50 protein-coding genes and 1 riboswitch (2 of these 51 running past the window's edge) are annotated in these 57,671 nt (G+C 70.5%); of the genes, 27 read left to right on the top strand and 23 right to left on the bottom strand.

The genetic code is table 11. The features are described from left to right. Window positions 1-1,392: the 5' portion of a phosphomethylpyrimidine synthase ThiC gene (gene thiC / locus STTU_RS15865; protein ID WP_007824622.1), read on the bottom strand. It extends 411 nt beyond the left edge of the window; only the first 1,392 of its 1,803 coding nucleotides appear in the window; the start codon lies at window positions 1,390-1,392; its stop codon lies beyond the left edge, outside the window. Beyond that, a riboswitch (TPP riboswitch) is annotated at window positions 1,385-1,532 on the bottom strand. It overlaps the preceding gene by 8 nt. A gap of 71 nt (window positions 1,533-1,603) precedes the next feature. On the opposite strand from thiC, the gene STTU_RS15860 reads away from it, so the two are divergent. Continuing rightward, window positions 1,604-3,088, top strand: coding sequence for a YibE/F family protein (locus STTU_RS15860; RefSeq protein ID WP_007824620.1), 1,485 nt, complete (start codon window positions 1,604-1,606; stop codon window positions 3,086-3,088). Window positions 3,089-3,329: 241 nt separating this feature from the next. Here the strand turns inward: STTU_RS15860 and STTU_RS15855 are convergent, their stop codons facing one another. From STTU_RS15855 to STTU_RS15845, 3 genes are all read right to left on the bottom strand, one after another. Further along, complete coding sequence (locus STTU_RS15855; protein WP_007824617.1) at window positions 3,330-3,785, bottom strand: SsgA family sporulation/cell division regulator; 456 nt, start codon at window positions 3,783-3,785, stop codon at window positions 3,330-3,332. A 482-nt stretch (window positions 3,786-4,267) separates the two neighbouring features. Then, window positions 4,268-4,486, bottom strand: a complete 219-nt coding sequence (locus tag STTU_RS15850; protein ID WP_007824615.1) for a DUF5326 family protein — start codon at window positions 4,484-4,486, stop codon at window positions 4,268-4,270. A gap of 358 nt (window positions 4,487-4,844) precedes the next feature. Continuing rightward, entirely contained in the window at window positions 4,845-5,162 is a 318-nt protein-coding gene (locus STTU_RS15845) for a cupin domain-containing protein (protein ID WP_009067305.1), read from the bottom strand. 66 nt (window positions 5,163-5,228) lie between these two features. Between STTU_RS15845 and STTU_RS15840 the strand changes: the two genes are divergently transcribed. The 7 genes from STTU_RS15840 to STTU_RS15810 all read left to right on the top strand — a co-directional run bounded on the left by STTU_RS15840 (window position 5,229) and on the right by STTU_RS15810 (window position 10,792). Next, on the top strand, window positions 5,229-5,621 hold the full coding sequence (locus STTU_RS15840; RefSeq protein WP_007824611.1) for a phage holin family protein: 393 nt from the start codon (window positions 5,229-5,231) through the stop codon (window positions 5,619-5,621). Between the two features lie 182 nt (window positions 5,622-5,803). After that, window positions 5,804-6,922, top strand: a complete 1,119-nt coding sequence (locus STTU_RS15835) for a cystathionine gamma-lyase (protein WP_043255336.1) — start codon at window positions 5,804-5,806, stop codon at window positions 6,920-6,922. A gap of 206 nt (window positions 6,923-7,128) precedes the next feature. After that, window positions 7,129-8,046: a LysR family transcriptional regulator gene (locus STTU_RS15830; RefSeq protein ID WP_007824607.1), complete on the top strand. Its 918-nt coding sequence runs from the start codon at window positions 7,129-7,131 to the stop codon at window positions 8,044-8,046. 95 nt (window positions 8,047-8,141) lie between these two features. Beyond that, the gene (locus tag STTU_RS15825; RefSeq protein ID WP_009067309.1) at window positions 8,142-8,624 is read left to right on the top strand and encodes an NUDIX domain-containing protein; all 483 of its coding nucleotides are present in this window, start codon (window positions 8,142-8,144) and stop codon (window positions 8,622-8,624) included. A 169-nt stretch (window positions 8,625-8,793) separates the two neighbouring features. After that, window positions 8,794-9,675: a GNAT family N-acetyltransferase gene (locus STTU_RS15820; protein WP_007824599.1), complete on the top strand. Its 882-nt coding sequence runs from the start codon at window positions 8,794-8,796 to the stop codon at window positions 9,673-9,675. Between the two features lie 122 nt (window positions 9,676-9,797). Next, window positions 9,798-10,277 carry a MarR family winged helix-turn-helix transcriptional regulator gene (locus tag STTU_RS15815; RefSeq protein WP_007824597.1) on the top strand — a complete coding sequence of 160 codons (480 nt, stop codon included), beginning with the start codon at window positions 9,798-9,800 and terminating at the stop codon, window positions 10,275-10,277. A gap of 62 nt (window positions 10,278-10,339) precedes the next feature. Next, window positions 10,340-10,792, top strand: a complete 453-nt coding sequence (locus STTU_RS15810) for a GNAT family N-acetyltransferase (protein ID WP_007824595.1) — start codon at window positions 10,340-10,342, stop codon at window positions 10,790-10,792. A gap of 202 nt (window positions 10,793-10,994) precedes the next feature. Here the strand turns inward: STTU_RS15810 and STTU_RS15805 are convergent, their stop codons facing one another. Continuing rightward, a complete protein-coding gene (locus STTU_RS15805) occupies window positions 10,995-12,404 on the bottom strand; it encodes a serine hydrolase domain-containing protein (RefSeq protein ID WP_007824593.1) in 1,410 nt (469 codons plus the stop codon). Between the two features lie 140 nt (window positions 12,405-12,544). On the opposite strand from STTU_RS15805, the gene STTU_RS15800 reads away from it, so the two are divergent. Both STTU_RS15800 and STTU_RS15795 read left to right on the top strand, forming a co-directional pair. Next, window positions 12,545-13,402: a DMT family transporter gene (locus STTU_RS15800; RefSeq protein WP_007824592.1), complete on the top strand. Its 858-nt coding sequence runs from the start codon at window positions 12,545-12,547 to the stop codon at window positions 13,400-13,402. Between the two features lie 33 nt (window positions 13,403-13,435). After that, window positions 13,436-14,083, top strand: coding sequence for a maleylpyruvate isomerase N-terminal domain-containing protein (locus STTU_RS15795; protein ID WP_007824591.1), 648 nt, complete (start codon window positions 13,436-13,438; stop codon window positions 14,081-14,083). A 50-nt stretch (window positions 14,084-14,133) separates the two neighbouring features. Here STTU_RS15795 and STTU_RS15790 read toward each other — a convergent pair whose 3' ends face one another. Together STTU_RS15790 and dnaB are read right to left on the bottom strand one after the other, a co-directional pair. Next, window positions 14,134-14,799 carry a M15 family metallopeptidase gene (locus STTU_RS15790; RefSeq protein ID WP_007824590.1) on the bottom strand — a complete coding sequence of 222 codons (666 nt, stop codon included), beginning with the start codon at window positions 14,797-14,799 and terminating at the stop codon, window positions 14,134-14,136. A gap of 386 nt (window positions 14,800-15,185) precedes the next feature. Beyond that, the gene (dnaB, locus tag STTU_RS15785; RefSeq protein ID WP_078518984.1) at window positions 15,186-16,730 is read right to left on the bottom strand and encodes a replicative DNA helicase; all 1,545 of its coding nucleotides are present in this window, start codon (window positions 16,728-16,730) and stop codon (window positions 15,186-15,188) included. Between the two features lie 385 nt (window positions 16,731-17,115). Here dnaB and STTU_RS15780 point away from each other — a divergent pair, with 385 nt between their 5' ends. Continuing rightward, the gene (locus STTU_RS15780) at window positions 17,116-18,453 is read left to right on the top strand and encodes an MATE family efflux transporter (protein WP_007824580.1); all 1,338 of its coding nucleotides are present in this window, start codon (window positions 17,116-17,118) and stop codon (window positions 18,451-18,453) included. 267 nt (window positions 18,454-18,720) lie between these two features. On the opposite strand, the gene rplI is transcribed toward STTU_RS15780, so the two are convergent. From rplI to rpsF, 4 genes are all read right to left on the bottom strand, one after another. After that, on the bottom strand, window positions 18,721-19,167 hold the full coding sequence (rplI, locus tag STTU_RS15775) for a 50S ribosomal protein L9 (protein ID WP_007824579.1): 447 nt from the start codon (window positions 19,165-19,167) through the stop codon (window positions 18,721-18,723). A 17-nt stretch (window positions 19,168-19,184) separates the two neighbouring features. Next, window positions 19,185-19,421, bottom strand: coding sequence for a 30S ribosomal protein S18 (gene rpsR / locus STTU_RS15770; protein ID WP_008746874.1), 237 nt, complete (start codon window positions 19,419-19,421; stop codon window positions 19,185-19,187). 56 nt (window positions 19,422-19,477) lie between these two features. Then, complete coding sequence (locus STTU_RS15765; protein ID WP_007824577.1) at window positions 19,478-20,068, bottom strand: single-stranded DNA-binding protein; 591 nt, start codon at window positions 20,066-20,068, stop codon at window positions 19,478-19,480. Between the two features lie 77 nt (window positions 20,069-20,145). Next, complete coding sequence (rpsF, locus tag STTU_RS15760; protein WP_007824576.1) at window positions 20,146-20,436, bottom strand: 30S ribosomal protein S6; 291 nt, start codon at window positions 20,434-20,436, stop codon at window positions 20,146-20,148. 267 nt (window positions 20,437-20,703) lie between these two features. On the opposite strand from rpsF, the gene STTU_RS15755 reads away from it, so the two are divergent. The 3 genes from STTU_RS15755 to STTU_RS15745 all read left to right on the top strand — a co-directional run bounded on the left by STTU_RS15755 (window position 20,704) and on the right by STTU_RS15745 (window position 23,720). Then, the gene (locus STTU_RS15755) at window positions 20,704-21,036 is read left to right on the top strand and encodes a hypothetical protein (protein WP_007824574.1); all 333 of its coding nucleotides are present in this window, start codon (window positions 20,704-20,706) and stop codon (window positions 21,034-21,036) included. 423 nt (window positions 21,037-21,459) lie between these two features. Further along, a complete protein-coding gene (locus STTU_RS15750; protein WP_007824573.1) occupies window positions 21,460-22,581 on the top strand; it encodes a lipid II:glycine glycyltransferase FemX in 1,122 nt (373 codons plus the stop codon). Between the two features lie 107 nt (window positions 22,582-22,688). Next, on the top strand, window positions 22,689-23,720 hold the full coding sequence (locus STTU_RS15745; protein ID WP_007824572.1) for an alanine racemase: 1,032 nt from the start codon (window positions 22,689-22,691) through the stop codon (window positions 23,718-23,720). A 163-nt stretch (window positions 23,721-23,883) separates the two neighbouring features. Here STTU_RS15745 and STTU_RS15740 read toward each other — a convergent pair whose 3' ends face one another. Both STTU_RS15740 and STTU_RS15735 read right to left on the bottom strand, forming a co-directional pair. Next, window positions 23,884-25,398: a glycosyltransferase family 87 protein gene (locus STTU_RS15740; RefSeq protein ID WP_007824571.1), complete on the bottom strand. Its 1,515-nt coding sequence runs from the start codon at window positions 25,396-25,398 to the stop codon at window positions 23,884-23,886. 234 nt (window positions 25,399-25,632) lie between these two features. Further along, window positions 25,633-28,329: a transglycosylase domain-containing protein gene (locus STTU_RS15735; RefSeq protein ID WP_234019241.1), complete on the bottom strand. Its 2,697-nt coding sequence runs from the start codon at window positions 28,327-28,329 to the stop codon at window positions 25,633-25,635. Window positions 28,330-28,699: 370 nt separating this feature from the next. Here STTU_RS15735 and STTU_RS15730 point away from each other — a divergent pair, with 370 nt between their 5' ends. From STTU_RS15730 to STTU_RS15720, 3 genes are all read left to right on the top strand, one after another. After that, the gene (locus STTU_RS15730) at window positions 28,700-29,365 is read left to right on the top strand and encodes a PadR family transcriptional regulator (RefSeq protein ID WP_007824569.1); all 666 of its coding nucleotides are present in this window, start codon (window positions 28,700-28,702) and stop codon (window positions 29,363-29,365) included. A 55-nt stretch (window positions 29,366-29,420) separates the two neighbouring features. Next, window positions 29,421-30,503, top strand: coding sequence for an inositol-3-phosphate synthase (locus STTU_RS15725; protein ID WP_009067320.1), 1,083 nt, complete (start codon window positions 29,421-29,423; stop codon window positions 30,501-30,503). Between the two features lie 235 nt (window positions 30,504-30,738). Then, on the top strand, window positions 30,739-32,019 hold the full coding sequence (locus STTU_RS15720) for an MFS transporter (RefSeq protein WP_007824566.1): 1,281 nt from the start codon (window positions 30,739-30,741) through the stop codon (window positions 32,017-32,019). A 133-nt stretch (window positions 32,020-32,152) separates the two neighbouring features. Here the strand turns inward: STTU_RS15720 and STTU_RS15715 are convergent, their stop codons facing one another. Next, window positions 32,153-33,622 carry a CCA tRNA nucleotidyltransferase gene (locus STTU_RS15715; protein WP_029396803.1) on the bottom strand — a complete coding sequence of 490 codons (1,470 nt, stop codon included), beginning with the start codon at window positions 33,620-33,622 and terminating at the stop codon, window positions 32,153-32,155. Window positions 33,623-33,872: 250 nt separating this feature from the next. Here STTU_RS15715 and STTU_RS15710 point away from each other — a divergent pair, with 250 nt between their 5' ends. The 7 genes from STTU_RS15710 (at window position 33,873) to trxA (ending at window position 43,691) form a co-directional block, all read left to right on the top strand. After that, window positions 33,873-36,227, top strand: a complete 2,355-nt coding sequence (locus STTU_RS15710; protein WP_078518983.1) for a DUF6049 family protein — start codon at window positions 33,873-33,875, stop codon at window positions 36,225-36,227. A 47-nt stretch (window positions 36,228-36,274) separates the two neighbouring features. Continuing rightward, the gene (gene murJ / locus STTU_RS15705) at window positions 36,275-38,515 is read left to right on the top strand and encodes a murein biosynthesis integral membrane protein MurJ (RefSeq protein ID WP_007824560.1); all 2,241 of its coding nucleotides are present in this window, start codon (window positions 36,275-36,277) and stop codon (window positions 38,513-38,515) included. A gap of 110 nt (window positions 38,516-38,625) precedes the next feature. Then, the gene (locus STTU_RS15700; RefSeq protein WP_043255330.1) at window positions 38,626-40,344 is read left to right on the top strand and encodes a protein kinase family protein; all 1,719 of its coding nucleotides are present in this window, start codon (window positions 38,626-38,628) and stop codon (window positions 40,342-40,344) included. Window positions 40,345-40,376: 32 nt separating this feature from the next. Further along, entirely contained in the window at window positions 40,377-41,135 is a 759-nt protein-coding gene (sigM, locus tag STTU_RS15695) for an RNA polymerase sigma factor SigM (RefSeq protein ID WP_007824555.1), read from the top strand. Between the two features lie 524 nt (window positions 41,136-41,659). Beyond that, window positions 41,660-42,133, top strand: a complete 474-nt coding sequence (locus STTU_RS15685; protein ID WP_043255326.1) for a hypothetical protein — start codon at window positions 41,660-41,662, stop codon at window positions 42,131-42,133. A 180-nt stretch (window positions 42,134-42,313) separates the two neighbouring features. Beyond that, window positions 42,314-43,306, top strand: a complete 993-nt coding sequence (trxB, locus tag STTU_RS15680; RefSeq protein WP_009067328.1) for a thioredoxin-disulfide reductase — start codon at window positions 42,314-42,316, stop codon at window positions 43,304-43,306. Window positions 43,307-43,352: 46 nt separating this feature from the next. Then, on the top strand, window positions 43,353-43,691 hold the full coding sequence (gene trxA, locus STTU_RS15675; RefSeq protein WP_007824528.1) for a thioredoxin: 339 nt from the start codon (window positions 43,353-43,355) through the stop codon (window positions 43,689-43,691). A gap of 118 nt (window positions 43,692-43,809) precedes the next feature. Here trxA and STTU_RS15670 read toward each other — a convergent pair whose 3' ends face one another. The 9 genes from STTU_RS15670 to rpmH form a co-directional block, all read right to left on the bottom strand. Then, a complete protein-coding gene (locus tag STTU_RS15670) occupies window positions 43,810-44,427 on the bottom strand; it encodes a GNAT family N-acetyltransferase (RefSeq protein WP_007824519.1) in 618 nt (205 codons plus the stop codon). Window positions 44,428-44,641: 214 nt separating this feature from the next. Further along, a complete protein-coding gene (locus STTU_RS15665) occupies window positions 44,642-45,748 on the bottom strand; it encodes a ParB/RepB/Spo0J family partition protein (RefSeq protein ID WP_199785023.1) in 1,107 nt (368 codons plus the stop codon). Beyond that, window positions 45,745-46,824 (bottom strand): ParA family protein, encoded by a 1,080-nt coding sequence (locus STTU_RS15660; protein ID WP_009067331.1) that lies wholly within the window; start codon window positions 46,822-46,824, stop codon window positions 45,745-45,747. The genes STTU_RS15665 and STTU_RS15660 overlap by 4 nt, the downstream gene beginning before the upstream one ends. 478 nt (window positions 46,825-47,302) lie before the next feature. Beyond that, window positions 47,303-48,022, bottom strand: a complete 720-nt coding sequence (rsmG, locus tag STTU_RS15655) for a 16S rRNA (guanine(527)-N(7))-methyltransferase RsmG (protein WP_007824511.1) — start codon at window positions 48,020-48,022, stop codon at window positions 47,303-47,305. A 254-nt stretch (window positions 48,023-48,276) separates the two neighbouring features. Then, complete coding sequence (locus STTU_RS15650) at window positions 48,277-48,798, bottom strand: protein jag (protein ID WP_009067333.1); 522 nt, start codon at window positions 48,796-48,798, stop codon at window positions 48,277-48,279. Between the two features lie 15 nt (window positions 48,799-48,813). Then, a complete protein-coding gene (yidC, locus tag STTU_RS15645) occupies window positions 48,814-50,157 on the bottom strand; it encodes a membrane protein insertase YidC (protein WP_043255321.1) in 1,344 nt (447 codons plus the stop codon). 3 nt (window positions 50,158-50,160) lie between these two features. Continuing rightward, entirely contained in the window at window positions 50,161-50,556 is a 396-nt protein-coding gene (gene yidD / locus STTU_RS33150) for a membrane protein insertion efficiency factor YidD (protein WP_007824509.1), read from the bottom strand. Next, window positions 50,553-50,924 carry a ribonuclease P protein component gene (rnpA, locus tag STTU_RS15640; protein ID WP_009067335.1) on the bottom strand — a complete coding sequence of 124 codons (372 nt, stop codon included), beginning with the start codon at window positions 50,922-50,924 and terminating at the stop codon, window positions 50,553-50,555. Before rnpA ends, yidD begins: the two co-directional genes overlap by 4 nt. Before the next feature lie 21 nt (window positions 50,925-50,945). After that, on the bottom strand, window positions 50,946-51,083 hold the full coding sequence (gene rpmH / locus STTU_RS33145) for a 50S ribosomal protein L34 (protein WP_009067336.1): 138 nt from the start codon (window positions 51,081-51,083) through the stop codon (window positions 50,946-50,948). Between the two features lie 472 nt (window positions 51,084-51,555). Between rpmH and dnaA the strand changes: the two genes are divergently transcribed. The 3 genes from dnaA to gnd all read left to right on the top strand — a co-directional run. Next, complete coding sequence (gene dnaA / locus STTU_RS15635) at window positions 51,556-53,655, top strand: chromosomal replication initiator protein DnaA (protein WP_007824503.1); 2,100 nt, start codon at window positions 51,556-51,558, stop codon at window positions 53,653-53,655. Between the two features lie 2,184 nt (window positions 53,656-55,839). Continuing rightward, window positions 55,840-56,970 carry a DNA polymerase III subunit beta gene (gene dnaN / locus STTU_RS15630; RefSeq protein ID WP_010268730.1) on the top strand — a complete coding sequence of 377 codons (1,131 nt, stop codon included), beginning with the start codon at window positions 55,840-55,842 and terminating at the stop codon, window positions 56,968-56,970. A 78-nt stretch (window positions 56,971-57,048) separates the two neighbouring features. Next, window positions 57,049-57,671, top strand: the 5' portion of a protein-coding gene (gene gnd / locus STTU_RS15625; protein WP_043255319.1) for a phosphogluconate dehydrogenase (NAD(+)-dependent, decarboxylating). It continues 259 nt past the right edge of the window; only the first 623 of its 882 coding nucleotides appear in the window; it begins with the start codon at window positions 57,049-57,051; its stop codon lies beyond the right edge, outside the window.

Here is a 57,671-nt window from a genome sequence, read left to right as displayed (position 1 = left end):
GAGGTGTTCCTTCGGCGTCACGTAGCAGAGCATCGCGGTGCCCCACCACGCGATCATCGCGGCGCCGATGCCGGAGGTGATGTGGTCGTAGCCCGGCGCGACGTCCGTGGTGAGCGGCCCGAGCGTGTAGAACGGCGCCCCGTCGCACACCTCCTGCTGCAGCTCGACGTTCTCCTTGATCTTGTGCATCGGTACGTGCCCGGGACCTTCGACCATCGTCTGCACGCCGTGTTCGCGGGCGACCGCGGTGAGTTCGCCGAGCGTGCGCAGCTCGGCGAACTGCGCCTCGTCGTTGGCGTCCGCGACGGAGCCGGGCCGCAGCCCGTCGCCGAGCGAGAACGTCACGTCGTAGGCGGCGAGGATCTCGCACAGCTCCTCGAAGTGCGTGTACAGGAAGGACTCCTGATGGTGAGCGAGGCACCACGCCGCCATGATGGAGCCGCCGCGCGAGACGATGCCGGTGGTCCTGCGCGCGGTGAGCGGCACGTACGCGAGCCGCACCCCCGCGTGCACGGTCATGTAGTCGACCCCCTGCTCGGCCTGCTCCACGATGGTGTCGCGGTACAGCTCCCAGCTCAGCTCCTCCGCCTTCCCGCCGGTCTTCTCCAGCGCCTGGTAGAGCGGCACGGTGCCGATGGGGACGGGGGAGTTGCGCAGAATCCACTCGCGGGTGGTGTGGATGTTCCGCCCGGTCGAGAGGTCCATGACGGTGTCGGCGCCCCAGCGCGTCGCCCACGTCATCTTCTCGACCTCCTCCTCGATCGAGGAGGTGACCGCCGAGTTGCCGATGTTCGCGTTGATCTTCACGAGGAACCGCTTGCCGATGACCATCGGCTCGCTCTCGGGGTGGTTGATGTTCGCGGGCAGTACGGCCCGCCCGGCGGCCAGTTCCTCGCGTACGACCTCGGGGGCGACGCCCTCGCGGAGCGCCGCGTACTCCATCTCCGCCGTGATCTCGCCGCGTCGCGCGTACGCGAGCTGCGTCACCGGCGCCGCCGAGCGGGCGCGACGCGGGCGGCGCGGACGCCCGGGGAAGACCGCGTCGAGGCCGCCCGCGCCGCCACGCGGGACGGTGTGCTGGAGACCGTCGTCCTCCGGCCGTACCACCCGGCCCGGATACGTCTCGGTGTCGCCGCGCGCCGCGATCCACGGTGCGCGGGGGGTGTCGAGCCCGCGCCGTACGTCCGTGGTGACGGACGGGTCGGTGTACGGGCCCGAGGTGTCGTACAGCGTCAGCGCGCGACCATCGCTCAGGTGCACCCTCCGCACGGGCACCCGCAGCCCGGCCCGTTCGCCCTCGACGTACGCCTTGTGCGCGCCGAGAGCGCGGGTGGGTGCGGTGGTGTCGTGCTGCTGCGCGGAGGCAGGGGTGTGCGCGTCCGATGTGGTCATGAGACCTACTCCCTACGCCGGCATTACCCGGTAACAGGTTCAGCGGTCGGCGCAGCGTTCGTCCTCCGGCCGCGCGTGCGGCCGTACGAGGAGATCAGCGCCCTCTCAGCCCGGTGCTCCGAGCTCCCGCGGGGACAAATCGCGTCCCACGCTAGCGTCCGTCCGGGCGTGCTGGCCAGAGGGCCCCCTCCGTTCTTGCGATGATCGGCCGGTGACGACGCCACCTCCCACGCCTCAGGCGCCCGCACCGCCCCCCTCGCCCCCGGAGGACCGCGGCCGAGCCCCGGGCCACGAGCACAACCACCACCACGGCCCGGCGACGCCCGGTTCACGGCGGCTGCGCACGGTCATCGCGGCTGTCCTGGTCCCCTTCGCCGCCGCCGTCGTCGCCGGGCTCGTCCTGCTGTGGCCCGGTGCTCCGGGGGCACACGAGCGGTCGGGCGTCGGCTTCGACCGGCAGACCGTCAGCGGCAAGGTCACGGGCATCGAGCACGTCGGCTGCAACGACGCGGCCGGGGGCGGCGGCGCGGGGGCGGGAGGCGGCGGGAACGGCCCGCAGGACCCCTCGGCAGGCGGTACGGGCTCCTCGGCGTCCGGCGGTACGGGGGCGTCGGGGCCGGGCGCGGAATCCGGCGCGGGCTCGGGGGAGCACGCGGCGGGTGTCTGCGAGCAGGCGACGGTCGAGATCACCGAGGGGAAGGACAAGGGGCACCGCTACCCCGAGCTGATCCGCCCCGACGCCTCGCGCCGGCTCCACGCGGGCCAGCTGGTCGTCCTCGCCTACGCGCCCGACGCGCCGCGCGCCCTCCAGTACTCCGTCACGGACGTGGGCCGTACCCCGCCGATGGTGCTGCTGGCCGCGGTCTTCGCGCTCGTCGTCGTGGCGGTGGGAAGGCTGCGGGGCCTCATGGCGCTCGTGGCGCTCGCGGTGAGTTTCCTGGTGCTGACCTTCTTCATCCTGCCCGCGATCCTGGAGGGGTCGAACCCGCTCGTCGTGGCGGTGGTCGGGGCGAGCGCCATCATGCTGATCGCCCTTTACCTGTGCCACGGCCTCAGCGCACGTACCTCCGTCGCGGTGCTCGGCACCCTCACCTCGCTGCTGCTCATCGGGGTACTGGGCTCGCTCTTCATCGGCTGGGCGGCGCTCACCGGCAACACCGACGACAACACGGGGCTCATCCACGGGCTCTACCCGCACATCGACATGAGCGGGCTGCTCCTGGCAGGGGTCCTCATCGGCTCACTCGGTGTGCTCGACGACGTGACGGTCACGCAGACTTCGGCCGTCTGGGAGCTGCACCAGGCCGACCCCGGGATGACGCGGCGCGCGCTGTACCGGGCGGGGCTCCGGATCGGCCGCGACCACATCGCCTCGGTGGTCAACACTCTGGTTCTCGCCTACGCGGGGGCCGCGCTACCGCTCCTGCTGCTCTTCTCGCTCGCGCGCAGCGACGTGGGCGCGGTCGCGACGAGCGAACTCGTCGGCGAGGAGATCGTGCGGACGCTCGTCGGCTCGATCGGCCTGGTCGCCTCGGTGCCGGTCACGACGGCGCTCGCGACCCTCGTGGTCTCGGCGGACCGTGTTCCGCACCCGCCGTCGTCCGGCGTCGGGGGCGTTCCGCCGCGACCTGAGGTGCCCGGCCCCGTATCCGCCGGGCGGCTGCTCGGGGGCGGCGGACGCCGCAGGAAACGCTGAGGGGCGGGCACGCGGGCGGGCGCGGGGCCACGACGGGCACGACGGACCTGACGGGCACGGAGCCGCGACGGGCACGGAGCCGCGACGGGCGCGAGGGGCGGGCGGGCCGTTGCGGGCACGACGGGCGGGCGGACCGCCGCGAGCGAGGGGCCGACGGACCCGACGCGGCACGGGGGTGGGCGTCGCTCCGGTTCCCGGCGAGGGTTCCGGGCGGATTCCGGCCTGGGGGTTCCGGGCGGGCTCAGCCCGCGCTCGGCTCCTCGGCGAGGATGCGGTGCAAGGCGTCGTCGAGGTGGCTCTCGAAGTCGGCGCAGGCGCGCTCCTCGCCCAGCGGGACGAGGCGGTCGGTGCGGTCGAGGAAGGCGACGATCGGCGCCATGCCCACCCGGAAGAGGGCCTGGTCGGTGCCGACCTGGAGCCTGATGTGCAGTTCTCCGGGGCCCTCCCCGTCGAGCAGGGGCTCCGGCTCCACGGGCGAGACCCGCACGTCCCCGTCGCCGCACGCCTCGTCGATGCCGTCCGCCAGCAGTTCGCGCCCGAACGTCCACGAGACCGGGGCATCACCGGGCAGGTGGAAGGTGAGCCGTACCGCGTAGGGATCGGCGGCCTCGTAGCGAAGCTCGACGGGGATACGGAACGAGAGCTCCTCGGAAACGAGGAAGCTCATCATGACCTCTGCCTGTACGGACTCGCGCATCGCCAACCCCGTCGATTGCCGTCACCTTGCCAGGGGCAAATCCCCTGACACTCCTGACATCTAGCTCAGTGAACACATCACATCACAGCGCGTGATCCCGCTGTTGCTGATTGCGGGAAGAAACGTGAGGGAAAATCCGTCCGAGCCGTTTCCGGTCGGGCGGTTCGTGGAATCCCCGCCACCGATCACCCGTATTCCGGCTGCCCCCAGGGGTTCCGCACATGCAAGGCGCGCGGGGATTCCTCCACGTTCACCCCTTCGGCCCGCATGGACCATACGAACACACCGGCCCCGGGCGGCAACACCGACGGCCCAAGCGTCACGCAGAGCTATGCATCAGTGGAGGACAAGGGCGCTCCTCCGGACGGGAGTTGATGGTCGACGACACCCATTCGGGGGGTGTTCCGTCAACTCCGGGACGCGGAATTCCCCCGCCGGTGGCCGCGCGACGGGCGCGGCGCGGACCGGCGCGGGCCGCTCGCTCAGCGCCGGCTTCCTGGCCCCGCCGACTCCTTGAACTTGCGCACGACGAACACGAGCGCCGCGACCACGACGACGAAGACGAGCACCTTGAAGAGCAGGCCGATCACCACACTCAGAACAGAGACGATCACCCCGCCGAAGATCGCCAGCGCGATGAGCGGAACGGCCACCCACTTCACCCACCACGGAAGGTCCGTGACTATCTCCCGCACACCCATCGTTGCTCCCTCGCTTCCACCGGTTCCGGGTCCCGCCCGGCCTGTTTCGATGCTAGGCGGGAAAACCCGGCAAGAGGGCGCTCGGCAACCCTGGCTTATCCCTGATTCGTACCCCTAGGGGAGAGGGCCCCTATATCCGTGGGAACCCTGAGAAACACCCCGCTGAACTGGCCTTTCCCTCTCAGGGTTCCCACCCGGAACCGCCCGCGGATTCCCGGGACTGCTCGCGGGTTGCCGAACCGCCCGCGGGTTCCTGGGCCGCCCGCCGGTTCCCGGACCGCCCACAGGTCCCCGGACCACCCGCGGATTCCCGGACCGCCCGCAGGTTCTGAGGGCGCTCGCTCCCCCGGCGTCCTCCTCAGCCCTCCGGCGGCGAGAAGACGACGAGGACCCGCAGGTCCTCGCTGATGTGGTGGAAGCGGTGCGGGGTCCCCGCGGGCACGTAGACGACGCTGCCGCGCGCGACCTCCGTCGTCTCCTGCCCCACGGTGAGCGCGGCCCGCCCACTCACCACGAGGTAGACCTCGTCCTGCCGGTGCGGCTGCTGGGGGTCGGAGGCCCCCGCGTCGAGCGCGTAGAGCCCCACGGACATGTTCCGCTCGCGCAGGAACTGCAAGTACGCGCCCTCGTTCGCGGACCGTTCGAGGTCCAGCTCGTCCAGCCGGAATGCCTTCATCGACTTCCTCCACCCCTTCGCCGCATCGGTGCCGCCGGACCCGGCCCCGTCTGTCACGATCGGCCCATGAAGACCTTCGTGTTCCGGACCCTCGCCAACGCGGCGGCCCTCGCGGTGGCCGTGTGGCTGCTCGACGGCATCACCCTCACCGGCCACAACACCGGCCACAGGGCGCTCACGCTGATTATCGTCGCACTGGTCTTCGGCGTCGTGAACGTGCTGGTGAAACCGCTCGTGCAGCTGGTGACCCTGCCGCTGCTGATCCTGACCCTCGGGCTCCTCACCCTCGTCGTGAACGCCCTCATGCTGCTGCTCACGTCCTGGATCTGCGATCTCATCGACGTCCCCTTCCACGTCAGCGGCTTCTGGACCGCGGTCCTCGGCGGGCTCATCGTCGCCGTCGTCTCCTGGGCCGTCTCGCTCGCCCTGCCCGACGGCCGTCCCGCCGAGCGCGCCTGACACCCCGGCGGCACGCGGCGTCCCCGCCGCGCGCGTCTTCTGACAGGGCCGCCTCACGGACTGGCCGTCCCGTGCCCCATCCTGGGAGCCCGGCACAGCGCGGTGCGGGAGAGGTGAGGACCAGCCCGGTCACGGCCCCGACAGGCGGCCCGGGAGCGGCGGCGGACGAGAAGAGGGACAGCATGACTGGCGACGGAACGAGGGCAGTGCGCGCGGGACTGCCGGAAGCGGCGCGGAACGAACCGACGATGCCGGGCCCGGTCTTCGCGGCCCACTTCCACCTGCCGGGAGAGGTCGCCGGGCCCTATACGTACGGGCGCGACGGCAACCCGACCTGGACCGGCCTCGAAAGCGCGCTCAGCGAACTGGAGGCGCCCGGCGAGGAAGCGGGGACGCTGCTCTTCGCCTCCGGCATGGCGGCGATCTCCGCGGTGCTCTTCTCGCAAACGCGGTCCGGGGACACCGTGGTGCTCCCCTCGGACGGGTACCAGGTCCTCCCCCTGGTCCGCGAACAGCTCACCGCGTACGGAGTGACCGTGCGCACCGCCCCCACCGGCGGGGACGCCGAGCTCGACGCGCTCGACGGCGCGCGGCTGCTGTGGATCGAGTCGCCCTCGAACCCCGGCCTCGACGTCTGCGACATCCGGCGCCTCGTCGCCGCCGCGCACGAGCGGGGCGCGCTCGTCGGAGTCGACAACACCCTCTCCACTCCGCTCGGCCAGCGCCCGCTGGACCTCGGCGCGGACTTCTCCGTCGCTTCCGACACCAAAGCCCTCACCGGCCACGGCGACGTCCTCCTCGGCCATGTCACGACGCGAGACCCGGCTCTCCTGGAGGGCGTGCGGCGCTGGCGCAAGATCATCGGTGCCATCCCGGGGCCCATGGAGACCTGGCTCGCGCACCGTTCGCTCGCGACGCTCCACCTGCGCCTCGACCGGCAGAACGCCAACGCGCTCGCCCTCGCCGAGGCGCTGCGCGCCCGCCCGGAGGTGAGCGGCCTGCGCTACCCCGGGCTCCCCGATGACCCCGCGCACCAGCTCGCCACGGCGCAGATGCTGCGGTACGGGACCGTCCTGGGCTTCACGCTGCCCTCGCGCGAGCACGCCGAGCGCTTCCTCGCGCGCGCCCGGCTCGTCGAGGACGCCACGAGCTTCGGGGGTGTGCGCTCCACCGCCGAGCGGCGCCGTCGCTGGGGCGGGGACGCGGTCGCCGAGGGCTTCGTCCGCTTCTCGGCGGGCGCCGAGGACACAGAGGACCTCGTGGCCGACGTACTGCGGGCGCTCGACGAGAGCGAGGGCTGAGCGGACAGGACGGCGCGCGCGGGTGGTCCGAGCCTCCCCCCCTCGTGACTCGGACCACTCACGGTTTCCGTGAAGAACCGCTCGACCAAGGCTAGTTGACCGTCTGTCATTGTCCAATCACTGTAGGGACGACTGGGTATCGCCAGATTTATCGTTGACCGCCCGGGCCCGCTGCGGGCCCGCGACCACCGGAGGGGGCAGTCGCGATGGATCTCGCCCTGTTGCGCACCTTCGTCGCCGTCCACCGCGCCGGTTCCTTCACCCGTGCCGCCGCTCTGCTCGGCCTCTCGCAACCCGCGGTGACCTCCCAGATAAGAGCCCTGGAACGCCAGGTGGGCCGCCCGCTCTTCCTACGTCAGGCGCGCGGGGTGACGCCCACGTCCCTCGGTGAGGAACTGGCCCACAAGGCCGCCCCGCACCTGGACGCCCTCGCCGAGATCGCCGAGGGCGGCGTCGCGACGGACGGCGGCCCCGCGCGGACCCTCCACCTCACCGGGCCTCCCGAATTCCTCGCCGAACGTGCCCTGCCCGCGCTGAGCGGTCTCGACAAGGGGGAGGGCCCCGATTTCGGCATCCGGGCCACGTTCGGCACCGCGCAGGAGAGCCTCGAGGGGCTCGCCGCCGGGCATCACGATCTCGCGATCAGCACGGTCCGCCCGCGGGGTGGCCTGCTCACCGCCACCGCGCTGTGCGACGAGGAACTCGTCCTCGTCGCCGCGCCGACCTGGGCGGACCGGCTTCCGGTCGAGCGTCTCAGCGGCGGCACCGCGCCGGTCCCGGGACGCGCCCAGCCGCTCCCCTTCGTCGACTGCCACGAGTCGCTGCCGCTCGTCGCGCGCTACTGGACCGCCGTCTTCGACGCGCTGCCCCCGGGCCCCGGCGCGGTGATCGTCCCCGATCTGCGAGCCGTGCTCGGCTGCGTCCTCGCGGGTGCGGGCCTCGCGGTCCTGCCGCGCTACCTCTGCGCGGGGCCCCTCGCCGAGGGACGACTCCGGCTCCTGCTCAATCCGGCGGTGGCCCCGCTGCGTACGTACTTCCTCGTCGCCCGCACCGGCACCCTCGCCCTGCCCCACCTCTCCCGTACCCACGACCGCCTGCTGCGGGCGGCGGCGGACTGGGGCTGAACGCGCCCCGGAGCGCGCGAAGCACCACACACCGTTCTTCCAAGCGCCCGGGGCGCGCATGTTTCACGTGAAACAACTCGGGCCACATTCCTTCCATGACCGTTCGCCCCGTGGTCAAGCGCACCGCTCGTGCCGTCCTGCTCGACGGCGAGGATCTTGTCCTCATCAAGCGCGTCAAGCCCGGCGTCGACCCCTACTGGGTCACCCCTGGCGGCGGCGTCGAGCCGGAGGACGCCACCGTCGTCGAAGCCCTGCACCGAGAGGTCCACGAGGAGCTGGGCGCGAAGATCACCGATGTCGTCCCGTGCTTCGTGGACACCGTGGAACACATCGGCGCGGACGGCGGCGCCACCGGGGTCAAGGTCCAGTACTTCTTCGTCTGCCGCCTCGTGTCCATGGATCTGGAGCAGCGGCACGGACCCGAGATGGAACAGCCCTGTGGAAGCTACGAAATCGTCCGTATCCCCTTCACCCGTGTCGGTATCGCCTCCGTCCACCTCGTCCCGCTCTCCCTGCGGCACTACCTCGACGGCAATATCGAGGGGGTCCTCGCCCTCCTCGACACGGATCTCGGCTGACGCGGCGCAGGCCGCACGGGGCACCGCCCCTCTGCGGTCATCCGCCGAGCATCCGCACGTTGTTCCCGCGTCACGCGATGTTCCACGTGAAACATCCCTCACCGCGGAACAGGTCCGTAGTCCGAAAAGAGGGTGGACGCACGCCCCTGACGTCGGTAAGCCTGAGCGCGTGCTGCCCACTCCTCCGCCGTCCGCCGCTCTGGCTCTCCGCAGGCTGACCCTGCACGATCTCCCGCACTGCCTGGAGCTGGCGGAGAACAGAGGCTGGTTCCCGGACCGACGGCTCTGGACCCTGCTCCTGACCGCGGGCACCGGGCACGGCATCGACGACCCCCGCGGCGGGCTCCGCGCCGTCTGCGTCAGCCATCGCTACGGCCCCGAGGAGCGCCCCGGCCTGACCGTGCTCAGCATGCTGCTCGTGAGCCGCGACCACGCGGGGCAGGGGCTCGGCCGTCGCCTGCTCAGCGAGGTGATCGCGCGGGAGCCCGTCGACGCCCTCGCGCTCTACGCGAGCGACGAGCGCGCACCGCTCTACGAGGATCTCGGCTTCCGCACGGCGGCGACGGGAAACGTGGAGACGCTGGAGGGCCACTTCACCGGTGCCGGCGCGATTCCGGGGGTACGGGTCCGGCGGGCCACCGCCGGTGATCTGCGCGCCCTGCTCGACGTGGACCGCGAGATCTTCGGCCTGGACCGTACTCCGCTGCTCGCGCGGCTCCCGGCCTTCGCCGACCGGATGAGCCTCGCCGAGGACGCGGAGGGCCAGGTCCTGGGCTTCGCCGCCCTCCGCACCGAGCCGCACGCCGCTCTCCTCGGCCCGCTCGTCGCACGCGAGCCGGTCCTCGCCCGGGCCCTCGTCGCCGACCTCGTCCACGAGGTCCGGACGCCGGTGCGGATCGTGCTGGAGAACCACCAGGAGGAACTGCGCGACTGGCTCACCGGCCACGGCCTGCGCTCCGTCCTCCACAGCCGCTTGATGCTGCGCGGCGCCCCCGGCTTGCCCGGGAACCGGTTCCAGCGGTACGCGCCGCTGAGCACGGCGACGGGCTGAGCGGGGAGAGCGGGGAGAGTCGAACCCGGCTGGAATATTTGCATACGCCGTATAGTTGCAACCAGTGGCTATTTCATACCTGGCCTAGGCTGGGACATCCGGGACGGACGGAGGAGAGAACGATGACGGCGACCGACCCCGCTCTCACAGCGCTCGCGCACAGCTGGTCCGCCCTCTCGCTGCTGCACAGCCGGATCGAGACGCGCATCGAGCGCGCGCTCCAAGCGGCGCACGGCCTCAGCGTGCGGGAGTACTCCCTCCTCGACGTCCTCAGCCGACAGCACGACGGCGAAGGCGGCCACCTCCAGATGCGGCAGGTCGCGGAGGCCGTCGTGCTCAGCCAGTCCGCGACGACCCGCCTCGTGACGCGTCTGGAGGACCGGGGCCTGCTCGCCCGCTACCTCTGCCCCACCGACCGGCGTGGCATCTACACCGACGTGAGCGAATCGGGCCGGGTCCTCCTGGAGGAGGCCCGCCCCACCAATGACGCGGCCCTGCGCGCCGCACTCGACGAGGCCGCTCTCGACCCGCAGCTCGCCCCGCTCGTGACCGCCATGGAGCAGTTGGACGCCTCGCCCCGCCTCCTCGGCCAGCCCGCCTGAGCGGTAGCTCCCACCCACGACCGAGGCCGGGCCCGGCGGAGCCCGCGCCTAGGATCGCGGGCATGAGCACCCTTCACATACGCCCGGCCACACGCGGCGACATCAGCGCGATCGTCGCGATGCTCGCGGACGACCCGCTCGGCGCCCAGCGCGAGTCCCCGGACGACCTCACGCCGTACCACCAGGCGTTCGACCGTCTCGACGAGGACAAGAACCAGCACCTCGTCGTGGCCGAGCGCGACGGCGAGATCGTCGGCACGCTGCAGCTCAGCGTGCTGCACGGGCTGTCCCGCCAGGGCACCACGCGCACGATCATCGAGGCGGTACGGGTGTCCGCCACCACTCGCGGGGGAGGGCTCGGCACCCAGCTCATCACCTGGGCCATCGAGGAATCCCGCCGCCAGGGCGCGAGCCTGGTACAGCTCACCTCGGACGCCACCCGCGGCGACGCCCACCGCTTCTACAAGCGGCTGGGCTTCGTCGACTCGCACGTGGGCTTCAAGCTCACGCTCTGACTCGGCGCCGAACCACATGTTTCACGTGAAACATCGCGAGCCGCGCACACGGGATGTTTCACGTGAAACATTGCGACGCCCCGGATGAGCCGCCGAGAGGATGTTTCACGTGAAACATCGCCCTGAGGCCGGTCGGTCCATGTTTCACGTGAAACATCCCCCCGTGGCAGTCGCTCCATGTTTCACGTGAAACAGCCCACCCTCAGCTCGGCAACCCGCGCCAGCCCTCCGGCACGACACCGCCCGGCGTCGGGCCGCCTTCCGCGTAGGGCTCGCGCGTGAAGACGAAGGACCCCAGGTCCAAGTGGCTCACCTCGCCCTCCGGCCCCCGTACGACGCTCAGCGTCTCGCCCGAGTAGTAGCCGTCAAGCCCCACCCAGCTTCCGTCGTCGGCGGGTACGAAGCGTGACTGCCGACCGCCTTTGACCGGCCCGAGTTCCAGGCCCCCGCCCGCCCGGAGACGTACCGCGATCGGGTCGCTCCCCCAGTACCACAGGCCCGTGAGCGCCAGAAGCTCCCTGTCCACGTGCGGCAGCGGCCTCCACAGCTCGGGAATGCGCGGCTCCGCCTCCGCCACGAGTTCCAGCAGCTCGGCGGCGAGCGTGCCCGAGCTGAGTTGCGAGGTGGCATTGCCGAGGACCACGGCGCCCAGGTCCTCCTCCTCGCAGACCCACAGCCCGGCCGTGAACCCCGGCACAGAGCCCGTGTGCCCGGCCAGATCCCTGCCCCGGCGGTGCAGGAGCTGGGTGCCGAGGCCGTACCCGCTGTCCCCGTCGCCGGGGGCCGCCGGAACACGCAGCTCACGCACCCCGTCGCGCCCCAGCACCTCCTCGTCCCCGTGCAGCAGGAAGTTCGCGAAGCGGGCGAGGTCGGCGGCCGTGGACCACAGCTGGCCCGCCGGAGCCATGAGCCCGAGGTCCTCCACCTTCTCCTCCTGGAGCAGGTCGGCCCACGGGTGCACGGCCCAGCCGCCCGCGCTCGGCGCCTCGGGGCGTACCCCGGTCCGCCGCAGGCCGAGCGGCTCCAGGATCTCCGCGCGCAGCGCCTCCTCCCACGTGGTCCCGCGCACGGCGGCGACGAGCGCGCCGAGGACGGTGAAGCCGGGGTTGGAGTAGTGGTGCAGCAAGCCGGGTTCGTGCCGGAAGGGCTCCGCGCCGAGCACGTCGGTGAGCCGCGGACGCAGGCTCCCGGGCGTCCGCTCCCACCAGGGCGGGGGCGCCTCGGCGGCCAGCCCGCCCATGTGGGCGAGGAGTTGGCGGACCGTCACCTCCGGGCCGAGACCGGCCTCCGGTACGTACCGCTCGACCGGGTGGCCCAGTTCGAGCAGGCCCTCCTCGCGCAGGCGCAGCACGAGCACGGCGGTGAAGGTCTTGGTGATCGAGCCGATGCGGTACTGCACCTGGTCGTCGGGGGCGTGCCCGTCGACACAGCCGCGGGCCCCGCTCCACACCTGCCGCCCGCCCCGCGTCACCGCGGCCACGACGGACGGCACCCGCTGCTCGGCCTGCGCCACGGCGATCCTGCGCAGCAGGGCCCGCCGCGTCCCGTCCAGGAGTGCGCCGGACACCGCGCCTTCGCCGGATACTCCGCCGGCCTCGTCGATGGAAGTCATGCACCGCACGCTAATCGGCCGCGGACGAGCGCCACCAGCCCGTTCCGGCCCAGGCCGCTCCCCCAAGCGCCCGTCCTTCGTAGGGCGGACGTGCCCGGGTCGGGCGTGAGGCGCGCGGTGGGAGCGGGGAGTGAGCTGCCGTGATCATCCTGGCTGTCGTCTTCGCCGTACTCGGCGCCGCGAGCAATGCGATGGGAACCGCCTTCCAGCGCAAGGCCGCCGCCAACCAGCCCCGGGGCGGCGGCCTGCGCCTCGTCCTCGCCCTGGCCCACCGGCCCGCCTGGCTCCTCGGCATCGGCGGTGTCATCGGCGCCGCGTTCTTCCAAGCGCTCGCGCTCACGAACGGGCCGCTCGCGCTCGTCCAGCCCGTCTTCATCCTGGAGTTGCCGTTCGCGCTGCTCATCGGGCTGCCGTTGCTGCACCGCACGATGCCCGTGACCGGCTGGTACGCGATCGGGAGCGTCGTCGCGGGACTCGTGCTGCTGCTCGGTTGCGCGGCCCCGCACGGCGGCACGAGCCAGGCCACGGCCGCGCGCTGGATTCCGGCCGTCGCCCTGTGCCTCGCGACGATGGGCCTCATGGTGCTCATCGCGCGCCGCGCCCGTTCCTCGTTGCTGCGCGCCACCGTGCTCGGCTTCGCGGCGGCCGTGGGCAATGCCCTGACCGCTGCGCTCCTCAAGTCGGCGACCCGTGCCTTCGCGGACCACGGTCCGGGCGCCTTCTTCACCTCCTGGCAGACCTACGGATTCGCGCTCACCGGCATGGCGGCCCTCCTGCTGCTGGAGAACGCCCTGCAAGCGGGCACACTCGCCGCCTCGCAGCCCGCCCTCACGATCGGCGACGCCACGGTCAGCCTGCTGCTCGGCGTCCTCGTCTTCCAGGAGCGCCTCCACCTGGGCTGGCTCGTCCTGCCCGAACTGCTCGGCGTCGCGCTGATCGCCGCGGGCGTCCTCGCGCTGACCCGCGCCGTCCCCCACATCCGCGACCTCGCCTCCTGACAGGGACCGGCCCGCGCCGCGTAGCCTGCCGGGGTGGATCTCTTCTCCCGGGCCCTCAGCTCCCTGCTCGACACGGTCGCCGGGCTCCGCGACGAGGACTTCGCCCGGCCCAGCGGTTGCGCGGGCTGGCGCGTACGGGATCTCGTCTGCCACCTCGTCATCGACGCGCAGGACGTCCTCATCACCCTCGCCACGCCCGAGCGGGGCGCGCCGACGCGCGACGCCGTGACGTACTGGCAGGTGGGCGAGACGCCGCCGGACGGTGCGGACCCGCTCGACGCGCTCACCGTCCGTCTCGCTGCGGCCTACGAGGACCCGGCGCTGCTGAAGTTCCACCTGGACGACGTCGGTTCGGCGGCGGGTCGCGCGGCTCGCCTCGCCGTGCCGGAGGCACACGTCGGCACGCAGGGGCAGGTCCTCACGGTGGCCGACTACCTGTCCGCGTACGTCCTGGAGTGGACCCTCCACCACCTCGACCTCACCGCCCACCTCCCGCATGCCGCCGCGCCCCCGGCCGAGTGCCTCGCGAGCGCGCGCGTTCTCCTGGGCCGCATCGCCGGGGCCCCCTTCCCGCCGTCCTTCTCCGACCACGACGCGCTGCTCGTCGGCACGGGACGCCGCGCGCCGACCCCCGAGGAACGCACGGCTGCCCCGGTCCGCCTGCCCCTCGTCCTCGGCTGAGGAGCGGAGGCGGACCACGCGAGGGCTGTCCTGGTGCCGGTGCAGGGCACTCAGGCCGTGTCCGTACGCTCCACCGCCGCGTACAGCGCCGCCTCCGCGCCGGTCGCGAGAGCCCAGTAGCGGTCGCCGTAGGACCAGTGCCACCACTCGGTCGGGTAGTTGACGAACCCGGCGCCGCGCAGCGCCTCTCCCAGGAGCGCTCGGTGCGCTCGCGCCTGCGTGCCGATGTTCTTCGCGTCCGTGTAGCAGGCCCCGTCGCTCTCCTCCGGGCTCGCGTTCATACGGGTACCGAGGTCGAGTTCCTGGCCCCCCATGTCCGCGAGCGTGACGTCCACGGCGGCGCCGGCGCTGTGCGGGGCGATCTCGGGCGGAGAGACGTACCGGCTCGCGGCGTCCCTGAGCCGCTCGGCGGGCCACTCCGGGTGCGCGGCGCGCAGTTCGTCCGCGTACTCCTCGAAGTAGCTCCGCTGGAGCGCCGGGGACCGGTACCCCTCGACGTGCAGCAGCCGTACGCCCTCCGGGAGACGCCGCTGCGCCGCGAGCAGTCGTTCCAGCACGCCCGCGCGCAGGTGCGCGAACGCCCCCGCCGCATCAGCCTCCTTCCGCGTGTCGACGAGCAGTTCCCCGCTCGTGCGGACGTCGACGAGCGGTTCCCCGCAGTCGCGCACGGGTACCGCCGCCACGCGCGGATCGGCCATCAGTATCAGTTCGCTCATCCGGTTAATCTCCCCACCGCGTCCTCAGAAACGCTGCTCGGTCGGAAGTGCGGAGCGCCGGACACCGAGCCGCGCCCTCAGCGGGAGGGTCCGGCGCCCTCGACCGCGCTGGTGCCGCCGCCTGTCCAGGTTTCGAGGAAGGCATCGCGCAGCCGCGGCGAAGAGGCGAGCCGAGGTCCCCGCGTCGAAACCGCCGCTGAACAGCCTCGGGCGGGGCTCACCCCCCGACGAGTCCGGCCGGTTCCCATGACGTCGCCAAACGGCCTGCGCGAGGTTGCTCGGGGCGCGCAACCGGTGAACCGGCCTCCGCCCCTCTCGGCGAGGAATCTGGCTCTCGGCCAGGAACCTGCCCTACAGCCCGGCCGCCCGGCCGCCCCGCCTTCCTCTCACACCTGCGCCATGTCCACGAACCGCGAGTAGTGGCCCTGGAAGCCGACCGTGATGGTCGCGGTCGGGCCGTTGCGGTGCTTGGCGACGATGAGGTCGGCCTCGCCGGCGCGGGGGGACTCCTTCTCGTAGGCGTCCTCGCGGTGCAGCAGGATGACCATGTCGGCGTCCTGCTCGATCGATCCCGATTCACGCAGGTCGGAGACCATCGGCTTCTTGTCGGTGCGCTGCTCGGGACCACGGTTGAGCTGCGAGAGCGCGATCACCGGGATCTCCAGCTCCTTCGCGAGCAGCTTCAGGTTTCGGGACATGTCCGAGACCTCCTGCTGGCGGCTCTCGGCGCGGCCCTTGCCACCGGACTGCATGAGCTGGAGGTAGTCGATCACGACGAGCTTGAGGTCGTTGCGCTGCTTGAGCCGTCGGCACTTCGCGCGGATCTCCATCATCGACAGGTTCGGCGAGTCGTCGATGTAGAGCGGCGCGGCCGAGACCTCCGGCATCCGGCGCGCGAGGCGCGTCCAGTCCTCGTCGGTCATCGTGCCCGAGCGCATGTGGTGCAGGGCGACCCGCGCCTCGGCCGACAGAAGGCGCATCGCGATCTCGTTGCGGCCCATTTCGAGCGAGAAGATCACGCTCGGGAGGTTGTTCTTGATCGACGCCGCGCGGGCGAAGTCGAGCGCGAGCGTGGACTTGCCCATCGCGGGGCGGGCCGCGATGACGACCATCTGTCCGGGGTGCAGGCCGTTGGTCAGCGCGTCGAAGTCAGCGAAGCCCGTCGGGACACCGGTCATCTCGCCGCTGCGCGAGCCGATCGCCTCGATCTCGTCGAGCGCGCCCTCCATGATGTCCCCGAGCGGGAGGTAGTCCTCGCTCGTGCGCTGCTCGGTGACCTTGAAGACCTCGGCCTGCGCGTTGTTGACGATCTCGTCGACGTCGCCGTCCGCCGCGTATCCCATCTGCGTGATGCGCGTGCCCGCCTCGACGAGGCGGCGCAGCACGGCGCGCTCGTGCACGATCTCGGCGTAGTACTCCGCGTTGGCCGCCGTCGGCACCGTCTGCACGAGGGTGTGCAGATACGGGGCGCCGCCGACCTTCGTGATCTCCCCGCGCCGGGTCAGCTCCGCCGCCACCGTGATGGGATCGGCGGGCTCGCCCTTCGCGTACAGGTCGAGAATCGCCTGGTAGACGACTTCGTGCGCGGGCCGGTAGAAGTCGGAGCCCTTGAGGATCTCGACGACGTCGGCGATGGCGTCCTTGGAGAGCAGCATGCCGCCGAGCACCGACTGCTCGGCGTCGAGGTCCTGCGGGGGTACGCGCTCGAAGGCGGCGGGACCGTCCCAGTCGCCGCCTTCCTGGCCCCGGTCGTGGCGCTCGCCGCGCCCCTGCTCGCCGCGTCCCTGGCCGCCGCGGGCATGCTCCCCGCTCCCGCCGTGCCCGTCCGCCCTGCCGCCGCGGTCGTCGTCGCGGCGCCTGCGGGATGAGGGCAGTCGGTCACCGGGCCCGCTCTCGGCCCAGGGATCGTCCAAGGGCTCGGAAATGCTCACCGGGCCTCCTCCTCACATCCGTGGAACGGACCTTGCCGTGCCGTTCCACGCGCCGCCGCACGGTGGGCGCCGCATAACGTTAGGCCCGTCGGCACCGTCAGCCAATCTGGTTATCCACAGGCACTGTGGATAACCAGCCCAGAGCTGTGGAGAACTCGCCCGAACCTGTGCATGAGCCGGTGGAAAGCTCTGTGAACAAGCCCGACCTCTCACCCGAGCACCTGATCTGACCTGGGTTTTCCTCATCCACTGCCTGTGGGGAAGAAAAAATTTCCCGAGTGGCCCAAGATCGCGAAACCGGACACCCCCAAGCAGACGCGTGGCACCGCTTCGTAAGGGTCACAGACCTTTGCGTCTCTTACCTGTGGAAGATTAGATTTAACCCATGACCCGCCCTCCCGAGCAGTCCCGCGCCGCCCTGCGCCGGCACGACCGCGAGATCGTCGCCCTCGCCCTCCCGGCCTTCGGCTCCCTCGTCGCGGAACCGCTCTTCGTCATGGTGGACAGCGCCATCGTCGGCCACCTCGGCACCCCGCAACTCGCCGGCCTCGGTGTCGCCTCCGCCCTGCTCACCACGGCGGTCAGCGTCTTCGTGTTCCTCGCCTACGCGACGACGGCCGCCGTCTCCCGGCGCGTCGGCGCGGGTCATCTCGCCGCCGCGCTGCGCCAGGGCATCGACGGTATCTGGCTGGCCCTGGTCCTCGGGCTCCTGGTCGTCGCCTTCGCGATCCCCGCGGCTCCGTGGCTCGTCGACGTCTTCGGCGCCTCGGGCACCGCCGCCCCGTACGCCACGACCTATCTGCGCGTCTCCGCCCTCGGCATCCCGGCCATGCTCATCGTCCTCGCGGCGACCGGTGTGCTGCGCGGCCTCCAGGACACCCGTACACCGCTCTACGTCGCCGTGGGCGGCTTCCTCGCCAACGGCGTGCTCAACGCCGTCCTCGTCTACGGAGCGGGCCTCGGCATCGCGGGCTCCGCCTGGGGCACGGTCATCGCCCAGTGCGGCATGGCGCTCGTCTACCTCTACGTGGTCGTACGGGGCGCCCGCCGCCACGGCGCCTCGCTCCGCCCCGACCTCGCGGGGATACACAACAGCGCCCGCGCGGGAGCGCCGCTCCTCGTCCGCACCCTCTCGCTCCGCGCGATCCTCATGATCGCCACGGCCGTCGCGGCACGGCTCGGGGACGCGGACATCGCCGCGCACCAGATCGTGCTCTCCCTGTGGAGCCTGCTCTCCTTCGCTCTCGACGCCATCGCCATCGCGGGGCAGGCCATCATCGGGCGCTACCTGGGCGCGGACGACGCCGAGGGCGCGAGGAACGTGTGCCGGAGGATGGTCCACTGGGGCATCGCCTCCGGCGTCGTTCTGGGTGCGCTCGTCATCGCCGGGCGCCCGCTGTACATCCCGCTCTTCTCGGGGGACTCCGTCGTCCACGACGCCGCGTTCCCGGCGCTGCTCGTCGTCGCCCTCGTCCAGCCGGTCTGCGGGATCGTCTACGTACTCGACGGGGTGCTGATGGGGGCGGGGGACGGACGCTACCTCGCCGTCGCGATGATCCTCACCCTCGCGGTCTTCACGCCGGTCGCCCTGCTCGTCCCCGTCTGGGGCGGTGGGCTCACGGCGCTGTGGGGGGCGATGGCGCTCATGATGGTCGTCCGGATGCTCACCCTCTGGCTGCGCTCCCGCTCGGGGCGCTGGGTTGTCACGGGGGCGAGCCGCTGAGCCGCGCATCGCCGAACCGGTGGGGATGTTTCACGTGAAACAGCGCACAATCGACGCCACCGGATGTTTCACGTGAAACATCCCCCGCACACGGACACGTGCGGCCCCGACCAGCAACCCGGAGCAGCTACGCGCCACCCCGGCCCCGTACCGGCCGGCCCGGCCCCGTCCCCGCCGCGCGTACACGCCGCCCGGCTCCGGACACGCCGAAGGGGCCGCACCCACAAGTGGTGCGGCCCCTTCGCTGCTTCAGCGTCAGCGAGACGCTCAGGCGGAGACGACCTCGATGTTGACCTTGGCGGCCACCTCGGGGTGCAGACGCACGGACGCCTCGTGGGCGCCGAGCGACTTGATCGGCGTCGTCAGCTCGATGCGGCGCTTGTCCACGTTCGGGCCACCCGCGGCCTTGATCGCCGAGGCGATGTCGGCGGGGGTCACGGAGCCGAACAGACGGCCGGCTTCGCCGGAGCGGGTCGCAAGGCGAACCCTGACACCCTCCAGCTCGGCCTTGATCTGGTTGGCCTGCTCGATCGTGGCGATCTCGTGGATCTTGCGCGCGCGACGAATCTGCGCGACGTCCTTCTCGCCACCCTTGGTCCAGCGGATCGCGAAACCACGCGGGACCAGGTAGTTACGGGCGTACCCGTCCTTGACGTCGACGACCTCGCCGGGGCCACCGAGACCGGAGACCTCGTTCGTGAGGATGATCTTCATGCGATGGTCACCCTCTCTCAGCGCGCGGTGGACGTGTAGGGCAGCAGCGCCATCTCACGGCTGTTCTTCACGGCCGTGGCGACATCGCGCTGGTGCTGGGTGCAGTTGCCGGTCACGCGGCGGGCACGGATCTTGCCGCGGTCGGAAATGTACTTCCGCAGCATGTTCGTGTCCTTGTAGTCCACGTACGTGACCTTGTCCTTGCAGAATGCGCAGACCTTCTTCTTAGGCTTGCGCACAGGCGGCTTCGCCATGGTGTTTCTCCTGTGTGATCAAGAAGTGGGAAGGCCCACCCCAGGACCCGAAGGTCCTAGAAGGGGGGCTCGTCCGAGTAGCCGCCGCCGCCGGAGTTCCCGCCCCAGCCGCCGCCACCCTGCTGCCCTCCGCCGGAGGGAGCACCGGTGGCCCAGGGGTCGCCGGCGGGTGCACCGCCGCCGCCCTGCTGCGGCTGCTGCTGACCGCCGCCGGGGTTTCCGCCCCAGCCGCCGTCCTGCGGGCCTCCGCCGTAGCCTCCCTGGCCGCCGCGCCCGCCCCCGCCGCTGGTCTTGGTGACCTTGGCGGTGGCATTGCGCAGGCTGGCGCCGACCTCGTCGACGTCCAGCTCGTAGACCGTGCGCTTGATGCCTTCACGGTCCTCGTAGGACCGCTGCTTCAACCGGCCCTGAACGATGACGCGGGTGCCGCGCTGAAGCGACTCCGCGACGTTCTCCGCGGCCTGCCGCCAGACCGAGCACGTGAGGAAGAGGCTTTCGCCGTCCTTCCACTCGTTGGTCTGCCGGTCGAAGGTGCGCGGGGTGGACGCGACGCGGAACTTCGCGACGGCCGCACCGGACTGGGTGAAGCGCAGCTCCGGGTCGTCGACAAGATTGCCGACGACCGTGATGACGGTCTCGCCTGCCATGGGATGTACCTCTCGGCGGAATGTGCTCTGGCGGGTACGTGGCTACTCGACGTCCGCGAGTCCCTGAGCCAGAGCGCTCAGTGGGTCTCGGGACGGAGGACCTTGGTCCGGAGGACCGACTCGTTCAGATTCATCTGACGGTCGAGCTCCTTGATGACCGCGGGCTCGGCCTGGAGGTCGATGACCGAGTAGATCCCCTCGGGCTTCTTGTTGATCTCGTAGGACAGACGACGACGGCCCCAGGTGTCGACCTTCTCGACCTTTCCGTCGGCCTCGCGGACCACGGAGAGGAAGCTCTCGATCAGGGGAGCGACAGAGCGCTCTTCGAGATCGGGGTCGAGGATCACCATCACCTCGTAGTGACGCATAGGTAACCCACCTCCTTCGGACTCAGCGGCCACGGACAATCCGTGGCAGGAGGGTTGTTCATGCGTAGCGACGGTACTGGGCCCCACTGACAACGCGCCCTCCGCCGAGGAGGAGGGCCGTCCGGGTGGCCGGACAGACACCGGCGCAGACGGTACACAGTACCCGCACACCGGCTTCCGGTTGAAATCCGGCCGCGAGGGGACGCAATCTGTACAGAACGGATGTGACCCGCGCTACCGGGCTCGGGTCCCGTCAGGAGGTGCCCGATGGCACAGGCAATACGTCCCCCGTCCGCACATCAGCCCTCTGCGAACTCGCTCGTCTCCGGAGACGGACGCCCACATCCCCTTCAGAACACCCTCACCGCACTCACACTCGTGCTGGGGTTCCTGGCCTTCACCTCGTCCTTCTTCCACAGCTTCCACCTGCTGAGCTCCTGGGCGGGGCTCGCCGGCCTCGCGCTCGGTGGCTGGGGCCAGTTCATCTCCGTCACCACCCGGGAGCGCTTCGGGCTGATCATCGGCATGGGCGCCGCGGGAATCGGCCTCCTCGTCGGCATGGCCCACGGCGGTCTCTTCGGCGGCGTCATCGGCGGCTGAGCACCGCTCCCGCCCGAGCCGGACGGCCCGTGGCGCCGGAATCCGCCCGCCCACCAGCGGCGGAGCCCCGGCGCCACGGGCCGCGGGGCTGCCGCCGCGAGGGGACGTCCACCCCGCTCCCGCCCCCACCGCGCCCCGCCCCCCGGTCCCCCGCCCCGCTTCCCGTACGACGTGGAGCGCCCCGGCCCCGCACGAAAAACGCCGCTCCGCCCCCTACGCGCGGACCCGTCCCTTCTCGGCGTCCCCCGGGTGGAGCAGCGCGCGCCACCCCGTTGGAGTCCCCGCCTGGCCGTATCACCGCTTCCGCACCCGCCGCGGGGAGCGGTACGGCCCAGTGAGCGCCCCGCACAGGCGCAGTAGGCTTCGGCGCGAGAGCCGGAGCCCTGTACCGATGGGGACACACCAGCCCGAGGAGCGCCCCGAATGAGCCTGACCCTGAGGACCATCAGCCGCGAGCACCATCTGGCCTTCATCCAGAGCCTGCCCGCGGCCAGCCACATGCAGGTCCCCGCCTGGGCAGACGTGAAGTCGGAGTGGCGCTCCGAGAGCCTCGGCTGGATCGACGAGAAGACCGGGCAGCTCGTCGGCGCCGGGCTCGTCCTCTACCGGCAGCTCCCGAAGATCAAGCGCTACCTCGCCTACCTGCCCGAGGGCCCGGTCATCAACTGGTACGCGCCGAACCTCGACGAGTGGCTCCAGCCGATGCTGACGCACCTCAAGAAGCAGGGCGCCTTCTCCGTGAAGATGGGCCCGCCGGTCGTCATCCGCCGCTGGAAGGCGCCGACGATCAAGCAGGGCATCCAGGACCCGGACGTGAAGCGGCTGCGCGACATCGAGGCGGACGTCATCGAGCCGCGCGCCTTCGAGGTCGCCGACAAGCTGCGCCGGATGGGCTGGCAGCAGGGCGAGGACGGCGGCGCGGGCTTCGGCGACGTACAGCCCCGCTACGTCTTCCAGGTGCCGCTCGCGGGACGCTCCCTGGAGGAGGTCCACAAGGGCTTCAACCAGCTGTGGCGGCGCAACATCAAGAAGGCCGAGAAGGCCGGCGTGGAGGTCGTCCAGGGCGGCTACCAGGACCTCGCCGAGTGGCAGCGGCTCTACGAGATCACCGCGGTCCGCGACAAGTTCCGGCCGCGCCCGCAGGCGTACTTCGAGCGCATGTGGCAGGCGCTGAACAGCGAGGACCCCAACCGGATGCGCCTGTACTTCGCGCGTCACAACGGGGTGAACCTCTCGGCGGCCACGATGCTCGTCGTCGGCGGGCACGTCTGGTACTCGTACGGCGCCTCGGACAACATCGGGCGCGAGGTGCGCCCGTCGAACGCGATGCAGTGGGCGATGCTGCGCGACGCCTACGCGCTCGGCGCGAGCGTCTACGACCTGCGCGGCATCAGCGACTCGCTCGACGAGACCGACCACCTCTTCGGCCTCATCCAGTTCAAGGTGGGTACCGGGGGAGAGGCGGCGGAGTACCTCGGGGAGTGGGATTTCCCGCTCAACAAGCTGCTCCACAAGGCGCTCGACATCTACATGTCGCGGCGCTGACCTCCCCCTTCCCCCGAGTCGCCGCGTCCGGTCCCCCGCCGGGTCCCCGCGCGGCGCGACTTCCCCCACCTGCACCACACAGCTAGAAGAAAGGTCCGGGACCGGCCATGGCGCTCACGCTGTACGTCGACTCCACGCGCTGGCGGGCACACCACAAGCACGTTCTCGAACAGTTCCCCGGAATCGTCCCGGTCTGCAAGGGCAACGGCTACGGTTTCGGCCACGAGCGGCTCGCCGAGGAGGCGACCCGGTTCGGCTCCGACATGCTCGCCGTCGGCACCACGTACGAGGCCGCGCGGATCAAGGACTGGTTCAGCGGCGATCTGCTGGTCCTCACGCCTTTCCGCCGCGGCGAGGAGCCGGTGCCGCTCCCCGACCGCGTGATCCGCTCCGTCTCCTCGGTGGACGGCGTCCGCGCCCTCGTGGGCGCGCGCGTGATGATCGAGGTCATGTCCTCGATGAAGCGGCACGGCGTGACGCGGAGCGACCTGCAGGCCCTCGGCAGCGCGATCGACGACGTGCGCCTCGAAGGCTTCGCGATCCACCTGCCGCTCGACCGCACCGACGGCACGGACGCGGTCGAGGAGGTCATCGCGTGGATGGACGCGCTGCGCGGCGCGCGGCTGCCGCTCCACACGATGTACGTGAGCCACGTCAAGGCCGATGAACTGGCCCGGCTGAGCCAGCAGTTCCCGCAGACGAAGTTCCGCGCGCGGATCGGGACCCTGCTCTGGCTCGGTGACCACGAGGCCACCCAGTACCGGGGGACGATCCTCGACGTGACCCGGGTCGCCAAGGGCGAGCGCTTCGGCTACCGGCAGCAGAAGGCGACCTCGGACGGCTGGCTCGTCGTCGCCGCGGGCGGCACCTCGCACGGCGTGGGGCTGGAGGCGCCGAAGGCGCTGCACGGCGTGATGCCGCGCGCGAAGGGCGTGGCGCGGGCCGGGCTGGCCACGGTCAACCGGAACCTCTCGCCGTTCGTCCACGGCGGCAAGCAGCGCTGGTTCGCCGAGCCGCCGCACATGCAGGTCTCGATCCTCTTCGTGCCCGCCGACGCCCCCGAGCCGCAGGTGGGCGAGGAACTGGTGGCGCACCTGCGGCACACGACGACGCAGTTCGACCGGATCGTCGAGCACTGAGCGCGGCCCGCGTGGCGGGCACAGGTACGGGTACGGAGAAGGGCGCCCCCTCGTGTGGGGCGCCCTTCTCCGTACCTGCCCGGAGCGGTCTCCCAGGTCCCTACCCGGCGGCCTCGCGGGCCCGTACCGCGCTTCCAGGCCCGGCGGGCCCGTACCCGCGCCTCTAGGCCCGGCGCTCCGGCTCCTCGTCCGTGAAGCTCTCGGGCCGCTCCTCCGGCCCCTTGCCCCAGTCCGTGTAGATCCCGCCGCTGTGCTGGGGCGGCCTCGCGGCGCGTCCGTACACGTGCAGGTCCGGCGCTCCGTCGAGGACTCCGCCGGAGGGGTCGTCGTCGCCGGAGGCGCGGACGGAGTCGCGCTCGGGCAGCAGGATGTCCCGGACCACGACGGCGCAGAGGTAGAGCGTGGTGAGGAGGTGGCAGAGGATGGCGAGGTGGTAGCCCTCCTGGGAGAGCCCCATCGCGCCCTTCCCGCCACTCGTGTAGGCGAGGTAGAGCCAGATGCCCAGGAAGTACAGGACCTCTCCGGCCTGCCAGATGAGGAAGTCCCGCCAGCGCGGCCGGGCGAGTGCGGCGAGCGGCACGAGCCACAGGACGTACTGCGGCGAGTAGACCTTGTTGGTGAGGATGAAGGCCGCGACGACGAGGAAGGCGAGCTGGGCGAAGCGCGGCCTGCGCGGAGCGGTGAGCGTCAGCACGGCGAGGAGCGCGCAGGCGAGCACCATGAGCAGCGTCGCGAGGGTGTTGATCGTGTCGGTGCTCGGCGGGGAACTGAGCCGCTGGGACAGGATGAGCCAGAAGGACCCGAAGTCGACCCCGCGCTCCTGGCTGAAGGTGTAGAACTTCGCCCAGCCGTCGGGGGCGAGGAGGATGACGGGGAGGTTCACCAGGAGCCAGGCCGCCGCCGTACCGCCCAGGGCCCTGCCGAACTCCCGCCAGCGCCCTGTGCGCCAGCACAGCAGCAGCACGGGCCCGAGGAGCAGGACCGGGTAGAGCTTCGCGGCGGTGGCGAGCCCCAGGAGGACGCCGAAGCCGAAGGACCGCTTGCGGGACCACAGGAGCATCGCGACCGCCGTGAGCGCGACGGCGAGCAGGTCCCAGTTGATGGTGGCGGTGAGCGCGGCGGCCGGGGCGAGGGCGACGAGCAGGCCGTCCCAGGGCCGCCGGCGATGGGTGCGGCTGACGCACACGGCGAGGACCACCGCGCAGATCATGAGCATCCCGGAGTTCACCAGCCAGTAGACCTGCTCACGGTGGACGAGGTCGTCCCCGCCCGGGGTGAGCCAGGAGGCCACCTCCATGAACACGCCGGTGAGCACGGGGTACTCCAGGTACTCCATGTCGCCGTTGAGCCGGTCGAAGTAGGGAACGAGCCCGTCCGCGAAGCCGCGCCCCTGGAAGAGGTGGGGGATGTCGGAGTAGCAGGCGTGCGTGTACTGGGCGTTGGCCCCGAAGAACCAGCCGCCGTTGTAGCAGGGGATCTTCTGCACCATGCCGAGCGCGAAGAGCCCCAGCGCGACGAGGGCGACGACGCGTACCGGCGTCCACCACGTGGAGCCGAGCAGGGCATGGCGCCCCACCGGGCCGCCGAGCAGCTCGCTGCCCTCGGCGGCGACCTCGTCCTCCTCGGTGGGTAGCACCGGCCCGGACTGCTGCACGCGGGTACTCGTCATGACGGCCATCCTGCCGTACGTCCCTGAGCGGCGAGGGCGGGGAACGCCACGCGGAGCCCGGAAGACGGCGAGGGCCGCGGTACCGGACGTCGGTACCGCGGCCCTCGTGTGCCCGACTCGGGCGGGCTGTCCATGTTTTACGTGGAACATCCGGCTGCCCGATGTTCCACGTGGAACATCCGACCGCACATGTTTCACGTGGAACATCACCGATGTTTCACGTGAAACATCGCCCCGGTGTGGTCACGGCTTGAACCAGCCGTTGTCCCCGTTCTCCCCGTCACCTCCGGGATCCCCCTCACCCGGTAGCGAGGGTGAGGGTGGCCCGGAGGTCTGCCCCGGTCCCTGGTTGTCACCGCCCTGGTCATCGCCGCCACCAGGACCTTCGTCGTCACCGCCGTGCTGGCAGTTGAAGTCCAAGGGGGCGCAGGTGTTCTCCGACTCCGTGGTCGACGGGCTCGGCGGGGCCTCGGACGAAGGCGACTGCGAAGGCGACTTCGAGGGCGATTCGGAGGGGCTCTCCGACGGCTTCGTGCTCGGCGAGGGCGGGGCGTCGACCGTCTCGACGACCTCACCGATCTTCTCCGGCTTCGGGAAGTTCTCCGTCGGCGCGTCCTTGAGCGCCAGCGTCATGTAGTCCTTCCAGATCTCCGCCGGGAAGGAGGCACCGTGGATGGAGGTCTGGTTGCCCGTCCCGTACATCTTCTCGAACTCGCGCTGCTTGTTCTTCGCGTTGTCGTCGAAGCGGAACATGGCGATCGCGGTGGACACCTGCGGGGTGTACCCGACGAACCAGGCGGACTTGTTGCCGTCGGTCGTACCGGTCTTGCCGGCGACGTCCCGGCCGGGAATCTTCGCGGAGGTACCGGTGCCCTTTTCCACGACGTTCTTGAGCACGTCGGTCACGTTGTCGGCCACCGGCTTGGGGAAGGCGGACTTGCTCTTCTTCTTGTGCTGGAAGAGCGTGCCCTTTGCGCTCTCCACCTTGGTCACCGAGTACGGGTCGTTCTGCTCCCCCTCGTTCGCGAAGGTCGCGTAGGCGCCCGCCATACGGATCGCGCTGGGCGAGGACGTACCGAGCGAGAAGGAGGGGTAGTTGTTGCTGGCGAAGATGTTGGAACCGTCCTGGATACCGGCCTTGATGGCGGCGTCCTTGACCTTGTCCAGGCCGACGTCCATACCGAGCTGCACGAAGGCGGAGTTGACGGAGTGCTGCATCGCCTCACGGAGAGTGATGCGGTAGTTGTCATCCGAGTGGTAGGACTCGTCGCCGTCGTTCGACTGGAGCCACTGATCGCCGTTCTTGTCGGTCCAGATGCTGCCGTCGTAGTTCTTGATCTTCAGCTTGTTCTTGGCGCTGAAGATGCTCATCTGGGAAACGGGCCTGCGCGTCGAGTCACCCTGGTTGGCACCGAGCTTCGGATCGCGCACCCCGTGCTGCATCGCCGCGGCGAGCACGAAGGGCTTGAAGGTCGAACCGACCTGCGCACCGGTGACGTCGGCGTTGTTCATCCAGTGCTTGAGGGCGTCCGTACCGCCGTAGATCGCTTCGATCGCCCCGGTGTTCGCGTTGACCGAAGCGCCGCCGAACTGCACGTGACTATCGGTCTTCGGCCGCTTCTTGGGATCGATGTTCGCGTTGTAGACCTTGCTGACCGACTTCTCCAGCTCCTTGACACGGTCCTTCTTGAAGGTCGTGTAGATCCGGTAACCGCCCTGGTTCAGCTTGTTCAGGGTGATGCCCGTGTCCTCGCTGTGGCTCGTCACCCAGGAGTTGGCGAGTTCCACGAGGTAGCCGACCTGGCCGCCGAGCGCGCTGTTCGCCCGCGGGGGCTCCGTCTTCGGCAGATCGGTGTACTTGTCGCGCTCGCTCTTGCTGAGGTGGCCGTCCTTGACCTCCTCGTCGAGGATCCACGACCAGCGCTCCGTGGCACGGAGCGTGTTGGCTTCCTTCGTGGTCTTCGCCGGATTGTCCGAGGCGACGCCCGCCGGGTCGTAGTACGTGGCGCCCTTGAGGACGGCCGCCAGAAGCGCCGATTCGCTCGCGTTGAGATCGACCGCGTCCTTGTCGAAGTACGCGCGCGAGGCGGCCTGAATGCCGTAGGCACCGCGGCCGTAGTAGGCGGTGTTCAGGTAGCCCGCCATGATCTCGTCTTTGCTCTTGGTCGTGCCCACCTTGATCGAGATGAACAGTTCCTTGAACTTACGGCTCAGGGTCTGTTCCTGATCGTCCAGCACGGCGTTCTTGACGTACTGCTGGGTGATGGTCGAACCACCCTGCGTCTGTCCGCCCTTGGCCATGTTGAAGAGCGCGCGGCCGATGCCCATGGGGTCGACGCCGCTGTCCGTCTCGAAGGACTTGTTCTCCGCCGAGATGACCGCGTACTGCATCGACTTGTCGATCTGGTCGAGGGGGACGATCTGCCGGTTGCGCTGGCTCTCGCCGCCCGTGGCGACCATCTGGCTGCCGTCGGACCAGTAGTAGACGTTGTTCTGCGCCCTGGCGCTCAACGCCTCGTCGGGCACCTCGACCATCGCGTACGCGATGCCCGCGATGCCCATGAGCCCGCCTATGAAGGCGACGAAGAGGCCGGTGACGAGCTTCCAGGAGGGGAGCCAGCGCCCGACCCCGTCCTTGCCCGCGCGCGGGTAGTCGATGAAGCGCTTCTTCGCCGGGGGGCCTCCGCGCCTGCCCCCGCCCTGGCCGGCCGCCGGGGCCGCGCGCCTGCGCCCGCCACTGCCGCGCTGGGCCGCGCGACGGGCCTCGGCCCGTCCGCCTCCGTGGGACGGCGGCTCCACACCGGCTGAGCCGTGCGCGGAGGAAGAAGGGGCGGAACCACGGGGCGTCGCCCGGCGTCCCGTATTCCCGGAACGGGCGCGTCGGGCCGCGGCCCGTCCGCCGCCTTCCGGCTGCGGCGGTTTGCGACGGTGCTCGCTCATCGAACGACTACTCCTCGGGCAGGCGCAGGCTTACGCGCCTGGAAACGGCGACTGAAGCGGTTCCCCCGTCGTGGCGCGGAGCCCTCAGCGGACCGGCGCGCACTACGTCTGGGACGACGACGTTCCCGGGCGCCTCATGGTTCCCGGTGGACAGCATGGCGCCCAGACTACGCACCGGCCCAGCGCACAGACTCCGAAGTTCACCCCAAAACAGGCAACTTGCTCCCAACCTCACAGCGATGTGACGCCGGTCACGAGGTCTCCACTTGTCGTCACGAGGACACCGCTCTATCGTGCTGATGTATCGAGTCGATACATCAGCACGAGATAAAGACGCGCTACGGCGGTCGGAGAGAAGGAGGAGGAGAGGATGAGCCGACGTGCGGGCATCCTCGAATTCGCCGTCCTCGGCCTGCTGCGCGAATCCCCCATGCACGGGTACGAGCTGCGGAAGCGCCTCAACACCTCGCTGGGGGTGTTCCGGGCCTTCAGCTACGGGACGCTTTATCCCTGCCTCAAGACGCTGGTGGCGCGGGGCTGGCTGGCCGAGGAGTCGGCTGCCGCCCCGGGCGAACCCGCCACCCTCTCCGGGCGGCGCGCGAAGATCGTCTACCGGCTGACCGCGGACGGCAAGGAGCACTTCGAGGAGCTGCTCTCCCAGACCGGCCCGGACGCCTACGAGGACGAGCACTTCGCCGCACGCTTCGCCTTCTTCGGCCAGACCTCCCGGGATGTGCGCATGCGCGTCCTGGAAGGCCGTCGCAGCCGCCTGGAGGAGCGCCTGGAGAAGATGCGGGCCTCGCTCTCCCGCACCCGGGAGCGTCTTGACGACTACACCCTCGAACTCCAGCGCCATGGGATGGAATCCGTGGAGCGCGAGGTGCGCTGGCTCAACGAGCTGATCGAGAGCGAGCGCGTGGGCCGCGAGCTGCGGACCTCCCGGCCGGGGGACGCGGAGCGGCAGAAGGGAGCGCCGGGCGATCTGCCCCGGCCCGGGAGCGACTCCCGGCCGGATTCGCCTGGCACACCCACCTGAGACCGCAGCACCGCGGCTCTCATAGGACTCAGAGATCACACAGGGAGCAACCGGAATGAGTTCGGTTCGCGTAGCCATTGTCGGCGTGGGCAACTGCGCCGCCTCGCTGGTGCAGGGCGTCGAGTACTACAAGGACGCCGACCCGGAGGGCAGGGTCCCGGGTCTCATGCACGTGCAGTTCGGCGAGTACCACGTCAAGGACGTCGAGTTCGTCGCCGCCTTCGACGTGGACGCCAAGAAGGTCGGTCTCGACCTCGCGGACGCCATCGGCGCCAGCGAGAACAACACCATCAAGATCTGCGACGTGCCCAGCACCGGTGTCTCCGTGCAGCGCGGCCACACCCTCGACGGTCTCGGCAAGTACTACCGCGAGACGATCGAGGAGTCCGGCGAGCAGCCGGTCGACGTCGTCCAGGTGCTCAAGGACCGTCAGGTCGACGTCCTCGTCTGCTACCTGCCGGTGGGTTCCGAGAGCGCGGCGAAGTTCTACGCCCAGTGCGCCATCGACGCCAAGGTCGCCTTCGTCAACGCCCTCCCCGTCTTCATCGCGGGCACCAAGGAGTGGGCCGACAAGTTCACCGAGGCCGGTGTCCCGATCGTCGGCGACGACATCAAGTCGCAGGTCGGCGCCACCATCACGCACCGCGTGATGGCGAAGCTCTTCGAGGACCGCGGTGTCGTCCTCGACCGCACGATGCAGCTCAACGTCGGCGGCAACATGGACTTCAAGAACATGCTCGAGCGCGAGCGCCTGGAGTCCAAGAAGATCTCCAAGACGCAGGCCGTCACCTCGCAGATCCCCGACCGGGACCTCGGCGCCAAGAACGTGCACATCGGCCCGTCCGACTACGTGCAGTGGCTCGACGACCGCAAGTGGGCCTACGTGCGCCTCGAGGGCCGTGCCTTCGGCGACGTCCCGCTGAACCTGGAGTACAAGCTGGAGGTCTGGGACTCCCCGAACTCCGCCGGCGTCATCATCGACGCGCTCCGCGCCGCGAAGATCGCCAAGGACCGCGGCATCGGTGGCCCGATCCTCTCGGCCAGCAGCTACTTCATGAAGAGCCCGCCGGTCCAGTACTTCGACGACCAGGCCCGCGAGAACGTCGAGAAGTTCATCCGCGGCGAGGTCGAGCGCTGAGCGGCTGACACTCCGTCCGGCCCGCCGCCCCGCGCGGGGTGAGCGCCGGGAACCGCGTGTCCGAAGGGGCCCGTACCGCACAGGTACGGGCCCCTTCGCCGTATCCGGTGGATAGGGCGCGCGTGGGAGCCGGAGGGTCCCGGAAAGCCAGTTCTCGCCGGGTCGTCTCCCGGATTTCTCCCAGCGGCTTGTCCCGCGTGCGGCCTCCCTCGCTCCGCATGTGAAGCTGAGCCGCATGGCCGTCCTCCCCGATCTCCGTCTCCTGCTGAAGCTGGGGGGCTTCCGCCGCCTGCTCGCCGTACGGCTGCTCTCCCAGGCCGCGGACGGCGTCTTCCAGGTCGGCCTCGCCACGTACGTCGTCTTCTCCCCCGAGAAGCAGGCGACCCCCGGTCAGATCGCCTCCGCGATGGCCGTCCTGCTGCTCCCGTACTCCCTCGTCGGCCCCTTCGCGGGCGTCTTCCTCGACCGCTGGCGGCGCCGCCAGGTCTTCCTCTACGGGAGCCTGCTGCGTGTCCTGCTGGCCTCCGCCACGGCCGTGCTGATCCTCGCCCGCATCCCCGACGGGCTCTTCTACGGGGCGGCCCTGTGCGTCACGGCGGTCAACCGCTTCGTCCTCGCCGGGCTCTCCGCCGCGCTGCCCCGGGTCGTGGACGGCCCCCGCCTCGTCGTGGCCAACGCGCTGTCGCCGACCGCCGGGACTCTCGCCGCCACGGCGGGCGGTGGTCTCGCCTTCCTCGTCCGGCTCCTCGGCTGGGACTCGGACGCCGCCGTCCTGCTGCTCGGTGCCGCGCTCTACCTCGCCGCCGCGCTCGCCTCGCTGCGCATCCCGGTCGACGCGCTCGGCCCGAGCGTGGAGGAACGCCCCCGCGCCCACGTACGCGCCGCGCTCGCCGCGTCCGCGCAGGGCCTCCTCCAGGGCCTGCGCCACCTCGCGGACCCCGCCCGCCGCCCCGCGGCGCGCTCGCTCGCCGCGATGACCCTCCTGCGCTTCTGCTACGGGGCGCTCACCGTCACCGTGCTGATGCTGTGCCGGTACGCGTGGTCGACGACGGAGGAGGACGGGCTCGCCCTGCTCGGGCTCGCCCTCGGTCTCTCGGCGGCGGGCTTCTTCGTGGCGGCGCTGCTGAGCCCGTGGGCGATCCGCCGTTTCGGCCCGCTCGGCTGGATCGCGGGCTGCGCGGCCCTCGCGGCGGTGCTCGTCGGGCTCGCGGGCCCGTTCTTCGCCGAGCCGCTGATGATGGCGCTCGCCTTCTTCCTCGGCGTCGTCACCCAGGGCGCGAAGATCGCGACCGACACGGTGGTGCAGTCCGAGGTGGAGGATGCCTACCGGGGACGGGTCTTCTCGGTGTACGACGTGCTCTTCAACGTCGCCTTCGTCGCCGCGGCGGGAGCCTCGGCCCTCGTTCTGCCGGGAGACGGGCGCTCCGTCGCGCTCGTCCTGGGGGTCGCGGTGATCTACGCGGGTGTGGCCGCGCTCGCCGGGCGCGCGCTCCGCGTACCGGCGCGGGCGGGCTGAGGACGGGGCGGATGTTTCACGTGAAACATCTAGGGGGCGTCCGAGGATGTTTCACGTGGAACATCGTGGGGGCCGTCCCGGCGGCCGAGCACCCCGATGTTCCACGTGAAACATTGCGCGACCACGCGCACACTCACTGCTGCTGAGCGGCCCACCACTCCTTGAGCGCCGCGCCGGCCGCCTCCTTGCCGAGGGGCCCCTTCTCCATCCGCAGATCGAGGAGGAAGGCGTACGCCTTGCCGATCACGGGGCCGGGGGAGACGTCGAGGAGCGCCATGATCTCGTTGCCGTCGAGGTCGGGCCGGATCGCGTCCAGCTCCTCCTGCTCCTGCAACTCCTCGATCCGCCGTTCCAGGCCGTCGTAGGCCCGCGCCAGCGCGTTGGCCTTGCGCTTGTTGCGCGTCGTGCAGTCGGAGCGGGTGAGCTTGTGGAGGCGCGTGAGCAGCGGGCCCGCGTCGCGCACGTACCGCCGTACCGCGGAATCGGTCCACTCCCCGGTCCCGTAGCCGTGGAAGCGCAGGTGCAGCTCGATGAGCCGGGAGACGTCCCGGATCAGCTCGTTCGAGTACTTCAGCGCCGCGAGCCGCTTCTTCGCGAGCTTCGCGCCCACGATCTCGTGGTGGTGGAAGGAGACGCGGCCGTCGCCCTCGAAGCGCCGCGTCTTCGGCTTGCCGATGTCGTGGAGGAGGGCGGCGATGCGCAGGGTGAGGTCGGGCCCGTCCTCCTCCAGGTCGATCGCCTGCTCCAGGACGGTGAGCGAGTGCTCGTACACGTCCTTGTGGCGGTGGTGCTCGTCGCTCTCCAGGCGCAGCGCGGGCAGCTCGGGAAGCACACGGTCCGCGAGACCGGTGTCGACGAGGAGCCGCAGCCCCTTCACGGGGTGGGCGGAGAGCAGCAGCTTGTTCAGCTCGCCCTGGACCCGTTCCGCCGAGACGATGTCGATGCGCTCGGCCATCGCCGTCATCGCGGCGACCACCTCGGGCGCCACCTCGAAGTCGAGCTGAGCGGCGAAGCGCGCCGCGCGCAGCATCCGCAGGGGGTCGTCCGAGAAGGACGCCTCGGGGGTGCCCGGGGTGCGCAGCACCTTGGCGGCGAGGTCGTCCAGACCCCCGTGCGGGTCCACGAACCTCTTCTCGGGCAGGAACACCGCCATCGCGTTGACCGTGAAGTCCCGCCGTACGAGGTCCTCCTCGATCGAGTCGCCGTAGGAGACCTGCGGTTTGCGGGAGCTCCGGTCGTACGCCTCGGAGCGGTACGTCGTGACCTCGATCTGGAAGCTCTGCTCCTCCTCGCCGACCCGCGCCGCCTTCTGGCAGCCGACCGTGCCGAAGGCGATGCCCACCTCCCACACCGCGTCGGCCCACGGCCGTACGAGCGCGAGCACGTCCTCGGGACGGGCGTCGGTGGTGAAGTCGAGGTCGTTGCCGAGCCTGCCGAGCAGGGCGTCCCGTACCGAACCCCCGACCAGCGCCAGCGTGAAACCGGCCTCCTCGAAGCGACGGGCGAGTTCGTCCGCGACGGGCGAGACACGCAACAGCTCGCTCACCGCGCGCTGCTGCACCTGGCTCAGTGCACTGCTGGGGTCATGGTTGGCGTTCGGCACAACAGGAGAGGGTACGTGGCCCCGCCCCGCCCTCCGAATCGCGCCGGAGCGCCCGCCTGCGGCCTTCACAAGATCGCCCAGCCCACTCCGCGGCACTTCGGCCCGCCGGGCCTCGTTACCATGCGTGGACGCATCAAGCGACAACCACCGACCACTGACGACGACGAGGACGGGCGAGCGCGTGGCCGAGGCGGCAGCAACCCATCGAACCCCCTGCCCCTCCCCTGCCCGGCGACGGCTGCGACGAGTGGTGGCCGTCACGGCGGCGGTGCCCCTTCTCGGGCTCCTCGCCCACCTCACGCCGGCCCAGGCGGACACCCCGCGGCAGCCCGCCGCCGCCGAGCCCACGGGCTCCCGCACCGTCGACATCCAGCTCACCGGGCTGACCCCCGAGGCGCCCGAGGCCGGGGACACCGTCACGGTGACCGGGACACTCACCAACCGCAGCAAGCAGACCATCACCGAGGCGCACGTCGCCCTGCGCGTCGGGCAGCTGCTCGGCAGCCGCAGCGCGATCGACGTCGCCGACGGCCGCTCCGGCTACACCCCGGGGCTCGACGGCAACGAGGTCGCCGACAAGTACGACCACAAGGTCGACAAGCTGAAGCCGAAGCAGAAGGAGTCCTTCTCGCTCGCCGTGCCGGTCAAGGATCTCCAGCTCGGCGCCGACGGCGTCTACCAGATCGGCGTCTCCTTCGACGGCCGCACCAGCAGCGTGCCGTGGCAGGAGCAGGTCCTCGGGATCAAGCGCACGTACCTGCCCTGGCAGCCCGAGCCCACCGCCCGCCAGTCCCGGACGACGGTCCTGTGGCCGCTCATCTCGACCGCGCACATCGGCGCCCGCACCGTGGGCGGGGGCGAGGACGACCAGAACAACGTCTTCGAGAACGACGACCTGGCGAAGGAGATCCTCCCCGGCGGCCGTCTCGACCGGATGCTCGCGCTCGGCAAGAGCCTCGACGTCACCTGGGTGATCGACCCCGACCTGGTCAACACCGTCGCCGACATGGCCAACGGCTACCGGCTCGCCGGCAAGGACGGCAAGACCGTCGCGGGGCCCAAGAAGAACAAGGACGCCGCGACGAGCTGGCTCAACGCACTCGGCAAGGCCCTGACCGGGCACTCCGTCGTCGCCCTGCCCTACGGCGACCCCGACCTCGCCTCGATCGCGCACAACGGCACCAAGGTCCCCACGACCCTCGCCCGGCTCAAGACCGCCACGGACATCGGCCGGAGCACCACCCTGTCGATCCCCGACGCCGATCTCAAGGTGAGCACGGACTACGCCTGGCCCGTGGACGGAGCCATCGACCGCTCGATCGTCGACGTGGCCACCTCGGCCGGAGCGACGAAGGTCATCACCCGCAGCGACAGCCTGAGCGAGCCCGACAGCCTCCTGTACACGCCCTCCGCCGCCCGGCCCATCGGCGGCGGTGTCACGGCGATCGTCACCGACACCCGCCTCTCCACCGCCTTCGAGGGCTCCATGGACTCGCCGCAGAGCGCCACGCTCGCGGTGCAGCGCTTCCTCGCCCAGAGCCTGGCCCTCACCCGCCAGGACGAGCAGAAGCAGCGCACGGTCGTGGTCGCCCCGCAGCGCACGCCCACGACGGCCCAGGCCGAGGCGATGGCGACCGCCGTGCGCGCCCTCCAGGGCGGGCGCTGGTCGCTCTCCCAGGAACTCGACGACACCGCGAAGACCAAGGCCGACCCGCAGGCGAACACCCGCGTACCGGCGCGCTCCGCGTACCCGAAGTCGCTGCGCAAGCAGGAACTGCCCACCGCCGCCTTCACCTCGCTGCACACCACGCAGAAGGGCCTCGACAGCTTCCAGGAGATCCTCCAGAGGCCCGACCGCGTCATCACCCCGTTCGGTCTCGCGATGGACCGCGCCGTCGCCACCTCGTGGCGCGGTCGCGCCGGTGAAGCGGCCTCGTACCGCACCGACGTGCGCAGCTACCTCGACTCGCTCGTCCGGCAGGTGCGGCTCATCCCGAAGACGGACGCGAAGCTCTCGGGGCACAGCGCCACCATCCCCGTCACGGTCCAGAACAACCTCCTCCAGGACGCCCAGCACCTCAAGGTGCGGCTGACCTCCACCAAGCCCACCCGCCTCAAGATCGGCGAGGGCCCCTGGGAGGAGCGCGCGATCAAGATCGGCGCCGGGCACAGCCAGACGGTGAAGTTCGACACGACGATCAACGCCAACGGCCCCGTACAGGTGCAGGCGCAGCTCGTCACCGACGACAACCGGCCCTACGGGCAGCCCGTCGAGTTCAGCGTGGACGCCACCGAGGTCACCTCGACCGTCATGCTGATCATCGCCGGCGGGGTCCTGCTCCTCGTCCTCGCCGGGCTCCGGATGTACACCCAGCGCAAGCGCCGCGCGCGAGAGGACGGCACCGGGGGCGGCGACACCGCGCCCGGCCCTCAGGGCCCCGGGGACGGCGGCCCCGCCCCCGCGGGCGAGGACACGCCGCGGGGACCCGCCGCGGACGCCCCGCGGTCCCCCGCGGAGAACCCTCCGAAGGGCTCCGCGGCGGGCCCCGACACCGGAAGCGAAAACATCGAGCGCTCCGGTACGGGTGAGAGAGTGGACCGTTGAGCAATGTCGTGGCTCCCGGGCCAGGGGACGATGAGGTGGGGTAGACCATGAACGCGCCGTACGACGGTGACCGCGAGCAGGGCGCGAGCGGCCCCGCCCCGGACGGGCAGCAGCCCCCGGGGCAGGACGGCCCCGGCGCGCAGCCCGGCCCGGCACAGCCGTACCCCGGTCCGGCGGCCCCCCAGCAGTACCCGCCGCCCCCGCAGGCAGGCCGGCCCCCGCACGACGCCTACCTCCAGGACGCCTACCAGCAGGACCCCTACGGCGGCCAGAACCCCTACGCCCAGGACCCCGTCACCGAGGCGTACTACGACCGCTCGGCGCACCCCCCGCCGCCGCCCGGCACCTACCAGGAGAACGGCCCGCTCTACAGCCCCCCGCCCGCCACTCCCCAGGGCCCCGACCCCCGCCTGTGGGCGCGCACCCCCGCCCCCGAGCCCGAAGGCCCCTCGCAGCACCTGCCGTACGGGGACGACCCGCGTACGACCAGGTTCGTCGGCGTCGACCGCATCATCGGCGGGCGCCCCGGCGAGGAGCAGAACGCCTTCGCCCACCTCTACCGCGACCAGCAGGGCACCAGCGCCCCGGCGGCGCAGCCCCCGGTCCCGGAACCGGAGCCCGAGGCACCCGCGGCCGGGCCCGCCAAGGCAAACCGCGCCGCGAGCCTGCTGAAGTCCAGCGCGCTCATGGCCGCGGGCACGATCGTCTCCCGCATCACTGGCTTCCTGCGCACCCTCGTCGTCGCGGGCGCGATCGGCGTCGGCACGCTCAACGACACCTACCAGGTCGCCAACACCCTCCCGACGATGATCTACGTCCTCGTCGGCGGCGGCGCCCTCAACGCCGTCTTCATCCCGCAGCTCGTCCGCGCGATGAAGAACGACGACGACGGCGGCGAGGCGTACGCCAACCGGCTCCTGACCCTCGTCGTCTCGCTCATGGCCGCGGTCACCCTCGTCTGCGTCCTGGCCGCGCCCCTCTTCATCCGGCTCATGTCGACGGAGATCGCCAACGACCCGGCACAGCGCGCGGTGGCGATCGAGTTCGCCCGCTACTGCCTGCCGACGATGTTCTTCATGGGCGTCCACGTCGTCCTGGGGCAGATCCTCAACGCGCGGGGCCGCTTCGGCGCCATGATGTGGACCCCGGTCCTCAACAACATCGTCATCATCGCCACGTTCGGCGCGTTCATCTGGGTCTTCGGCGGCTACACCTCCTCCGGCGTCGGCGCCGGGAACGTCACCCCGGACGGGGTCCGGCTCCTCGGCATCGGCACGCTGCTCGGTCTCGTCGTGCAGGCGCTCGCGATGGTCCCGTACCTCCGCGACGCCGGCTTCAAGCTGCGGCTGCGCTTCGACTGGCGCGGCCACGGTCTCGGCAAGGCGATCGGCCTCGCCAAGTGGACCTTCCTCTTCGTCCTCGCCAACCAGCTCGGCATGGTCGTCGTCACCCAGCTCGCGACGGCCGCCGGGCACGCCGCCGAGAAGGACGGCGTCACCGGCACCGGCATCACCGCCTACAACTACGCGCTGCTGCTCTGGCAGATGCCGCAGGCGATCATCACCGTCTCGGTCATGACCGCCGTGCTGCCGCGCATCTCGCGCGCCGCCGCGGACGGCGACGCCGCGGCGGTCCGCGAGGACATCTCCTACGGGCTGCGCACCTCCGCCGTCGCGATCGTGCCCTGCGCTTTCGCGTTCCTCGCCCTCGGCGTGCCGACCACGCTGCTGCTCTACGCGGGCTCGGGCAGTGAGGGCGCGCGCGGCATCGGCTTCGTCCTGATGGCCTTCGGCCTCGGTCTCATCCCGTACTCGGTGCAGTACGTCGTCCTGCGCGGTTTCTACGCGTACGAGGACACCCGCACCCCCTTCTACAACACCGTGATCGTCGCCGTGACCAACGCGGCGGCCTCCGGGCTGTGCTTCCTCGTGCTCCCCTCCCGCTGGGCGGTCGCGGGGATGGCGGGCTCCTACGGGCTCGCCTACGTCGTCGGCGTGGGCATCGCCTGGCGCCGCCTGCGCAAGCGGCTGGGCGGCGATCTGGACGGCGCGCACGTCGTACGGACCTACGCGCGGCTCATCGGCGCGTCGATCCCCGCCGCCCTCGTCGGCGGCGGCCTCGCCTACGTTCTTCTCAAGGCACTGGGCAACGGGGCCGGCGGGGCGCTGATTTCCCTGGTCGTGGGCGGGATCGCCCTGCTCGGGGTCTTCTACGTGGCGGCGAGGAGGATGCGGATCGCGGAGCTCAATTCCATGATCGGTATGGTGCGCGGACGGCTCGGCCGCTAAACGGGCACAACCCTCGGCGCTCGCCGCGTGTCGTGCATTACGTCGGTCCGTGGGCACAATTGGTTCGGCGCCACAACCGGCGCGCAACGAATGGGGAGGCAGGGACGACGGTGGCGGAACGCAGCACGTCTGCCGTCGACGTGGCCCGGGAAAGCGGTGAGGAACCGCAGACCGCTCCGGCGGAGCAGGCCACGGCCGACGCGAAGGCCGGTGCCCCCGAGCGGGACACCGGCCACGAGGACACAGAGCACAGCGAGGAAGAGAAGAGCGAGGCGGAGCCCGCCGCCGCTCCCCCCGAGCTGCACAGCGGCCACAAGCTGGCCAGACGCTACCGCCTGGAGGAGTGCCTCACCCGGCTCGACGGCTTCAGCAGCTGGCGTGCCGTGGACGAGAAACTCCGCCGCGCCGTCGGCGTCCACCTGCTGCCCACCGCGCACCCCCGCGCCCGCGAGGTCCTCGCGGCGGCCCGCTCCACCGCGCTCCTCAGCGATCCGCGCTTCGTGCAGGTCCTGGACGCCGTCGAGGACGACGAGCTCGTCTATGTCGTGCACGAGTGGCTCCCCGACGCCACCGAGCTGACCGCGCTGCTCGCCGCCGGACCGCTCCAGGCGCACGAGGCGTACGAGATGGTCCGCCACGTCGCTCAGGCCATGGCGGCGGCCCACCGGGCCGGTCTCTCCCACCTCCGGCTCAACCCGGGCTCCGTGCTCCGCACGTCGAGCGGCCAGTACCGGATTCGCGGACTCGCCGTCAACGCCGCGCTGCGCGGCGTCACGAGCGAGGACCCCGCCCGCACCGACACCGAGGCCATCGGCGCGCTCCTGTACGCCTCGCTCACGCAGCGCTGGCCGTACGAGGACGACGCCTACGGCCTCTCGGGGCTGCCCAAGGGCGTCGGCCTGCTACCGCCCGACCAGGTCCGTGCCGGTGTCCACCGGGGCCTGTCGGAACTGGCCGTACGCGCGCTCGCCAACGAGGGCGCCACGGCCTCGCGGCAGGAGCCGCCCTGCACCACGCCCGCGGAGCTCGCCGCGGCGGTCGACGAGCTGCCCCGCATCCGCCCGCCCGAGCCGGCCTACACCGCGCCGCCCGAGTACCAGGCCCCCGCCTTCCCGCAGAACCCGTACGGGCGCCCGCCCGCGGGCCCCACGCCGCCCCAGACCCCGCCCGCCCCGCCGCCCCCGCTCCAGGGCCGCACCGGGCGCGCGCTCAAGTGGGGTGTGTCCGGGCTGCTCATCGTCGCCCTCGGCCTCGGCAGCTGGCAGCTCGCGGACACCTTCCTCGACAAAAGCCCCGAGAAGCCGAAGAGCGACTCGCCGATCGAGAAGGGCTCCGGCGAGAAGGCCGCGCCCACCCCCAAGCAGCTCCCCGTCAAGGACGCCACCGAGTACTACCCGGACGGCACCCCGCAGCACACCGACCAGGTGGGGTTCACGTATGACGGCAAGAGCGACACCTACTGGCGGACGAAGTCCTACGCGGACGGCCCGGACATGAACCCGGCCTTCAAGAAGGGCGTGGGCATCAGCTACGACCTCGGGACCGAGAAGAACCTCTCCAGAGCGACGATAGACATGCTGTACCCGGGCGATCACACGACCGTGACGCTCTACGCCGCCGACTCGCTCTCCTCCTCCGCCTCGCTCTCCGGGATGAAGAAGATCGCGGAGAACACCACCAGCGGCTCCAAGCTGACCATCAAGGCCAAGAAGCCCGTGAAGGCCCGCTACGTCGTCATGTGGGTCACCGCCATGCCGTACGCGGCCAAGGACGGCTACAGCGGCTCCGGGTACAAGCAAGCCATTACCGATGTGACGTTCATGGGCTAGGTTCGAGGCGACGTCCGCCGGGGGAGGGCAGCGTGGGCGAAGGCCGGTACGAGGAACTCAGCGACCACGATCTGCTCGCCCGGCACGTCGCGGGCGAGCACGAAGCCTTCGGCGAGCTGGTGCGGCGCCACCGCGAACGGCTGTGGGCCGTCGCCCTGCGCACCCTCGGCAACCGTGAGGACGCCGCCGACGCCGTGCAGGACGCCTTCGTCTCGGCCTACCGCGCCGCCCACACCTTCGGCGGCCGGTCCGCGGTGACCACCTGGCTCCACCGCATCACCGTCAACGCCTGCCTCGACCGCGCCCGCAAGGCCGAGGCCCGGCACACCTCGCCCGTCGAGGACACGGTCCGCCTGGAGCACCTGCTCCGCCCCGAGGAATCCGCGGAGGCCCCCGCCGAACGCGCTGACCTGCACCGCGAACTCCTCGGCGCCCTGCGCACCCTCCCGGCCGAACAGCGCGCCGCCCTCGTCCTCGTCGACATGCAGGGCTACCCCGTCGTCGAGGCCGCCCGCATCCTCGACGTGGCCCCGGGGACCGTCAAGAGCAGATGCGCCCGCGGCCGAGCCCGTCTCCTCCCCCTGCTCACGCATCTCCGCACAGGGACCACGGAATCGGGGACGCCCCCCGCACCGCGCAAGGAGCCAAGCGGGGCGCCTCCTCCCGCGATCGTTCCCCCACCCGGCCGCAAGGGACCCCGCAGAGGGAACCAGGAAGCGGGCACCCCCGTCCCACCGCAAGCAGATCCCCAGGACTCCACGACGGCACAGGACGGAGGTGGGCGAGCATGACCACGCGAACGGAACCGACCGAGCACCCCGATCCGGAGGAACTCGCCGACCTCGCGGAAGACCTCCTGCCGCCCCAGCACGGCACCGCGCTACGCGGACACCTCGCGGACTGCCCCGGCTGCGCCGAGGTCTACTCCTCGCTGGCGGAGATCCGCACACTCCTCGGCGTCCTCCCCGCGCCCCCGCCCCTGCCCGCAGACGTGAGCGCGCGGATCGACGCGGCCCTGCGCGAGGTGGCGGAGGAGGCCGATGTTGCACGTGGAACACGCGCGGAGGAAGGCGCCGAAGTCACCCACGATGTTTCACGTGAAACATCCCGCACGACGTCCCCGCTCGGCCCCCATGTTTCACGTGGAACATCCACGGCGCCCGTCCCCTCGCTTCCCTCTCCGCCCCGCGATGTTTCACGTGAAACATCGCGTCGCACTCGGCCCACGCCCAGCCGGCCCGCTCCGTCCGGCCCCGGACGGTCGGGGCCGAGGGGAAGGTCGCGACGCCGACTGTTCTGGGGCGGCACGGCTACCGTGCTCGCGCTGGGGGCCGGCTCCCTGCTCCTTTCCTCGCTCGGCACCGGCGAAGAGGAACGGTCTCCCTCCGCCCAGCAGAGTCAGCAGTCCCTGGCCTTCTCCGGCAGCCCGCTGAAGAAGGAGGTGACCGCTTTGCTCCAGGAGAGCGGAAGCACCTCGCCGAACAGCCCGAAGAGCGCGGGGACCGCCCCCGCGAGCTCCCCGCAGCCCCACCACGGGACCGGCGTCGAGACGCCGCTGCGCGCGGACGCCCCGGCGGTGCCGCCCTGCGTGACACGGGGGATAGGGCGCGGGGAGTCGGCTCTCGGGGTGGAGAAGGGAACGTACGCGGGCCGGGAGGCGTACCTCGTCGTGCTCCCCCATGCCCGCGACACCGCACAGGTCACCGCGTACGTCGTGGATGCCGCCTGCGCCACACGGCGCACCGGCGCGAAGGGCGAAGTACTCCACTCCTCCTCCTATCCGCGCTGAGGGGCCGGAGCGCCCCCTCAGGCGCACATCCTCGGTATCACCGCGGTCCCGTACCACGACGACCGTGAGCCACGGACCGGGCGGGAATGTCCGGCCCGTAGGATCGGTTGGGTGGGATGAAGGCGCCGAGAGCCCTTCCCTCAGTAGTGGACGCAGTCGGCAGAGACGAGGAAGCAAGCCGTGAGTGACGTGCGAAACGTGATCATCATTGGCTCGGGCCCCGCCGGTTACACGGCCGCCCTGTACACCGCGCGCGCGTCGCTCAAGCCGCTGGTCTTCGAGGGCGCGGTCACGGCCGGTGGTGCGCTGATGAACACGACCGAGGTGGAGAACTTCCCCGGTTTCCAGGAGGGCATCCTGGGTCCGGAGCTGATGGACAACATGCGAGCCCAGGCCGAGCGCTTCGGTGCCGAGCTGATCCCGGACGACATCGTCTCCGTGGACCTCACGGGCGAGATCAAGACCGTGACGGACACGACGGGCACCGTGCACCGCGCCAAGGCCGTCATCGTCACGACCGGCTCCCAGCACCGCAAGCTCGGCCTGCCGCACGAGGACGAGCTGTCCGGGCGCGGCGTCTCCTGGTGCGCGACATGCGACGGGTTCTTCTTCAAGGACCAGGACATCGCCGTCATCGGCGGCGGCGACACCGCGATGGAGGAGGCGACTTTCCTCTCGCGCTTCGCCAAGTCCGTCACCATCGTCCACCGCCGGGACACCCTGCGCGCCTCGAAGGCGATGCAGGAGCGTGCCTTCGCCGACCCGAAGATCTCCTTCGTCTGGGACAGCGAGGTGGCCGAGATCCACGGCGACCAGAAGCTCTCCCACCTGACCCTGCGCAACCTCAAGACCGGCGAGCAGAGCGAGCTCGGCGTCACCGGCCTCTTCATCGCGATCGGGCACGACCCGCGGACCGATCTCTTCCGCGGCCAGCTCGACCTCGACGACGAGGGCTACCTCAAGGTCCAGGCCCCCTCGACCCACACCAACCAGGCCGGTGTCTTCGGCGCGGGCGATGTCGTGGACCACACCTACCGGCAGGCCATCACCGCCGCCGGTACGGGGTGCTCCGCGGCCCTTGACGCCGAGCGCTACCTGGCCGCCCTCTCGGACTCGGAGCAGACCGCCGAGCCCGAGAAGACCCCGGCTCCGGAGCAGACGGCCGCCGTCTGACCCGGTTCCCTCCACCCCACCCCCCGTTGGAATGAAGGAGCCCACTGTGGCTGGCAACCTGAAGAGCGTCACCGACGCCGACTTCGAAGAGGTCGTACTCAAGAGCGACAAGCCCGTTCTCGTCGACTTCTGGGCCGAGTGGTGCGGCCCCTGCCGCCAGATCGCCCCGTCCCTGGAGGCCATCGCCAAGGAGTACGGCGAGCAGATCGAGATCGTGAAGCTCGACATCGACGCCAACCAGGAGACGGCGACCAAGTACGGCGTCATGTCTATCCCGACCCTCAACGTCTACCAGGGTGGCGAGGTCGTGAAGACGATCGTCGGCGCGAAGCCTAAGGCCGCGATCCTGCGCGACCTCGACGCCTTCGTGACGCCGACTGCCTGAGTCCCACGCGGCGCGCTCGCGCGCACGGGACGACCACAGCGGGGCCCATGTTTCACGTGAAACATGGGCCCCGCTGTTTCACGTGGAACAGCCGATGTTTCACGTGAAACATCGGGAGTCAGAGCGGTCGCAGGGTCGGCTCCTTCTGGACCGCGCCGAGAAGCCGGTCGAGCGCGTGCTCCACGTCTTCCTTCCAGGAGACCGTGGACCGCAGCTCCAGTCGCAACCGCGGCCTCGTCGGGTGCGCCCGTACGGTCTTGAAGCCCACCGCGAGCAGATGCTCCGCGGGCAGGAGACACGTGGCCGAGGCCCCACGCGTGTCCCCGAACGCCTCCATGGCTTTGAAGTCGCGCCGCAGCAGGTCCTTGGCGACCGTCTGCACGAGTACCCGCCCCAGGCCCTGACCTTGATAGCCGGGGTGGATGCGGGCGGTCATGAGCTGTACGGCGTCCGGACCCACCGGACTCGTCGGGAAGGCCGTGGAGCGGGGGACGTAGGCGGGAGGAGCGTAGAGCACGAAGCCCGCGGGGACGTCGTCCACGTAGACGACTCGGCCGCAGGAGCCCCATTCCAGGAGAACGCCGGAGAGCCAGGCTTCCTTCTCCTGCGCGGCGGTGCCCTGTGCCACGGCCTCCCCGCCACGCACCGAGTCGAGTTCCCAGAAGACGCACTCCCGACACGGCATCGGCAGATCAGCGAGGTTGTCCAGGGTGAGCGGTACCAGGCGACGCCCCATGAAGGCAGTTCCTCACTTCCTTGGGCCACCGCTCCGGCCCACCGCCCGCCTGCGCGGGGGTGCTCACCGACGCCCGAAGGGCGGACCCGCTCGCATCGTATCCATGACGCCACCGGGTCGACACCGCGTGCGGGCAAAGAGCGCCCGGCTTCCGGCCCACCACGCACGTCGGGGCCGATGTTTCACGTGAAACATCGGCCCCGACGAGGAGGGATCAGCTTTCGTCGTCGTGCTTCTCATCCTTTGCCGGGGACTGCGTCGAGAAGAGCGAACCCTCGTCCGGGGCGAGCTGGGAGAGGATGCGCTGAAGGTCGTCCACTGAGGCGAACTCAACGACGATCTTCCCCTTCTTCTGCCCCAGGTCCACCTTCACACGCGTCTCGAAACGGTCCGAGAGCCGACCGGCCAGTTCGCTCAGCGCCGGTGAGGTCACCGAACCCGCCCGCGGCTTCGGCGTGCTCTTCGCCGGGCCGGGGTGCGAACGCATGAGGTGGGTGATCTCCTCCACCGCGCGGACGGAGAGCCCCTCCCTGATGATCCGCTCGGCGAGCTTGTCCTGCTCGGTGGAATCCTCCACCGACAGCAACTCCCGCGCGTGGCCGGCGGAGAGCACCCCCGCGTCCACCTTCTTCTGCACGGACGGCGAGAGCTTCAGCAGGCGCAGCGTATTGGTCACCTGCGGACGCGACCGGCCCACCCGCTTCGCCAGTTCCTCATGGGTGCAGTTGAAGTCCTTCAGCAACTGCTCGTAGGCGTGAGCCTCTTCGAGTGGCGTGAGCTGGGAACGGTGCAGGTTCTCCAGCAACGCGTCCAGGAGCAGCCGGTCGTCCTCCGTGGCCCGGACGATCGCGGGGATCGTCGTGAGACCGGCCTCCTTGCTGGCCCGCATACGGCGCTCACCCATGATGAGCTCGAACTGCTTCTCGTCGAGCTGGCGCACGACGACGGGCTGAAGCAGCCCCACTTCCTTGATCGAGTCGATGAGTTCGCGGAGCGCGTCCTCATCGAAGATCGCTCGCGGCTGATCGCGGTTCGGGATGATCTGATCGAGCGGAAGCTCGGCGAAGAAGGCGCCTTCCGGCGCCGGAGGCAGCCCGCCGCGCTGCTCGCTCTCCGATGTTTCACGTGAAACATCGCTCTCGACCGGCGTCGTCAGCTTGGCCGCTGCCACGCCCCGTTCGCCCAAGACGGGCCCGCCGGCCGCCGGTACGCGAGGTCCGTCCGACCGTGTGGCCGTGGCAGCGGCTGCCTTCTCGGCCGACGCCGCCGTCGGGATGAGGGCCTGGAGCCCACGCCCGAGCCCCCTGCGCTGTGTTGTCACTGTGTCCCCTCCACCATGCTGTGTTGTGCGGTCTCTGTGCCCGTGCCAGGGGCGGACTCCGGGACCTCGAAGACACCCGCTCCCCGAAGCGCGATCTCGCGAGCCGCTTCGAAGTAGGAGAGGGCACCACTGGAACCCGGGTCATAAGTCAGTACGGTCTGGCCGTAGCTGGGAGCTTCGGAGATACGGACCGAGCGAGGAATGCTCGTCCGCAGCACCTCCGCTCCGAAGTGGCTGCGTACCTCATCGGCCACCTGTGAGGCGAGGCGCGTCCTGCCGTCGTACATCGTCAGCAGGATCGTCGAGACGTGGAGCGTGGGGTTGAGGTGCCCCCGCACCAACTCGACGTTGCGCAGCAACTGCCCAAGGCCCTCCAGGGCGTAGTACTCGCACTGAATCGGGATGAGTACCTCGGCTCCGGCCACCAGTGCGTTCACGGTGAGCAGGCCGAGGCTGGGTGGGCAGTCGATGAGGACGTAGTCCAACGGCTGCTCGTACGACTGGATCGCCCGCTGGAGGCGGCTCTCCCGAGCCACCAGCGAGACGAGTTCGATCTCGGCACCGGCGAGATCGATGGTGGCGGGGGCACAGAAGAGACCTTCGACATCGCGCACTGGCTGCACCACATCGGAGAGCGGCTTGCTCTCCACCAGCACGTCGTAGATGGACGGGACTTCGGCGTGGTGGTCGATCCCCAGGGCGGTCGAGGCGTTCCCCTGTGGATCGAGGTCGATCACAAGTACACGCGAGCCGAGCAGGGCGAGCGAAGCGGCCAGATTGACGGTGGTGGTGGTCTTCCCCACCCCGCCCTTCTGGTTCGCCACGATCATGATCCGGGTCTGTTCCGGACGTGGCATTCCCTCGGCGCTACGTCCGAGGGCCTCCGCGGCAGCGCGCTGACCACCAGGAACGGCCGGGATGTTCTGAGCGGACGGCAATGTTTCACGTGGAACATCGCCCTCGGCTTCGGTACGGGGACCGGGGACCGGTTCGGTCATCGGTCCTGCGATAGGGGCATCGGACCGCAAGGATTCACCCTCCTCGACTTCAGGCTCGCGTTGAACAGAGCCTCCCATGCCGGGAGCCCCTGCAACCAGTGAGGTCCTGTCTTCTGTGGATAGACTCGCCCTTTCCGAAAATCCCGCCACTCTTCCGAGTGAGCGAGGTGCGGACTTCCCCGAAGTTTTCCCCAGGGGCCTGCGTTCGCGGGGTTCGGCCGCCGAGCGGCCCCGGCCGATGATGCCCTGAAGCAACGAGCGATGTTTCACGTGAAACACGATGCCGAGCCCCTCGCTCGGGGCGGGGCAGACACTCCGTCACCCACGCCCTGCCCGCGCTGCCTACACCCCGCCGGGCGTACTCCCCACCGGTCGGCCCAAGCGGAGAGCCGCAACGGGCGAGCGAAGCAGCCCTCGAACGGCTCGTCGGCACCACCCGGCAAGCTCGTCCGCACCATCCAGCGAGAAGGGGCGGGGCGATGTTTCACGTGAAACATCGCCCCGCCCGTTCTCGCTGACGAGCGGCCCGCTCAGCAAGCCGTTCCCTGCACCGGCTTCAGCGTCGCCTCCGGGTCGTCCTTCCCGTCCGCGCCGCCTTCGCCCGCTTCGCGGCGAAGCGCACCCCGCCGGGGCTCTCCCCCACCTCGACCCGGACGACGGTCGAGAGCGGGTCCACCAGGCCCTCACCGACGTGCAGCACAGAGGTACGTACGGCACCCAGCTTGCTGAGCGCGGCGCCCGCGTTGCGCACCTCCTCCTCAGCGGTATCGCCCTTCAGCGCCAGCATCTCGCCGTACGGCCGCAGGAGCGGAACGCCCCAGCCGGCGAGGCGGTCGAGCGGGGCGACAGCGCGGGCGGTCACGACGTGGACCGGCTGAAGGGTGCCGAGCACTTCCTCGGCCCGGCCGCGGACGACCGTCACGTGGTCGAGGCCGAGGAGTTCCACGACCTCGGTGAGGAAGTTGGTGCGCCGCAGGAGCGGCTCAAGAAGGGTGATCTTGAGGTCCCTGCGGACCAGCGCGAGCGGGATGCCCGGGAGCCCGGCCCCGGAGCCCACATCGCAGACGGTGACCCCTTCGGGGACGACCTCGGAGAGCACCGCGCAGTTGAGGAGGTGGCGTTCCCAGAGCCGCGGCACCTCGCGCGGGCCGATGAGCCCCCGGCGCACCCCTGCGTCGGCGAGGAGTTCCGCGTACCGGACCGCGTCGGCGAAGCTCTCGCCGAAGACCTGCCTGGCTACCTCCGGGGCCGGGGGGAGCTGTGCTGCCTCCGTCACGGGGACCGTCCTTCCGTACCGCGCTCTCGCGCCCGGCCATGGTGGCCGGGGCTCGTTCTCCTGGAACAGCTTCGTGAAAAGTGAAAGGGAAAGGGGGACAAGGCGCCGGGGACACCCGACGCAATCCGGCCCCGCCTGAGGTCAGACGGGGCCGGACACGGGGACTGCGGGGCCGCGGGGACCCGGGACCGGGTGCCCCGGCCGCACGGGACGCGAGCGGTACGGACGTACCGGACGCGCCCGTACCCGCGGGCTCAGGCGGGCAGGACGACGACGAACCGCTGCGGTTCCTCGCCCTCGGACTCGCTGCGGAGCCCCGCCGCCTTGACCGCGTCGTGCACGACCTTGCGCTCGAAGGGCGACATGGGACGCAGCCGGACCGGCTCGCCGCTGCTCTTCGCGTCGGCGGCGGCCTCGGCCCCCAGCTCGCTCAGCTCTTGGCGCTTCTTCGCCCGGTAGCCCGCGATGTCCAGCATCAGCCGACTGCGGTCACCGGTCTCCCGGTGCACGGCGAGCCGGGTCAGCTCCTGGAGAGCCTCCAGGACCTCGCCGTCACGACCGACGAGCTTCTGGAGGTCCCGGCCACTGTCGCTGACGATGGAGACCGCGGCACGATCGGCCTCGACGTCCATGTCGATGTCACCGTCGAGGTCGGCGATGTCGAGCAGACCTTCGAGGTAGTCCGCGGCGATCTCGCCTTCCTGCTCCAGACGGCTGAGCGAGTCGCCACCGTCGGTGGCCTCCTCGGGAGCGGCGGAGGTAGTGCCTTCCGTCACGGGCTGGACTCCTTCTTACTTCTTGGAGGACGGGTGCTTGGGACGCTGCGGGCCACCCTTGCGCTGACCCTGCTTGGCCTGGGAGCCGGACGCACCGGATTTGCCGCCCCCCGCGGGCTTCGCGGCGCTGGAGCCGCCACCCGTGTTCTTGCCGGCGCTCTTCTTCTGCGCGGCGTTGCCGCCCTGGGGCTTGGCCCCGGAGGCGCTGGTGCCGCCCTTGCCCGTACCGGTGGAGTCCGCGTCCGTACCGGACGCCGAGCCGCCGACAGCGGCGGTGCCGGACTGACGCTGCGACTTCGACTGCCGCTTCGGCTGCTGACGCCGCTGCGCGGCGGTGCCACTGGTGGGCTCGTCGCCGTCAAGGGTCGCGACGTTGCTCTCGCCCTTCACGACGGTGCCGTCGGGCTGGGCCGCGAGGCCGGCCTTGCTCAGTCCGTTGATGAACTTCCGCTCGGCCTCGTTGCGCTCCCGGCCCTTCGAGACGATCGCCTTGATCGCGGTGCGGTCCCGCTTGGTGCGGACCTTGCCGGTGTGCGTGAGGTGCTTGAGCTGACGCTCCAGGTAGGCGGCCTGGGCCTTCGAACCGGGGGTCGGGTTCTGGCGGATGACGAACATCTGCTGGCCCATGGTCCACACGTTGGTGGTCAGCCAGTAGAGGAGGACACCGACGGGGAAGTTGATGCCGAAGACGGCGAACATGACCGGGAAGACGTACATCAGCATCTTCTGCTGCTGCATGAACGGGGTCTTCACCGAGGTGTCGACGTTCTTCGTCATCAGCTGGCGCTGCGTGAAGAACTGCGAGGCCGACATCATGACGATCATGCACGCGGTGACGATGCGCACCGTGGTGAGGTCGGCACCGAGCGAGTCGGCGCCGCTCGTGAACTTCGCGGCGAGGGGAGCACCGAAGATGTGCGCCTGCTGGGCGGAGTCGAGGAGCTTGTCGTTGATGACGCCGATCTTCTTGTTCGACGCGATGCCGTCGAGCACGTGGTACAGCGCGAAGAAGAACGGGGACTGCACGAGGATGGGAAGGCACGAGGAGAGCGGGTTGGTACCCGACTCCTTGTACAGCTTCATCATCTCTTCGCTCTGCCGCTGCTTGTCGCTCTTGTAGCGCTCCTGGATGCGCTTCATCTCGGGCTGCAGCGTCTGCATCGCACGGGTCGCCTTGATCTGCTTCACGAAGAGCGGGATCAGGCAGATCCGGATGATGATCACGAGGGACACGATGGACAGGCCCCAGGCCCAGCCGGTGTCAGGGCCGAAGATCCATCCGTACAGCGTGTGGAACTGCACGATCACCCAGGAGACGGGTGTCGTGATGAAACTGAACCAACTGGCAATCGTGTCCACTAATCAGGCTCCTTGAGCGGGGGACGGGGTCTCGGCGACCGGGCTGGATGAGTCCGGGGCACTGACCCCGGCCGGGGCACCACCCTCGGGGGGCGTACCGCCCTCGGGAGACACAGGCGTGGCGGCGGGTCCCTGGGACCGCGCCCGCCAGGCAGCACGCAGCGCCTCGTGCCATCGGGGGCGCTTGCGCGGTGGTACGTGATCGACCCCACCGTGCGACCAGGGGTTGCAGCGCAGGATGCGCCAGGCGGTCAATGCCGTCCCCTTGATCGCTCCGTGGCGGTCGATGGCCGTGAAGCCGTAGTGGGAGCACGACGGATAGTACTTGCACACCGGCCCCAGCAAGGGGCTGATGATCCACTGGTAGAGCTTGATCAGCGCGAGCAGTGGGTACTTCATCGGGTGCCCCCTCCCAGCAGCCGCTTCAGGGCGGCGTCGAGGTCTCGGGCCAGTTGGGCGTGATCGGCGTCGCCCGCCCCGGGCAACGCGCGTACCACCACCAGGCTACCGGGGGGCAGGAGCGAAAGGCGGTCTCGTATGAGGTGACGAAGCTTCCGCTTCACCGAGGTGCGCACGACGGCCTTGCCGACCGCCTTGCTCACGACGAAACCCGCACGCACCGGAGGAGTGTTCTCCCCGGTGGCGTGCGGGTCCGTGGAACCGCTCTTGAGATGGACTACCAGCAGCGGGCGACCCGCGCGGCGTCCTCGGCGTACTGCGGTCGAGAAGTCCTCGCGCCGCCTCAGCCTGTTGTCAGAAGGCAGCACGGCGTCATGACCTGTACAGGATCAGGCGGACAGACGGGCGCGACCCTTGTTGCGGCGAGACGCGAGAATCGCGCGGCCGGCACGGGTACGCATCCGCAGCCGGAAGCCGTGGGTCTTGGCGCGACGACGGTTGTTCGGCTGGAAGGTGCGCTTGCTCACTCGGGGGCTCCAGTAAAGATCAGTAGGTGGCGGGCGTCGCCCTGGCTGTCACCGTGCGCCCACGAGTAGCTCGTTCAACGCACCGAGTGCACCGCTTTGTATTGATCACCCGGACCGCGACTCATCGGAATCGTGAAGTTCGGTTGCGATCCATGCCCATCGGAGGCAGGCGGCAGCAGCCATCGACAACTCGACCTGTGCACGGTACGCGGGCGGGGCTCTTCCGGTCAAACCAGCCCGGGTGCGCGACACTGTGCACAGGCTGTGGACAACAACTTGAACCGTACGCGCCCCGATGACTACCGTGGCTGGACTGGAACCCTCGTGCCTTTGTGCCACGCCGCCGCCCGGGAAGCCTTTCCGGATGCCGCGGCTGAGCCCCAGCCACTGATCCACCCCGATCCGACCTGTGTGAACCCGCCCCGGAACCACTCCACGGAGTGCGCCGGAACCGTGTGAGAGAGCGTGCCCTGTGGCTGACGTACCCGCCGATCTTGCCGCAGTGTGGCCGCGCGTGGTGGACCAGTTGCTCGGCGAGGGCCCCGACAGCAGGGCTCCGGGCGTCGAGGGCAAGGACGAGCACTGGGTGCGGCGCTGCCAGCCCCTCGCGCTCGTCGCCGACACGGCGCTGCTCGCGGTGCCGAACGAGTTCGCCAAGACCGTCCTGGAGGGCCGGCTCGCGCCAGTGGTGAGCGAGACGCTCAGCCGCGAGTGCGGGCGTCCCATCCGCATCGCGATCACGGTCGACGAGTCGATGGGCGACGCCCCCGCGCCGCCTCGCTACGAGGAGCCCGTCCAGGTGCCGCGCCCCCGTTTCGAGGAGCCCGGCCAGCCGCGGTACGAGACGCAGGAGCGGTACGAGCCGATCGAGGCCCAGACCCTCTACGAACCGCCCATCGAGCGCGGCCCGCACGTCCGCCCCGTCTACCACGAGTACCAGGCGCCCGGCTCCTGGCCGCGCGTGCACGAGGACTACGGCTGGCAGCAGCAGCGCCTCGGCTACACGGAGTCCGAGGCGTACGGCCAGGGCGGGCGCGGCGACTACCGGCAGGCACCGGCCGAGCGCTCCCCGTACGAGAAGCAGGACGGGCGCGAGGGCAGGGACGAGCGGTACGAGCAGCCGGACCGTCCCGAGCGTCCCGAGCGTCCCGAGCGTCCCGAGCGCTTCGATGCGGGGGACAGGTACGAGTCCGGCGAGCGCTACGAGCCGGGCGAGCGGTACGAATCCGGCGAGCGCTACGAGCAGGAGCGCCCCTCGTCCCCGTACGAGCAGCAGCGCGGTACGTACGAGAAGCCCGGCGCGCGCGGGGGGTACGGGCGCGGCTACGAGGAGCAGCGCCCACGCGAGGAGCCGCGCGGCTACGAGGAGCACGGCGCCGGTGAGCAACGGGAGCGCGGCGACGAGGCGGCGCGGCCGGGGCCCGGCAGGCAGCGCGGCCCCGTGCCGCTGCCCTCGCAGGGCGGGCCCTCGCTGGCGCCGAGCGGGGCGCCGGGGCCGCTCGCCGCACAGCCCGCGCCCGCGGCCGGGCCGGGGGAGCCGACGGCGCGGCTGAACCCGAAGTACCTCTTCGACACCTTCGTGATCGGCGCGTCGAACCGCTTCGCGCACGCGGCGGCGGTCGCGGTGGCCGAGGCGCCGGCGAAGGCGTACAACCCGCTTTTCATCTACGGCGAGTCCGGGCTCGGCAAGACGCACCTGCTGCACGCGATCGGTCACTACGCGCGCAGCCTGTATCCCGGGACGCGGGTGCGGTACGTGAGTTCCGAGGAATTCACGAACGAGTTCATCAACTCCATCCGCGACGGCAAGGGCGACAGCTTCCGCAAGCGGTACCGCGAGATGGACATCCTGCTCGTCGACGACATCCAGTTCCTCGCGGACAAGGAGTCGACGCAGGAGGAGTTCTTCCACACCTTCAACACGCTGCACAACGCGAACAAGCAGATCGTGCTCTCCTCCGATCGCCCGCCGCGCCAGCTGGTGACGCTCGAGGACCGGCTCAGGAACCGTTTCGAGTGGGGACTGACCACGGATGTCCAGCCGCCGGAACTGGAGACCCGTATCGCGATCCTGCGCAAGAAGGCGGTCCAGGAGCAGCTCAACGCCCCGCCCGAGGTCCTGGAGTTCATCGCCTCGCGCATCTCGCGGAACATCCGTGAGCTGGAGGGCGCGCTCATCCGCGTGACCGCCTTCGCCTCGTTGAACAGGCAGCCCGTCGACCTCGGCCTCACCGAGATCGTGCTCAAGGACCTCATCCCCGGCGGCGAGGACGCCTCACCCGAGATCACGGCCTCGGCGATCATGTCGGCGACCGCGGACTACTTCGGCCAGACCGTCGAGGACCTGTGCGGCTCCTCGCGCAGCCGGGTGCTGGTCACGGCACGGCAGATCGCGATGTACCTGTGCCGCGAACTGACCGATCTCTCGCTGCCGAAGATCGGCGCGCAGTTCGGCGGTCGCGACCACACGACCGTCATGCACGCCGACCGGAAGATCCGCGCGCTCATGGCGGAGCGGCGCTCGATCTACAACCAGGTCACGGAACTGACGAACCGGATTAAGAACGGGTAGTTGGGGGCGGGGGGCCGGGGGTCGGGGGACTCGGGTGGTCGCGGGCCGACTCGGGTCAACTCGGGTGGTCTGGGGCCGTCTCCGGGGGTCTCGGCGGGTGAGGAAGGGCTCGGGGGCGAGGTGCGGGGGCTGGTCTCCGGGCGGTGGGGGTGCGGGGCTCAGGGTGGGGTGAGTTGTTGGGTGACGTAGGCCGTGGGGGCGAGGGGCCTTTGGGGTGAGGGGCCTTGGGTGGCGTCACTCCGGGGCGACTCGGGTCGTGGGGGTGCAGGGCGTAGGTCCGCTTGGTTCTTGGTCGGCTGGTCTGTGGGCCCTCGGGCTTCGCGGAAATCTCGTCACCGGAAAGAGTGACGGGATTTTTTATTTGGGCTGGGTTATCCACAGATTGGGGGGAGGGGCGGGGAACGGCTTGCGATCCGCGAAATAATGAATGAAGGGGAGCCCCCCAGGGCGGGTGGGGGCTGTCCGCTGCGCGGTGTTCGCGGCGCGGTGTTCGCGGCGCGGTGGCCGCTCCGTGGTGAGCGCGGTGTGCCGGTCGCTGCGCGGTGATCGCCATGCGGTGGGCCGCTGCGCCTGCGGCGGGCAGCGCACCTAACCAGCGGTGACAGACCGCCGCAGCCGTACGGGACACCCCCTGTGCACGTCTTCGGGCCGCAGGCGGGATCGCGTGCCGAGACCTCCGGCGCGGCTCAACGTACGGGCACGCGCGGATCGTTGCGGACAACGCACTTGGCCCGGTCCCACTGCGGCTGCCTCCGTGCCCAGCCGCCGCACGAAAATCCCGCGCCCTCAGCCGGCCCCCGCCAACTCGGCCATCCCCCGGCTCCGCCCCCCGAGGCCCGTACCGCCGCGCTCACCGAAAGCGGGCGAGCCGTGGGCCATGAGCCGCCTACGACGGCCGGACACCTCCCGCGAACCCGCCCCTGATGCCGGTTCACCACCGCCAGCTCCCGGCCCGCCGCACACCCCACCCACCCCCAGCTCACGTCGGCCTGACCGACCGTCGAAGCACCTCACCAACCCCCGCTGGGCGCCGCGCCCGCCCCCACCGTCAGAGCCGCACCACCCCCGCCGACAGCACCGCTCAGCCACGCCCCTCATCGCAGAACCACTTCCCGCCCCCAGCACCCGCCAGCCACCCAAGCCCCCCTAACGCCCCATCACCCCACGTGCTCCCGTCGAGAAACCCACCCCCGTCACCCCTTCCCCCGTGCGCCAACCACCCATCAATCACCCCCCACCACCCCCAACAAGGCCCCGCCCCCCACCTCCCCACCCCCCATCACCCCACCTCGCGCCCTCCCCCGGCCCTCCTCGCCCCCTCCCCTCACCCCCTCCCTGTTCGATTCCCCGGCGGGTTACGGGTGTTGTCCACAGATTCGGCGACTTTTTTTCCTCCACATGGTGGGGACAGCGGAGTTGTCCAGATCCTGTCCACAGGGGAGGCTGTGCGGACACGGTCCTGGCTGGTCAGGTGGCTGGGGATTAGTGGAAAACCGTTATCCACAGGCTGTGGAGAACTTTTTGTCCACAGGCCGCGCGGAAGGCTTGTCCACCGGGTTCGGTCGGCTGCCCACAGGGAGGGGGTGGTTGTGCACAGCTTCTCCACAGGGCTGTCCACTGTTCGGCAACAAAACACTCGCTCTCACCGGGCCGAGTGAAAGGCGTCACAGCGAAGCTGACAGACCCCCTGTGGGAAACGGTCGCGAATCTGGGGACACAGCTGGGGACAAGTCGGCCCCTCTTGTGGACGCCCTGTGCACAACTTTCGGCTGTCCACAGTTACCCCGGGTTCTCCCCAGGCTCCGTCCCCAGGACCTGGGGATAAAAAACCGGCTCTGAGCTGCGGAAACGGGGTTATCCACGGTATCCACAGGCCCTACTACTACTAACGACTAGAGAGAGCTGGGAATTCGTTTCGAAGCGGGGCCTGTGCACAACTCGCTTCGAGGGCCCCGGAGAGCCCGGAGGCCGATTTGACGACCAAGGGCACCAGCTGTCAGTGCGGTGCGTCAGACTGGACACCGACGTCCTTCCCCGCCGAGGGCCGAGGGACACCTCGCTTCCCCAGGCCGGGGGCGACACGGTCCCGGCCCCCGAGGGGAGCGGGCACCAGACAGCGCAGCTGCCGCGAGAAGCGGGCGAGCGGCGGCAGACGAGCAGGAATCACGCAGGAGGCGGGCTCAGGTGAAGATCCGGGTGGAACGCGACGTACTCGCGGAGGCAGTGGCGTGGGCGGCACGCAGCCTCCCGGCTCGCCCGCCGGCTCCGGTCCTCGCGGGCCTGCTGCTGAAGGCGGAGGAGGGGACGCTGAGCCTCTCCGGCTTCGACTACGAGGTCTCGGCGCGGGTCTCCGTCGAGGCGGAGACCGAGGAGGAGGGCACCGTCCTCGTCTCCGGGCGGCTCCTCGCCGACATCTGCCGTGCCCTGCCCAACCGGCCCGTGGAGATTTCCACAGACGGTGTACGGGCGACGGTCACCTGTGGATCGTCCCGCTTCACGCTGCACACGCTCCCCGTCGAGGAGTACCCGGCGCTGCCGCAGATGCCCTCCGCGACCGGCACCGTGCCCGGCGAGGTCTTCGCCTCCGCCGCGCAGCAGGTCGCCATCGCCGCGGGCCGCGACGACACGCTTCCCGTCCTCACGGGCGTGCGCATCGAGATCGAGGGCGACACCGTCACCCTCGCCTCCACCGACCGCTACCGCTTCGCGGTCCGCGAGTTCCTGTGGAAGCCCGAGGACGCCGAGATCTCGGCCGTCGCGCTCGTTCCGGCGAAGACGCTCCTCGACACCGCCAAGTCGCTCACCAACGGCGACAACGTGACGATCGCGCTCTCCGGCTCCGGCTCGGGCGAGGGCCTCATCGGCTTCGAGGGCGCGGGCCGCCGCACCACCACGCGGCTCCTGGAGGGCGACCTCCCGAAGTACCGCACGCTGTTCCCCACCGAGTTCAACTCGGTCGCCGTCATCGAGACCGCGCCCTTCGTCGAGGCCGTCAAGCGCGTCGCGCTCGTCGCCGAGCGGAACACCCCGGTGCGGCTCAGCTTCGAGCAGGGCGTGCTGATCCTGGAGGCCGGGTCCAGCGACGACGCACAGGCTGTGGAGCGCGTCGACGCGCAGCTCGAAGGCGACGACATCTCCATCGCCTTCAACCCGACCTTCCTCCTCGACGGCCTCAGCGCCATCGACTCGCCGGTCGCGCAGCTCTCCTTCACGACCTCCACGAAGCCCGCGCTGCTGAGCGGCCGTCCGGCCGTCGACGCCGAGGCCGATGACGCCTACAAGTACCTGATCATGCCGGTACGGCTGAGCGGCTGAGCCCACAGGTGTGCACGGCCCCCCGGCAGTAGGCTCGGACACCGGTACGAAAGCCAGCACGCGACCTAAGGAACAGTGATGGAGCTCGGTCTCATCGGCCTCGGCAAGATGGGCGGCAACATGCGCGAGCGCATCCGCCGCGCAGGCCACACCGTCATCGGCTACGACCGGAATCCGGACGTCTCGGACGTCGGCAGCCTCGAAGAGCTGGTGAGCAGCCTCAAGGGTCCGCGTGTCGTCTGGGTCATGGTCCCGGCCGGCGCCGCCACCCAGTCCACGGTCGACGAACTCGCCGCGCTCCTGGAGCCCGGCGACGTCGTCGTCGACGGCGGGAACTCCCGCTGGACCGACGACGAGAAGCACGCCGTCGAGCTGGGCCTCAAGGACATCGGCTTCGTCGACTGCGGGGTCTCCGGCGGCGTCTGGGGCCTCAAGAACGGCTACGCGCTGATGTACGGCGGCACCGAGGAGAACGTCGCCAAGGTGCAGCCGATCTTCGACGCCCTCAAGCCCGAGGGCGACTTCGGCGCCGTGCACGCGGGCAAGGTCGGCGCGGGCCACTTCGCGAAGATGGTCCACAACGGCATCGAGTACGCCATGATGCAGGCGTACGCCGAGGGCTGGGAGCTCCTGGAGGCGGCCGACTCGGTCACCGACGTCCGGGAGGTCTTCCGCTCCTGGCAGGAGGGGACCGTCATCCG

Source organism: Streptomyces sp. Tu6071, assembly GCF_000213055.1.
Lineage (GTDB): Bacteria > Actinomycetota > Actinomycetes > Streptomycetales > Streptomycetaceae > Streptomyces > Streptomyces evansiae.
The sequence above is the reverse complement of the archived record's forward strand: the minus strand, read 5'-3'. Positions and strand labels throughout refer to the sequence as shown.

Bases quoted from the DNA above. Each gene is read 5' to 3' on its own strand.
- STTU_RS15730 (WP_007824569.1), top strand. From the start codon at position 28,700: ATGAGCCGACGTGCGGGCATCCTCGAATTCGCCGTCCTCGGCCTGCTG.
- rplI (WP_007824579.1), bottom strand. From the start codon at position 19,167: ATGAAGATCATCCTCACGAACGAGGTCTCCGGTCTCGGTGGCCCCGGC.
- STTU_RS15835 (WP_043255336.1), top strand. From the start codon at position 5,804: ATGACTGGCGACGGAACGAGGGCAGTGCGCGCGGGACTGCCGGAAGCG.
- STTU_RS15855 (WP_007824617.1), bottom strand. From the start codon at position 3,785: ATGCGCGAGTCCGTACAGGCAGAGGTCATGATGAGCTTCCTCGTTTCC.
- murJ (WP_007824560.1), top strand. From the start codon at position 36,275: ATGAACGCGCCGTACGACGGTGACCGCGAGCAGGGCGCGAGCGGCCCC.
- STTU_RS15755 (WP_007824574.1), top strand. From the start codon at position 20,704: ATGGCACAGGCAATACGTCCCCCGTCCGCACATCAGCCCTCTGCGAAC.
- STTU_RS15745 (WP_007824572.1), top strand. From the start codon at position 22,689: ATGGCGCTCACGCTGTACGTCGACTCCACGCGCTGGCGGGCACACCAC.
- STTU_RS15810 (WP_007824595.1), top strand. From the start codon at position 10,340: ATGAGCACCCTTCACATACGCCCGGCCACACGCGGCGACATCAGCGCG.
- STTU_RS15725 (WP_009067320.1), top strand. From the start codon at position 29,421: ATGAGTTCGGTTCGCGTAGCCATTGTCGGCGTGGGCAACTGCGCCGCC.
- STTU_RS15840 (WP_007824611.1), top strand. From the start codon at position 5,229: ATGAAGACCTTCGTGTTCCGGACCCTCGCCAACGCGGCGGCCCTCGCG.
- rpsF (WP_007824576.1), bottom strand. From the start codon at position 20,436: ATGCGTCACTACGAGGTGATGGTGATCCTCGACCCCGATCTCGAAGAG.
- STTU_RS15735 (WP_234019241.1), bottom strand. From the start codon at position 28,329: ATGAGCGAGCACCGTCGCAAACCGCCGCAGCCGGAAGGCGGCGGACGG.
- STTU_RS15850 (WP_007824615.1), bottom strand. From the start codon at position 4,486: ATGGGTGTGCGGGAGATAGTCACGGACCTTCCGTGGTGGGTGAAGTGG.
- STTU_RS15830 (WP_007824607.1), top strand. From the start codon at position 7,129: ATGGATCTCGCCCTGTTGCGCACCTTCGTCGCCGTCCACCGCGCCGGT.
- STTU_RS15660 (WP_009067331.1), bottom strand. From the start codon at position 46,824: ATGGGAGGCTCTGTTCAACGCGAGCCTGAAGTCGAGGAGGGTGAATCC.
- STTU_RS15780 (WP_007824580.1), top strand. From the start codon at position 17,116: ATGACCCGCCCTCCCGAGCAGTCCCGCGCCGCCCTGCGCCGGCACGAC.
- STTU_RS15815 (WP_007824597.1), top strand. From the start codon at position 9,798: ATGACGGCGACCGACCCCGCTCTCACAGCGCTCGCGCACAGCTGGTCC.
- STTU_RS15845 (WP_009067305.1), bottom strand. From the start codon at position 5,162: ATGAAGGCATTCCGGCTGGACGAGCTGGACCTCGAACGGTCCGCGAAC.
- STTU_RS15825 (WP_009067309.1), top strand. From the start codon at position 8,142: ATGACCGTTCGCCCCGTGGTCAAGCGCACCGCTCGTGCCGTCCTGCTC.
- STTU_RS15740 (WP_007824571.1), bottom strand. From the start codon at position 25,398: ATGGCCGTCATGACGAGTACCCGCGTGCAGCAGTCCGGGCCGGTGCTA.
- STTU_RS15720 (WP_007824566.1), top strand. From the start codon at position 30,739: ATGGCCGTCCTCCCCGATCTCCGTCTCCTGCTGAAGCTGGGGGGCTTC.
- yidD (WP_007824509.1), bottom strand. From the start codon at position 50,556: ATGAAGTACCCACTGCTCGCGCTGATCAAGCTCTACCAGTGGATCATC.
- STTU_RS15750 (WP_007824573.1), top strand. From the start codon at position 21,460: ATGAGCCTGACCCTGAGGACCATCAGCCGCGAGCACCATCTGGCCTTC.
- STTU_RS15670 (WP_007824519.1), bottom strand. From the start codon at position 44,427: ATGGGGCGTCGCCTGGTACCGCTCACCCTGGACAACCTCGCTGATCTG.
- STTU_RS15790 (WP_007824590.1), bottom strand. From the start codon at position 14,799: ATGAGCGAACTGATACTGATGGCCGATCCGCGCGTGGCGGCGGTACCC.
- rpsR (WP_008746874.1), bottom strand. From the start codon at position 19,421: ATGGCGAAGCCGCCTGTGCGCAAGCCTAAGAAGAAGGTCTGCGCATTC.
- STTU_RS15805 (WP_007824593.1), bottom strand. From the start codon at position 12,404: ATGACTTCCATCGACGAGGCCGGCGGAGTATCCGGCGAAGGCGCGGTG.
- STTU_RS15765 (WP_007824577.1), bottom strand. From the start codon at position 20,068: ATGGCAGGCGAGACCGTCATCACGGTCGTCGGCAATCTTGTCGACGAC.